Raw genomic sequence first — 56,951 nt, forward strand, 5'->3', positions numbered from 1 at the left:
AGACTGAATACACCCAAGCTAAAATGATAGGTGATTTTGTTGCTCACCCAAGAACAGGTTACTTCATTGATAAGCAAGCAGTTCTCAATGCCATAGACTATCCTAATATCTTATTGCTTGATGCGCGCAGCTATAAACGTTTTACAGGCGAGGAGCTTGAGCCTAGAGCCGGAATGATTTCGGGTCATATTCCAAACAGTAAGAGTATGCACTATGCGAGTGTGCTCGATGAAAGCAAATGCTTAAAACCAATTTCCGAATTACATGCAAGATTGAAAGCTTTGGGGGCTGAAGATAAGTCTCTGCAGTTTAGCTGCGGCTCGGGCATAACAGCCTGTATTTTGGCAATGATAGCTGATGAATGTGGTTATCAAGATTTAGCCGTGTACGATGGCTCATGGTCAGAATGGGGCAATGCTGAACATGACCTACCCATAGAAGTAGGCGAAGTATAAGTGACTGCTTAACCAGAGTTCCGGTTACTTATAAGGGCAATGGCGGCAGCCGTTGCCACAGCACTTACCCCGTTTTAAGTGCGCCCAACGACTCATCACTAGCAAGCCATTCTCCATTTCGTAATCAATGCCTTCAATAAAATTAGTATCGTTTTGATAAGGTCTTGCGAGCGCAAGCTGCTCCTTAATAGGTTTGCTTTTAATACCTTGTATGTAAGCCCTAATATTTTTTATTAAACAAGCTCGACATACGCAGCCAGATGACTCGGAAATAGGTAGAATATTTGGCAGTGTCATACACCAGCAATCAGTATCGGCACTACATTTTAAAGTTTGCTGGCATTGCGAGCAGTTCATGGATACATTCGAATAAGAGAAATTTGCATGAATAATAACATGACTCACCTAGAGGCGGTTAAAGCCATCTTACACTTTAGTGAAAATCGTTCAGAGGCCTTTTCAGTCTTACTTGCTGCCTCGCAGTCAGAGGTTGTCTACTTTGTTAGTAACCAAGATGTTTTAGCTGTATTAGATAAAGTGCTGAGTAAGCAGTTAGATATTGATGATTTAGAAATGTGGGCACAGTTACTCGATATGCGAGAAGACATCGATACACAAAAAGTCGAAGGCGTGTTGTATGCATTGAGTAACCCCGAACAGATGGGAGAGATTACTATGGAAAAGATTCAGCAATTAAGCAAATTATTGAAAGCTGGAAGCTAGTTAAAAAGCAGCCTAGGCTGCTTTTTAATACTTTAAACTTGAAGCTAGCTTATTTGTGATAAGCCAAACAGGCTTCAACTTCGTTCTTAGAACCAAGAATTACAGCAACGCGCTGGTGGATATCATTTGGTTGAATATCCATAATGCGCTCTTCACCTGTGTGTGCTAAACCGCCCGCTTGCTCTACTAGCATTGCCATTGGATTTGCTTCATACATCAAACGAAGTTTGTATGGTTTTTCTGGATTTTTGGTGTCTGCAGGGTAAGTGAATAAACCACCGCGGCATAATACACGGTGTACATCACCAACCATGGCTGCAATCCAGCGCATGTTAAAGTTTTTACCGCGAGGGCCAGTATCTCCAGCTAACAAATCTTGAATGTAGTTTTTCATTGCTGGTTGCCAGTGACGCTGGTTAGAGGCGTTAATTGCGAACTCTTTGGTATCTTCTGGAATTTTCGCAAAGTCTTCAGTTAATAAGAAGCTGCCATGCGTTTTATCAAGGGTGAAAATACGTGTGCCTTTACCAGTAGAAAGCGCAAGCGTTGTTGATGGGCCATATAGTACATAACCTGCTGCAACTTGCTTGTGACCTGGTTGCATGAAGATAGCAGGATCCGCAGGATCTGAATCTTTAGGCGCTTCCATGATTGAGAAAATCGTACCAACCAGTGAGTTGATGTCGGTGTTTGAAGAACCATCAAGTGGGTCAAATGCGACAATAAAATTAGCGTCTGAGTTACCCGCCACCGTGTAGTCTTCTTCTTCAGAGGCAATTGCTTTTACATAGCCAGACTCTAATAAGATGTCTTTTAATAGCTGGTTAGACAGTACATCAAGCTTCTTCTGCGTTTCACCTTGAATGTTTTCGTCTAATGTTGAACCTAATACACCAGAAAGTGCGCCTTGGCCAACACGGAATGAAATCTCTTTACAAGCCGCAAGGATAGTGCGGATCAATGAAACTAACTCTCTAGAACAACCGTCTTCAATTAACACTGGAGGAAGTCTACGCATAGTAAATAGTCCTGATAACGTTATGGTCGCAGCCAAGTATAGTGTGAGAGAGGGCTGCGTGCCGCGCTGAATTTTGTCTTAAATAGCTGTTAAACAGATTGGATAAATTATACTGTAACAATGACAACCACTTAAAACCTCTAATAACAAAGATAAGATTATGCGAAAAATTGGATTTTTACCTGTCATATTCTCAGCTTTGCTGGGCACTATGATAACCCAAGCGCACGCCGCAATTAAGTCTATTGATGAGTTTACTGAAAAGTTTAATCATTTTCCGGGTCATTACTCCTTTTATGCCGACACGCAAAGCGGCAAAATTTACCTTGATGTTGATAAGTTCAAGCAGCCATTTTTACTGCAATTTAGTTTGCCGTACGGGGTGGGTTCAAATGATATCGGCCTAGATAGAGGCCAACTAGGCGGTACGCATATCGCGCAATTTGAACGCTTTGGCGATAAAATCATGCTTCGCGCATTAAATACTTACTATCGTGCGAGCTCAAGTAACGCTGCTGAAAAGCAAAGTATCAACGAAGCCTTTGCTTCTAGTATTCTGCAAGGCTTTAAAGTTGTTGCTGAAGACAATGACAGCGTCTTGATTGATTACACGCCTTATTTGTTATCAGATGTGCATGGTGTGAGTCGTACACTGGCAAATCGTAAACAAGGTAGCTTTAGCCTAGATGGCTCGCGCAGTGCGGTATTTATGCCTCGCTCAAAAGCATTTGTAGATAATACAGAGCTTGAAGCCGTCTTAACGTTTAAGGGCAGCAAACCGGGTGAGTATGTTCGTCAAGTCAGTGCAGACCCATATGCAGTGACAGTTCACCAGCATCATTCTTTAATTAAATTACCTGATGATGAGTATCAACCTCGCCAATTCCATGCGCAATCTGGGTATTGGAGTATTGAGCATAAGGACTACTCTGCACCGCTGAGCGAGTCTATGCTGGTGCGTTATATTCCTCGTCACCGTTTAGCCAAAAAAGATCCAACGGCTGCACAAAGCGAAGCGGTTAAGCCGATTGTGTATTACCTTGACCCTGGTGTTCCTGAACCAGTTAGAACTGCATTATTAGATGGTGCACGTTGGTGGGAGCAAGCATTTGAAGCGGCGGGCTATAGCAATGGTTTCCAAGTGAAAATTTTACCAGAACATGCCGATCCTATGGATGTTCGCTACAACGTGATCCAATGGGTGCACAGAGCTACACGTGGTTGGTCATATGGCTCGTCAATTATTGATCCGCGTACGGGTGAGATCATCAAAGGTCACGTCACATTAGGCTCATTACGTGTGCGCCAAGATATTCTAATTGCAGAAGCACTGGCAGCGCCTTTTGTGAAAGGCGATGAAGTAAACACACATTTACAGAATATGGCCCTTGATCGTATTCGTCAGTTGAGTGCCCATGAAATTGGTCATACGCTGGGTATTGCACATAACTTCTCGGCGTCTATTAAAAACAGAGCGTCAGTAATGGATTATCCGCACCCGTTGGTTGGTTTTGATGCACAAGGTCAGCTAGATATTTCTAAAGGCTATGCCAAAGGTATGGGCGATTGGGATATTCAAGCGGTGAAATATGGTTATAGTGATTTCAGTGGAAAAGATGAAGCAGCTGAGCTTGCTAATATCATCACTGAAAATCACAACAAAGGTTTAGAGTTTATTTCTGACCCTGATGCGCGCCCGCAAGGTGGTGGTCACCCGACCGCACATTTATGGGATAACGGTGAAAACCCTGCAGCAGAATTACTGCGAGTACTCGATATTCGTCAGCAAGCGTTAAACACATTCGGTATTAATAACATTAAAACTGGTGTTGCACTGTCTCAATTAGAAGAGAAATTAGTACCCCTGTTTTTATTCCATCGCTACCAAGTTGAGTCGGCTGTGAAGCTTATCGCGGGTATTGATTACGATTATGAAGTACGTAGCGAGCGTGCTGTTAAAGGTGCACAAATTGTAGATAAAGCGACGCAGCAACAAGCTCTATCGGCGATGCTGAAAACCCTTGAAGCAGAGCAGTTGATGATACCAGAGAGTATCTTAGCGTTGATCCCGCCTAAAGCATATGGTGAGCGTAAAACCCGTGAAAGTATTTATGGCCGTACAGGCGTAGCCCTTGATGCCTTGGCGCTACCGGAAGTGGCAGCAAATCATAGCCTAAAACTGCTATTAAACGCTGAGCGCTTAAATCGTTTATCGCAGCATTATGCGCGAGACAGCAACAACTTTGGTTTGAGTGACTTGATGAATACACTATACAGCAAGATCTTTGAAGCAAATAGCGCAGCTGGTATGGCACAAAAATTAACCCAACGCGTGCAATTTTTAACAGCAGCACGACTAGCCCAGTTAGCTAGCTCAAATAAAGTTGAACCAGAAGTGCAAGCGCAGTTACGCTTTCAACTAATGCGAGTAGCGAAACAGTTTGATCAAAGATCACTGTTTAGTAGCGTCAGTGAAGACACTGCATTTAGACATGACCTTGCACGTCAAGTGAAAGCGTTTTTAGAATCAGGAAAGTGGCCTGAAAGCTTTGTATCATTAAAAATGCCGCCCGGCTCACCAATTTAATCTTCATTTAAAAGAGCGCAAATAAGCGCTCTTTTTTTTACATTTTTTTACAGTTAAATGGTCATTTTGTTTACTTGAGAAATATTCAATTAAAGTCTTGCTAGCTTGTCCCCTTTTTGATAGTTTCTTTTTTGACCTTAAGGTCACACTTAATAAGGAAAGTCACTATGAAATTGAAGTTAAACAAAAAGAAAGTAAAAAATTTAAGTTTAGATAACGCTCAAGTTGCTTTAGAAGCAACGCCACAAATTGCTGGTGGTGTACCTGTGTTTGCAAAAACTGAGGTTTGCCATACAAACCCTTGTATTACAATCACTACTTTGCCACCAAGCTACAGAAACGACTGTTTATCTTAATAAATCAAAGAACAATACTTGATTCATCCATTGGTTCTGATGGACTGAAAGTAACTCATCCACAGGTACCAAACTTATTCATTTAAGGAAAATATAATGAAACTTAAACTAAACAAAAAAAGCGTAAAAAACCTTTCAAAAGACAACAAAGCACTACCAGTAAATGCAACACCAGCGGTAGCAGGTGGTCTTAAGTCACTTCAGTGTGATACAACGTCAGATATTTGCCAGAGACCAACAACTTACACAATGAGTGTTGAGATTTGCAAATCAATTCCTTGTGACATTTAATTGAGCATCTGATGTTAAAAGCCACCTTTCGGTGGCTTTTTAGTTTTAAAAACATAATTTATGAATTAACTGTGTGATCTTCTCTTGCGATGGTTTGATTTTCTCCATTGCTAAAAACTCATCAGGCTGGTGGGCTTGTTCGATAGAGCCTGGACCCATAACAATCGTTTCGCAGCCGAGTTGTTGTAAGAATGGTGCTTCGGTGCAGTAGTTCACAGCAATGGCTTGTTCCCCAGAAACCGCTTCAGCGAGTTTTACCAAGGCGCTGTCGGTTGTGCCAGTAAAGGCCGGAATAGGATCGTGTAAGTCGATAACTGCAACACTATTTGGGTATTCATCATTAATGGGTTTAACCGCTTCTAGCAATAATAATTGCAGCTCTTGAATACTCAGCCCAGGTAATGGACGAATGTCTAAGTGCAACTCACAGCAGCCACAGATACGATTAGCATTATCTCCTCCATGAATATGCCCTAGATTTAGAGTGGGGTAGGGTATTGCAAAATGCTCAATTGAATATTTATTCCTTAAAATGTCTTTTAGTTGCAACAGCTTTGCAATAATCTTATGCATCACTTCAATGGCATTTAAACCGCGTGCAGGATCAGAGCTATGACCCGATTTACCGGTCACACGAATAGCGGTACTCATGTGTCCTTTATGGGTGAATACTGGCACCATGTCCGTCGGTTCACCAATAACACAGAACTCAGGTTTTAAGTTTTGATGTTTTGCTACTTCTTGTGCGCCTGCCATGGTGGTTTCTTCATCTGCGGTGGCGAGGATCATAATAGGTTTAGCTTGTTTCGCATCTTGTGCATCAAGTTGCTTAATGGCTTCAATCACAAATGCAAAAAATCCTTTCATATCAATCGAACCCAGACCAAATAGTTTATTGTCGACTTCACTAAGTTTAAACGGATCATAACTCCAGCGACTGTCATCAAAAGGTACAGTGTCTGTATGCCCAGCTAACATCAAACCGCCTTCACCTTCGCCACGTTTGGCCAGTAAGTTAAATTTACCCGGCGCGCTTTCAAGTTCTGTAATCTCAACCTGAAAGCCTAAATTTTCACACCAGGTTGCTAATAATTCTATGGTGGAGTAATTGCTCATATTGAGCTGTGGATCGAGTGCACTAATAGAAGGCTCGGCGATAAGCTGCTGGTACATATTAATAAAAGCGGGAGTGGTCATATCAGTCCAAAATATTTATTCAAAATGTTTGCATAATAATTTATATGTGTTTAGTATGAATATCAATTCACTTTTTGAGCATAAATATCGTTAGGGGCTAAGATGCGACGACATACATTCAACACTTTTTAAATAATGCCCAGAGGGCACGAAACGGAACCAAATTTTAGAGATTTTTTTACTATGTTGAATGTAACCATTATTGGCGCTAGCGGCTATAGCGGCGCTGAATTAGCCAGTTTAATTGCCAAACATCCCAACTTCTCCCTTGCTGGATGTTTTGTGTCTGAGCAAAGTTTAGACAAAGGAAAACTACTGAGTGACTTGTATCCAGAACATGCCTCTTTGCTCGACACGCTTCTTTTACCTCTTAATGAACAAGCCTTTATTGATATCGAAACCAATGCAGACTTTGTGTGCCTGTGTACAGATCACAAAGTGAGTGTAGAACTTGCCCCTAAGTTTTTAGCCATGGGCAAAAAGGTATTTGATTTATCAGGCGGTTTTAGACTTAAAAACCCTCAAGATTACGACAGTTTTTATGGTTTTACGCACCAATCACCAACCTGGCTTGCACAAGCTGAATATGGCTTGGCGGAGTGGAATGCAAAGGCCATTTCACAGGCGCAACTGGTTGCCGTCGCTGGTTGTTACCCGACTGCTGCGTTAAATGGTTTAAAACCACTTAAACAAGCAGATTTACTTGCCGACGATACCATCATTGTTAACGCGGTATCGGGCGTCACCGGCGCGGGTCGTAAAGCTAATATAGGTACCCAGTTTTGTGAAGTGTCTCTTGCACCTTATGGGTTATTCAATCACAGACATACGCCGGAAATCTCACAGTATCTTGGTCACTCAGTATTATTTACTCCGCATTTAGGTAATTTTGCTCGTGGTATTCTCGAAACCATTTATGTGAAGTTGAAGCCGGGCGTGAGTGAGTACCAAGTTAACGAAGCATTCCAAGTGCTCGCCGACGAACCGTTAATTCGTTTAAAAGGCAATAAGCAAATGCCGTCAATTAAAGGTGTAGCAAAACAGCCGTATGTTGATATTGGCTGGCAAGTACAAGGTGAGCAACTGATTGTGGTGGTTGCTATCGACAACCTATTAAAGGGGGCTGCTGGCCAAGCACTACAGTGTATGAATATCGCAGCATTATTACCTGCTGAACTTGGCTTAAAAGGAGTGTCATGAAGATGCAAACATGGGTCATTAAAGTCGGTGGTGCGGTGTTAAACACGGAAGATGCAGCGATGGGACTATTTTCTGCAATTGCTGAGTTAACAAAAGTACAAATCGACAAACAATTCGTTGTGGTACATGGCGGCGGTGCGCTCGTTGATAAATGGTTGTCGGAGGCGGGCTTTGCAACGGCTAAGCACCAAGGCCTTCGTATCAGTCCAAAAGAACAAATGCCTTATATAGTTGGCGCATTGGCTGGTACTGCAAATAAACAACTGTGTGGTCAAGCGATTAAAGCGGGTTTAAAGCCTGTGGGTACTTGTTTATATGAAGCGGGTTTAATTGCTTTGCAAAAACTCAAAGCATTGGGGCAAGTAGGCGAGTGCCAGCAAGGTGAAGCAAGTATTTTACCTACGCTCTTAGAGCTGGGTAGAACACCTATGGTGAGTTCAATTGGCATTGGCGTTGATGGTCAACTTTATAACGTTAATGCCGATGAAGCGGCGGCGGCGATTGCTGAGCAACTAGATGCTGAACTGATTTATATGACAGATGTAGAAGCGGTGCTTGATGCGAATAAGCAGCCTTTACATCAATTATCTGAACAACACATTGCTACTCTTATCGAAGAAGGAGTCATTGTTGGCGGCATGGAGGTCAAAGTGAAGACCAGCCTGCACGCTGCTCAACACTTACGACGCGGGGTGTACATATCGAGCTGGCAGAAGCCAGAAAATCTTATTGCCTTAGTTCAAGGCATCCATGTCGGTACCAAAATTACACCTTAGGAAATAGCAATGACATCTCATTTTTTAACTGGATTAGAACTAGATAAAGCACAAGCGCTAAAACTATTGTCGCTTGCGCAAACCATTAAGCAGCAGCCAAAAGAGTTTAACCAAGCGCTTGCTGGTCAATCTATCGTTACTTTGTTTGAAAAGCCGAGTTTACGTACTCGTGTGTCTTTCGATATTGGTATTAATCGTTTAGGCGGCCATGCGGTTTATCTTGATCAACAAAATGGTGCGATGGGCGGTCGTGAGTCGGTGAAAGATTTTGCCCTCAATATTGCCACTTGGGCTGATGGCATCGTGGCACGTGTTAATGCACATAGTTCATTGCAAACATTGGCTGAGTTTTCGAGTGTCCCTGTGGTGAACAGCTTATGTGATCTTTACCATCCATGTCAGGCATTAGCTGACTTTTTAACGTTGCAAGAAGTGTATGGCGATGTCAGCAAAATCAAACTGGCGTATTTAGGTGAAGGTAATAACGTCACTCATTCTCTTATGTTATTAGCTGCAACATTGGGTACTGACTTTGTGGCGATTAGTCCAAAAGGCGCGTCACCAGATGCACAGATTTTAAAGCAAGCAGAACAACTAGCATTAGAGTCGGGTGCGTCAATCACAGTCAGCGATGACATAGAAGCTGCAACGGGAGCTGATGCCTTATATGCAGATACTTGGGTATCAATGGGTGACACGACACCACTTGAGCAAGTCAAAGCTAAGTATATGCCGTATCAAATTAATCAGCAGTTGGTAGAACAATCTGGCGCAAGCACGATTCTACACTGCCAACCTGCTCACCGTGAATATGAGATCACCTCAGAGGTGATGGACGGTGCAAATTCAAAAATTATTCAACAAGCTGAAAACCGCATGCATGCCCAAAATGCACTGCTGGTGTCACTGTTAAATCCAAATTATGTGTAAGGGTAAAGTAATGAGCGAAATCAAAAAGGTTGTATTGGCATATTCTGGTGGTTTAGATACGTCAGCGATTGTGCCTTGGCTAAAAGAAAACTATGGCTGTGAAGTTGTCGCTTTTGTTGCCGATGTAGGTCAAGGTGAAGAAGAGCTAGTGGGTGTTGAAGAAAAAGCCTTGGCATCGGGCGCATCTGAGTGTTACATCGTCGATCTTAAAGAAGAAATGGTCAGTGACTACATTTACCCAACACTGAAAACCGGTGCTATTTACGAAGGCACTTACTTACTAGGCACGTCTATGGCACGTCCTATCATTGCTAAAGCACAGGTTGAAGTGGCTCGCAAAGTAGGTGCTGATGCGTTAGCTCACGGGTGTACGGGTAAAGGTAACGACCAAGTCCGTTTTGAATCTTGTTTCTCGGCATTGGCGCCAGATCTCAAAGTGATCGCGCCTTGGCGTGAGTGGGATCTATCAAGCCGTGAGTCATTACTTGATTACCTTGCAGAGCGTAATATCCCATGTGCTGCTTCTGCGACAAAGATTTACAGCCGCGATGCCAATGCTTGGCATATTTCGCACGAAGGTGGAGAACTGGAAGATCCATGGAACCAGCCAAGCGACCAAGTATGGACTTGGACAACTGCACCAGAGCAAGCACCAGATAAACCTGAGTTTGTCGCTGTGTCTGTTGAAAAAGGTGAAATTGTTGCAGTGAATGGTGAGCGTTATAGCCCTTATAAATGTTTAATGGAATTGAATAAACTAGCAGCGCCACATGGTGTAGGTCGTGTTGATATTCTCGAAAACCGTTTAGTGGGCATGAAGTCTCGTGGTTGTTATGAAACGCCTGGTGGAACAGTAATGATGGCTGCACTGCAAGCAATCGATGAGTTAGTGCTAGATAAAGCAAGTCGTAAATGGAAAGAGGCGCTTTCTTCTGAGTTTTCTCATTTAGTGTATGACGGTCGTTGGTTCACGCCGTTAAAAGATTCAGTGCTAGCTGGTGCTGAAGCGCTAAGTGAAGTTGCAACAGGTGAAGTGATCTTAAAAATGTATAAAGGCCAAGTTGCTGCGGTACAAAAGCAATCGGTTAATAGCTTATACAGTGAAGATTTTGCCACATTTGGTGAAGATGATGTGTACGACCAATCGCATGCTGAAGGGTTTATTCGCCTGTTCTCATTATCGAGCAGAATTGCCGCATTAAACGCAAAGGCTAAATAAGAGTTAAGTTCGGAGATTTCAGCATGGCATTATGGGGCGGCCGTTTTTCATCAGGACCTGATGAGGCCTTTAAACAGTTTAATGATTCTCTGCCGTTTGATTACCAAATGGCGGAGCAAGACATTATCGGCTCAATCGCTTGGGCCGGTGCACTTCAACAAGTAAAGGTGTTAAGTGCACAAGAGCATACTGAGTTGGTTGCAGCTTTGAATGAGCTATTAAGCGAAGCACAACAAGATCTATCAGCAGTGGCGAGCGCTGGGTATGAGGACATCCATTCGTATGTTGAAGCTAAGCTGATAGACAAAGTAGGCGACTTGGCGAAAAAACTACACACGGGCCGCAGTCGCAACGATCAGGTTGCGACTGACTTTCGTCTTTGGAGTCGAAGTACAGCCGAACAAATTGTTGAAGCCATTCAAGCTTTAAAAGCTGAATTCGTCGCCCTTGCCGAACGTGAACTTGGCACAATTCTACCTGGCTATACGCACTTACAACGTGCGCAGCCGGTACTATTTAGTCATTGGTGTATGGCCTATGTTGAAATGCTTGAACGAGATGAATCTCGTTTAAGCGATGCTATAACTCGATTAAATGTCAGCCCGCTGGGCAGTGGCGCGTTAGCAGGCACAGCTTATCCGATTGATAGAGAAGCTTTAGCGCACAATCTTGGCTTTAGACATGCCAGCCGCAACAGCTTAGATGCAGTGTCTGATCGCGATTTTGTTGTTGAGCTTTTAAGTTGTGCCAGTATTTCTATGATGCATTTATCTCGTTTCGCAGAAGACTTGATTTTCTACAACTCAGGTGAAGCTGGTTTTATTGAGTTGGCTGATAATGTGACTTCGGGTTCGTCGTTAATGCCGCAAAAGAAAAACCCAGATGCTTTAGAATTGATCCGTGGCAAAACCGGCCGTGTCTTTGGTGCATTCAGCGCCATGATGATGACACTAAAAGCATTACCGCTTGCATATAATAAAGATATGCAAGAAGATAAAGAGGGATTATTTGATGCTATGCCAACTTGGCTTGCTTGTATTCATATGGCACAAGCCTGCATTAAGGGCATTGAGGTTAATGGTGAAGCAACGTTAAAAGCAGCAAAAGGCGGACATGCTAATGCCACTGAGCTTGCCGATTATTTAGTTGCTAAAGGTATTCCATTTAGAGAAGGTCACCATATTGTTGGGCAACTTGTTCAGCATGCGATTAGTAAAAGTCAAAACCTAGAAGATTTATCACTTGATGAATTTCAAACTGTTTGCCCAGTAATTGCAGAAGATGTTTACCCTGTACTAGAGATAGATGCCTGTATTGCCGCACGGCAAGCCCTTGGTGGCACATCCTTGCCTCAGGTTGAGCACGCCATCAAATATGCTAAACAACAAGCACAATCTAAATAATGCTGAATATTCAATGGGTTTGTTAGAGCTCGTTTTTTGACGCTTTTAGCAATGCTTACTGAGTTCATCAATTGACAACCAGCTTGAACATAAAATTAAATGCTATTGAGCACTGATTTGGTTATTAAATTGGTGCTTTTTTGTTTCTTATGAGCATAAAACAAGCATTTAATCAAGGTTAGTGTAATGTAGTGTAATATTGGATCGATCATTGCTAAATAACTTTTAACAATAATTCAACGTCACTTTTGTGACTCTCTGTTTCACAGCGTAAATAAGGAAACATTATGTTAAAGGTAATTAAAACTTTAGTATCAAAGCAACGTTCAGCTCAAAGCACTAGCCAAATCAATTCTCTTTCTGGTAAGGTAATTAAATCTGAAAAGTTTTTAGAGCAAATTACTGGTGCTCGCGGTGGTGGTACACTTGAACCTAGAAAAGGTGAGAAGCAGGATTAGTAAGCTCTTTTGGTGGGGATATTTTTAGCTTAGACAATTTGGGTATACATTTTGATACCATTATTGTACTTGGTATGGTTTTGGCATTTTTATTGAATGCTTTTTTTTACATTTCGAGTATTAGTAAAAATCTATCCCTACTTATCACTTCCGCAGTGATGGCTATTTCTTACTTTACTAGTAATCACTTTATAGATTTGTCGGCCTCAAGAGAAAATATTTATATATCTTGGATCTTGTATGACATTTTAACAATCTTGCTCATTATATCTCTCAATAAACTCACTAAACAAAAGTATTGTTGTGCGGCAAAGTATACGATCATTGGTCTTACTTTGAATGCTCTCCTCTTCTTGTTGATTCATATAGATCTTAGGGTATTGGACAATAGAGAACCTTGGTGGTTTTGGTATTTTTATACGTTAGCGATTAACACAATTGATGTGATTATGGTTGCATCTTTAATACTAGACCGAGATTTCTTGTGCTTAAAGTTTTTCAAAAATAGAGTAAAGAAATACTTCACTAAACGGCAAAAAACGATTTCAGCTTAGCTTTATCGTGAAAATACAGTATGCAATTTACTTTTTGCCTTAAGCTCTTATGTCAATGTTGTCCACAATAAATACATTCATTGTGTTCTAAGACTTGTTTCTATGAGTAATACCGTTTAGTTTGTCACTCTATTTAGATGAACTAAATAGTTCTTTAAGACTTTTTATACCGCTTAATTACTTCAGGTTATGTATTACTGTGGGTCTCTTTTTTTCCTCAGCAGCTTTTACAAGTTTTGTATCACATTTTGTAATTTGGTGCTTTTTAATGGCTACCTTATTAAATTTTGTGAAGATGTCTGGTTGGCAATTTCAAAACGTCAATAAGGCAAAAATTAAAGAGCCAGTGCTGCTTTCTGCCATAATGTTTCTCTCTTATTTTGTTGGCAGTGTAATTGACTACTTTGTAAACTTGAAAGAATTTATTTCTTATTTTCATCCGAATAGTTATTACTTTCTACTCGATATTTTAACGGCACTGCTTATTTATAAAGTGGTTAATGTAAGCTCAAGACAAGGTCAATTATGTAAATTCTATTTATTATGTGGGCTTTTGTTTAACGCATTACTCTTCCTAATAATTCAAATAGAAATTTTTCTTATACACGAAGGCTTTAAACTTTATGAGCGTTGGTGGCTTTGGTACGTGTTTTCTATTGGTATTAATTCTTCCGATGCCATGATGGTTTTAGTGCTGATACTTCAAAAGGATTTCTTAAAAGTTTACTGTTTATTTAATAAAACCCGAGGTAGTTTGAGTAAGTAGATCACATGAAAAATTACGATATGGTTTATTTTGGTAACTACATTGACTGGGACTTGGTGACTGGTTTTCTTAGTATGCATTTGGTCACATGGTTACTATTTTTAGTTATGCTGACCAATTATGTGAAAACATCAAATGTGCATGCTTCTAATGCTGAAAGAGCTGAGAGAAAAGAGATTTTAAAAGTATCATTCTTGATGTTTTGTTCATACGCACTAATGATACCAATAGAGTATGTAGTGACCCTATTAGACTTTTCTTCACATTACTTTCCCTATACGGTGTATCTTTTATTAGACCTTTTCACAGTTCTACTTCTTTGCTTTGTGATGCATATACGTAGTGAAAAAGGCCAACTTTGTAAACGCTATGTTGTTTTTAGCTTACTGTGTAACTCAACCCTATTTATATTAATCCAAATCGATTTGTTGCTAATGTATAACCATTATAAAGCGATGGATCCATGGTGGTTCTGGAGTGTCTTCACGATAGGCATAAACTTTTTTGATGCAGTGATGATCTTAGCTCTACTAATCCCTAAAGATTTATTGATGTTGAATAGGCTTTTTTTGAATCGTAAAAGAGTTAAGGTTGTGTTATGAAGTTAGGTACATTACGTGACTGATATTCAATATATATTTGGTGAGCTTTTACACCTAAATCCTATCGCTCGATTCTTATTTGGGCATATAGCGACATTTCTTTTCTTTATGGTGCTCTTGATAAACTTTGGACGTACATCGGTTAACAACAGCAACCATCTAAACAAAGAGCAAACTTATGAGCCTCTAACACTCTCTCTCATTATGTTTATCTCCTACTCTATATTACTTCCTGTAGAGTACTCTTACTGGTTTTCTGAGCTTAGGTCAGTGTATTTACCTAATACGCTTTATTTAGTTTTAGATTTGCTGACGATTGTATTTATTCTTCGCTTTTTCAAACCAAAAAGTGAAACAGGCAAGCTTTGTTGTTTGTATTTGTTTGTAGCTTTAAGTGTAAACTCATCGCTTTTTTTTCTATTACAAATGGATTTTTTACTTACTTACCATAGATTAAAAGAAGAAGGGGATTGGTGGTTTTGGACTGTATTCAGTTACGGAATAAATGGCTCAGACCTTATCATGGTCCTAGTATTAGTGATACAAAAGGACTTTTTAGGTTGGTACAAATTGAGCGAAAAAATTAAGAGCGCTTATTTACGCCCTTAATTAAAATCGAATTTCCCAGCTTGCTGAGACTGCTGTGTGAGTCTCAGAGTCTTTGGGGAGTGTATCTTTCCAAACACGCCTTGTTGATAGCCTTCTGCTATAGCTGACACTCTCAGTTTTATCCGTGTAATTTTTCCAATAAGGCCTTGGCAACAATAGGATCGACAAACTCGGTCACATCCCCATGATGTAAAGCAACTTCTTTAACGAGTGTTGAGGAGATGAATGAGTTTCTTTCTGAAGGCGTTAAAAATACGCTTTCAAGATCAGGATTGAGTCGGCGGTTCATATTCGCTAACTGGAACTCATAGTCAAAATCTGAGACAGCACGTATGCCGCGAATTAATACTTGGGCATTTTGTTGCTTAGCTAAATCGACTAATAGTCCAGAAAAGCCGATGACTTTAACGTTTTTGTATTCACTTAACACCTGTTCAGCGAGGTCAACGCGCTCATCTAAGTTAAAGCAAGGCTTTTTACTTGGATTGTTGGCAATGGCAAGTAATACGACATCAAACATTTTAGCTGCACGTTTAATTAAATCTGCATGACCATTTGTAAGCGGGTCAAAAGTGCCTGGATATAGTGCGGTAACTTTCATAACAATTTAGTCAGAATAAAATTTCCATGATGTTATCAAGCTTTGTAGTAAATATCACTGGTCTGCTTAGCAACTTGTTGCTTATAACTAAGCCGTTTTAGTGGTATTTTCAGTATGGATATGATTTTTATGAATCTGTTTTCTTTTTGGGAAACGTCACATAATTTATGTCTTATGACAGAATCAAATAAGTAATTAAAGCAGAATTTAGTTATTATATTCATCATTATTAGCGTGTCTGAGAGCAGGATATGAATACCAAGGAAAAAATTATTCGTACCAGTATTGCCTTATTTAACCTTCATGGAGAGCGAGCGATCACTACCAATCATATCGCTTCAAACTTAGGTATAAGTCCCGGCAATTTGTATTACCACTTTAAAAATAAAGAAGACATTATCCGTAATATCTTCACTCTGTATCGAGAGCATTTAAGTACGCACTTTAAACCACTCGACACATCTCACGAGCCACTAGAACAATTAACACAATATTTAGATTCATTGTTTGAGCTTATGTGGCGTTATCATTTCTTCTATGACAACTTAACTGACATTCTTGCAAAAGACAGTGAGTTAAAAAGACAATACATAGAGTTTCAAGCCGATTTGTTTAATCAAGTGCGCTCTGTTGTGATCGGATTACGCAGTGCTGGCGTAATAGAAATTACAGATGAAGATGCATCTGAGTTCGCGCACATGTTAAAGATGACGGTGAGCTTCTGGACACCATATGTTAAAGCGCGTCGTATGACAGGGGTATTAGAGCAGCAAGATATCTATAATGGTATTGTTAAAGTGTTGGTTTTAGTCAAACCATACTGCACAGATTTGAGTTTTAAGAAAATTAGTGACCTGCAAAAGCAATATCAGCAATTGGCTGACGAGGCTTTACCTAGCATTGCCTAATCACACTATATTGTTTATTTCCTCATCGCATAGAAATTTGTTATAATCGCGCGCCCGACTGACGCGGCGCGCATTCGCCCACCTTAAGAGTGTTTCTATGCTTAAATTTATCGTAAAATTGCACCCTGAAATCGCGATCAAGAGTAAATCTGTTCGTAAACGCTTTACCAAGTTACTTGAGAAAAACATCAAGATGATTTTAATTCGTCGAGATGAAAAAGTTCGCGTAAAAAATAACTGGGATAACATTGCAGTTGAAACGGATATCAGCGATGCACCAACCCGTGAATGGTTTATAGATAACCTAAAACGCGTACCTGGTATTGTGCAATTTATCGAAGTACAAGAAACACCTTTTGAAACCATTGACGATATTTACCAGCGTACGCTAGAGCTTGCGAGCCACACCATCGAAGGTAAAACTTTCTGTGTTCGCGTAAAGCGTAATGGTAACCATGACTTTACTTCAAGTGATGTAGAACGCTATGTAGGTGGCGGTCTAAACCAAAATGTTGAAGGCGCAAAAGTTAAGCTGAGCAAGCCAGATGTAACAGTTAAAATCGAGATCAAAAAAGACTTAGCTTATATTATTACTCATACACATTATGGCATTGGCGGTTTTCCTCTGCCGACACAAGAAGATGTGTTATCTCTTATTTCAGGTGGTTTTGACTCGGGTGTTGCTACCTATCAAATGATGCGTAAAGGTGCACGTACTCACTTCTTATTCTTTAACCTTGGTGGTGCTGCCCACGAAATCGGTGTGAAACAAGTGAGTCACTATTTGTGGAAACAATTTAGCTCGACTCACAAAGTTAAGTTCATCACAGTAGACTTTGAACCAGTAGTTGCTGAGATTTTAGAAAATGTAGACAATGGCCAAATGGGTGTGATCCTTAAGCGTATGATGATGCGTGCAGGCGCAGCCGTAGCTGAAAAAGTGAATGCTCACGCGTTAATCACAGGTGAAAGTGTTGGTCAGGTTTCAAGTCAAACATTGGCAAATTTAAGTGTGATCGACCGTGTTACAGAAACATTGATCTTACGCCCGCTTATTCAACATGACAAAGCAGATATCATTAAGATTGCCCGTGAGATTGGTACAGTAGAAATGGCTGAATCTATGCCTGAATACTGTGGTGTTATCTCTCAGAAACCAACTGTAAAAGCGAAAATGTCTAAGATCTTGGAAGAAGAAGCTAAATTCGACTTTGATGTTTTAGATACGGTAATCAAAAATGCGACAGTAAAAGACATTCGCGAAATTGAAGAAGAAGCGAAAGAAGAAGTTAAAGAAGCCGAAACTGTTAGTGAGCTTCCTGAAAATGCTGTGGTACTTGATATTCGTTCGCCAGAAGAAGAGGATGCAAACCCACTTGAGCTTGAAGGGATAGAAGTGGATCATATTCCATTCTTTAGATTAGCGACTAAGTTTGGTGATTTGCCTCAAGATAAAGAATATTACTTATATTGTGCCCGTGGCGTAATGAGCCAGCTGCAAGCACTTATTTTGCACGAAAACGGCTACATGAATGTAAAAGTGTACCGTCCTTAGCAAGTATTTTTAGTTGTCAGAAAAGCCGAGTATAACTCGGCTTTTTGCTATCAACTTGTTTGTTCTAAACGATTGATTTGTTCAAGCATGGTTCGGTTATAAGGCGCATCCAGCCCGAGTTTTTTCGCCTCACCAACGATATAGCCACAGATTGCCTCAATTTCAGTTTTACGCCCTAATTTTAAATCTTGTGCCATTGATGAGTTATTACTGCGTGTTTGTCGCATAACGGTATACGCACTGTTGAGCGCTCGAGCTAATGCGATATCAACTCCTAATTTATCGGCAATAAAACAGGCTTCATTTAATAAGTTCATCACTTGTGTGGCGTAACTTGGTTTTAGTAATTGCCCATTTTGAACTTGATGCAAAGCGGTGAGCGGATTAATGGCAATATTAACCATCAGCTTTTGCCAGCGCAGCAATGTAATGTCTTGATGGATAGCACTGTGAGAGATACTTTCAGCAAATACCGCTCTATAAAAAGTATTAATATTATTTTCAGCTTCAGTATTACAAGCACCTAAATAGGTAGCACCAATGCCCGTTTGAACTACGGTGCTGCTCGAAGCTTTAAGCGCACCGCGTGATGTACTCATAAAGTATAGGCTCTGAGTCGTACTGAGTTGCGACGTGATCTCTGACAAATCGGTAATACCATTGTGACTGATAATTATCTTGGCTTCTGGTGTTAAATAGGGCTGAATGACATTGAACGCATCTATGAGCTGGTAAGCTTTGACACAGATAAAGCAAATTGAGATGGGGTCTTGTGAGGTTAAACTTGTGATATCAGCTATGTTGGCAGTAATTGGAGTGACGGTTTCGTCTTCTTGATAATAAAAAGTGTCGTTTTTTTTGTTTCGAGTCACTAGCGTGATTCGATTGTGTTGGCTTAAATGAAATGCAAAGCTTAAACCAACAGCACCAGCACCTAAAACATGAATATTAGCCATGCTTACGAACTCGCCATTCTCGCCATGCGAAATAACTTAAATAGTAGCTGGCAGCACCTGCTACATCAGCAACAAAATCACCAACAGAAGCTTGCCTATGAGGTAGGGTATCTTGCATGTATTCAATGCCAATTCCGTAAGCGGTTAATAAACAAAGCTGAAGCCAGATTGGAATACGAATGGCGTGATGCATAATAAAGGCAAGCACGAAGAAAATACCAAAATGTGCGATTTTATCAGCGTGCTCAAATCGAATGCCTGAATGCTGGATCTCTTTAGCAAATAAAACAGTGCAAATACTTAAAGTGAGTAGTAATAAAATTTGGTAAATACGCCGAGTCACAAAACTTCCTATATCTCTATGCAGGCAAAGTGGAACCAGTATATCACCGAAAAATGGATGGTGGGTGAATATACGAAAGAGCTCTGTAAATAGATGTCATCAGGCGAGATAAATTTATTCACCGAGTCGGTTTTTGCTTGTTATAATCAGGCCATAATATGATTAGGAGATAGATAATGCCATCATTTGACATTGTGTCTGAAATTGAAATGACAGAAGCGAAGAACGCGGTAGATAATGCGAACCGTGAACTTGAAACCCGTTATGACTTCCGTGGTGTTGATGCATCAATTGAGTTAGTAAACGAAACGATCAACCTGAAAGCTGAAGCTGAGCAGCAAGTGATGCAGTTGTTCGATATCATTGCAGCAAAAGCTTCAAAGCGTGGCTTAGATGTTTCAAGCCTTGAGCTTAAAGATATTGAGCGCTCTGGTAAGTATGTGTCACGTAAAGTTGCCCTGAAGCAGGGTATTGATAAAGACATGGCGAAGAAAATCGTTAAACTTATCAAAGACTCAAAAATCAAAGTACAAGCGTCTATTCAAGGTGAAGAAGTGCGCGTAACAGGTAAAAAACGCGACGATTTACAAGAAGTGATGCAGTTAATTCGTACTGGTGAACTTGGTCAGCCTTTCCAGTTTAAAAACTTCCGCGATTAAACCTTAATATGGATAGCTAGTACAAGTATAGCTATCCATATTGAAAATCTCGTATTGAATGTTTTATCGTTTTTTAGGTGCATTAGCTTGCTGAGTTAATCTTCTAGCTCTTTCTCTTTCGGCATGCTCAGCTCGTTTTAGTTTTTCATTTCTAGCAACTTTTGCTGTTTGGTAACCTTTTTCAAATTCTTGTCTTATCTCAAAAGGGCAAACTTTAGGGTTTTCTAAGCCGTTCATTGCTAAATCAAAACCACTCTTATAAGTACAGTAATTAGCAATGCCTTTAGTGTATCCATCTAAGTAGTTATTTTTGGCTGTACTAGGTAAAGTGTCTCCACATTGATTTTTGAACTTTTCGAAAGTTCTGACATGTTTTCCATTCAAGGCTGTTTTTTCCCCCACTTCAAACCAATTAGTAGAGGTGTCACATGCCACTGATTCTGCTGTCGTGTTGCATCCTAATAATATGAAAATGTTAAGAAAAGCAAAAATATATAATTTTTTATTCATACCCTTAAATATCCCTTTGTTGTTCTTGAGTTAATAAAATATTTTCTAAAAGACTAATTTGTTTGTCGATGCCTGAGGTGTCAGGGAAACGATCTGCTACTCTTTTCATTATTTTTAGGGCTGCTTGATAGTTTTGTAAATCAACATAAAGTTGAGCACGCCCTAGCAAAGCAGGCTTAGTTGACAGAGGTATTGCTTCAGCTCTTAGGAATAAGGTTTCTGCATGTGTAAAGTTCTTTCGTGCAATTAGGAAATCAGCGTATTCAAGGAGCGCTTTTGCATGATTGGGATTTACTTTTAGTGAAAGTGTAAAGTCTTGTTCGGCTTGTTCTGGTCGAGATAGCTCTCTATTTAATATCGCCTTATGTAAATAAATGATACTTTGCTTTTCATCGCTAAAAGTAGATATTTTATTATCCAGGGAAGCAATGATTTTTTTGCTCTGATGCCATAGCCCTCTTTGTCCAAGCCAGGCTAAATACTCATTCAAACTATCTAATTCTAGTTCATAGTTATTGATGTGAGTTGATATCAGTTCAACTGCGCGGTCAAAGCTGTCTAATTGCATATGTAATTGCGCTGCGATCTTAAGATTATTTTCGCTGGTATCTCCTAATAATATTGCCATTTCTAGAGAAGACAGGGCAGCTCTATTGTTGTCTAACTCTAAATTAAGAATAGCCTGATTTAGCCATAGCTTATTGTTGTTGGGGGATTTGGATATTAGGTCAGTTAGCAAAGACTGAGCAGCTTGAAACATACCTCCTTTAGTAAGGGCAATAAAAAGCCCTTGTTGCCACTGCTCTTGTGAAGGTTCGATAGTAAGTGCTTTTTGATAGGCGCTGATTGCTGAGTATGGACCATGAAGCGTGAGATTTAAATATCCGAGCTGGCCATATATAACCGCATCTTGCGCGCCCAAAGAAACAGCTTTTGCAAAGTGTTCTCGTGCTTTTATTGGCTCGTCTTTGATGAGATAAAGCTGTCCTAAATCACTGTAAGCGCGCACTAACTGTGGGCTTCTTTGTAGAGATGATTTATAGGCTTGCTCAGCTTTTTCATATTCTTCTAAAGCAAAATATAACTGTGCTTTCAGCATTATCATGGCAACGCTCAGCTCAATTTCATAAAACTCTTCTAACTCCTTCAGCACTTGTTGTTTTTTTCCTTGTTCTAACAGTGCCTTCAAGCGCTCGGCTGTCTCTAACTCTTCAGGTGCTATGTTTGCCTCTTTTTCAGTGTAAGGTCCCGTAAATTGAGGCAGTACAAATGTTGGAGGTGCAACTTCTATCTTAAATTGATCATATGATGAGCTCGCAAATGCGACAGTGCTACACAAGCTTTGAGACAGTAGCGCAGCAATAATTATTTGTTTTAGTTTCTTCATTGATTATCTGCCGTAATTGAAGTTAATAGAGTAAAAGTAAATTGCTTGTACAGCTCTGCCATCTTTCTTTGGCTTGCTGAAGATTGCATGGCTAACCCAAGCGCGGATCACTTCTTCCATTTCGGGGTAAACTGGATCAACAATACGTTTGATATAGGGCTTGCCTGATTGATCAATGATCAATTCGACCTGTGTCTTGATTCGTTTTACCCCCTTTTGTCTAACAGACTTGGGGGGCGGAAAGTATTTTTGCCGGACGACTTGTGGCACGCGGTCGAGTTTTTCTACAGCCAATAAAGGCATATCAAGGGCTAATCGTTCTTGAATCATCTTTGCATCAATCGTGAAGTTGGGTAACTCAAGTGACTCGACTTTTGGGAGTGTCATTGTCGGTTTATCAGCATAATTTATACTAGGTCCGTCACCTAAGCTGGCTAGGTTAAGCGCGGTTTTAGATGGCTCACTACTGCTCGAAGTAGTTTTTATTGGCGGCGGGGGCGGGGGCGGTGGTGGAGGAGTTGGTAAAGCCACGTCGATTTTTCTGGTAATGAGGTCCGCTTTCGGTGCCTTAGGTTGCTGTTTTAGTAAATGTAAGCTGAAAACTAAACCTGCAACAATCATTGCACTTAGCAGCCAGGGAATGAGAGCGAGCGTTCCATACTTTAATGAATTATGAGTCAGAGTGGCCATATTATTGCGCCTGTGTTGCTAGGCTAATATTGCTCAAACCTGCGAGCTTAGCTTGATCAATGACTTTTACCAATAACTCTGTAGGAACGCTTTTGTCTGCTTGAATGATCAGTGGACGAGTTTGCGTACGGCTTGCTTGCATCAATGTCGCTCTTACACCGGCAACGCCAATATTAGTTCCTGCATACATGACTTGACCGGTGTCCGTTATCGCAATTAAAAATACTGACTTTTGAAGTTGCTGACTCGATACGGCATTGGGCTTATCAACTTCTACCCCTGTTTCTTTTACAAATACAGTGGTCACAATAAAGAAGATAAGTAGTATAAAGACCACATCAAGTAGCGGTGCTAAGTCGATCTCTTGGCTTTTAGATTCGGAGATTTTTTGTTTTATTAGTGAGCGCATGGCGTATTTACCTGCCAGTTAGAAACTTTGCTTCTTAAAGCGGTATGTAGCAAAAGGCCAGGTACAACAAACACTAAGCCTAGCTGTGTTGTGAACATCGCAGTGGCAATCCCGCCACTGATCATCTCTTGCATATCTAGTCCGTTGTTGACAGACATGAAATTAAAGGTGCTTAGCAATCCACTGATTGTGCCCAATAGTCCCAATAAAGGTAAGGCCGCAAGCAGTGTCTTTAGAGCGCTTAACCAGTAATTACAACGTGTAGCCCATTGTGCATTACAGGCTGTGAAAGCCAGTAAGGATAAAAGCTTACCGTAACTAAAAAAAGCAACGCCAATCAATGTCCATACTATGGTGTTGTTGAGTAGTTTTAGGAATATGCTGATATCTGTCATGTTAGTGTATCGCAAATTTACTAAGCTGAATTGCATTGGCTTCAAGCTTGGCGTTATAGCTTTTAGCCTTACGATTTAACAGCGCACTTATAATGAGTGATGGAATAGCAACAATCAGTCCCAGCTCTGTTGTAACTAAAGCTTCCGATATTCCTCCCGAGACGGTTGCCGCATCTCCAGTTCCAAAGGTATTCATCATCATAAAGGTATTTATCATGCCAGATACGGTACCAAGTAAACCTAAAAGCGGAGCAATAGCTGCTGTTGTAGTAACAACGCCTAAATAGTTTTCAACCTTATGTTGATGCTGCATTAAGTAAGACACGATTTGATCGTCTCTTTGCTCTGAGACTGGTGTATCGAGCGCGATTTGAACTAGCTTTTTCTCTGCGCCATCAAATGGGATTTGCACTTCTAATAACGTTTTTTTGGCGTTGAGTTGCTCAATAAAATCTTTGCTAATACGAGGTAAGCGCATGAGTTGAATGCTTTTAAGTAGCGCTGCGATCAGTGCTAATAAGCCAAAGAATAAAATAGGTAATGCCCATACACCGCCTTTTTTAATGTGAGAAACTATTCCTTGCTGGTTATTTTGTAATTTTGTGGCATTACCGAGTGTTGGGTCAAAAGTCACACTACCTATGCCCGTTTGATTGAGTTGCTGCAATTGCGCTGCTTGAGCATTTTGGCTAATCCCTTTAACAAGGTTGGGGAGAGTTTGATTCACCGGGTTTTCAAGCAACCCACCAGACTGCAATTGGGAATTATATGCCAGCTGTATAGGGCCAACATTGAGGACATTAAAGGATTTGACCTCACCGTTTGTGCTGATCACATCGGTTTGTTGCCAGCTTGGTGCAAGATCGTCAATTAATTCATTTCTTAGTTGCTGAAATATCTCAGGTTTGATTGCGATATCACCCGTTCCAGTATGCTCAAAAGTAATGTTTTCTTGTTCCAAATAAGTTTGTAATAACAGTTTTTGGTAATTATCTTGTTCTCGCCACTTATTGATCCGGTCTGAGAGCTGCTCAATGCTCATCAACTGCTCATCGGCAGTTCGTTGAATAGTTGTAGCTTGTTCTCGTAATGCTTTGACCGCAGCAAGTTCTTTATCTAGCTGGACCTGATACTTTAAGGTTTCTTCGTTAATCTTAGACTCAAGTGCTTGCAGTGACTTTTTAGATTCAGTGATCCTGTTAATGAGCTCTTTACTGATAGGATTAGGGGCGGCTTTAGAAGAAAAGCCAGTGATCAACAAGAGAAGTAATATTGTGAGCCGAGTGATCATAATAAGTCCTTTTCAATGGGGGCTATTGCAAGAGGGGCATTCACAAAGGCTGCAGTTGTGGGTTTGTTGAGCATAGATTTGATTTGTATAAGAGATTGCAAAAGGTCTTCTTGCGAAGAGAGGCCTAATAATTGCTGAGCTTGCTCCGTGTGGTGCCACTGCCAGCCATGTTGCTCTACCCGACCTATACCAAAGTGTTTCCCATCTTGGCTAACGTACCAAGCCTGTGATAAACCCAAATAGATCTGACTTACGAGCATTTGTGTTTCACCGCCAGCTGTAGGAATAGTCATATTGGTATTATTCAGCGCAACTCTTTGATTAAATTCATTCGCTGATTTAAACATACTTAACAGTTTTTCTAGTTGCTCGCTGTTCGAGTAAGGTGTGCTATTAATGGTCGTTAAAGCATCTTCCCATTGAGCTTGAATAGGAGGGGGTAATAGAGGGGAGACTCTATTAATAAATTGCATTAGGTTTTTTAGCTCGGCTTTAACCAATCGCTGATTTTCTTCAAGCTGTTGCTGTTGCTGAGTGAGCTCAAATCGCTTTTCGTCCACTTCGCTTCGCGCGTCTTTGGCTTTATTGATTAATGCACGCAACGCTGCTTTTTCTTCTTTTAGCAACTTTATTTGATTTTGTAATGATTGCTGATTTGTTTGCCAGCTCAATTCTAGTTTGCCTTTTTGGCTTTCTAAGTCTAGCCATTGTTGCATTAACTCATAATCGGTTTGGTTGGCAAATGCACTGCTAGACAGCGCTGTCATTAAGAGGACTGTTTTTTTCAATTATTGTTTTCCCTGTACTCTTCTTAGATACAAACTACAATTACAGAAATAGTTTACATAATCAACAGTTAGCGTCATTAGTTTTTTGCATGTTGTAATAATAAGGGTATGAAAGTAAAAATTTTTACTGTTCTAAATAGGAGGTTTTATATAAGGAGATGTGTTTTTTAAAGTGAATTAAGGGGACTTAGGCCCCCTCAAAAAATAAGTTGACTATTGCTCTGCCAGAAACGCAATAGAGCTAGGGTTTAATTCAGTTGTTAGTCTATCTTTATACTTTTCATTTGTGTTGGTATTTAGAATATCAACACCAGGCGCTGTCGGGTCGCCAATGCTCATCCATAAGAAGTTAGCTGAATCTAGCTTGATGTTACTGATGGCGGTTTCACCCGTATTAGCAATACCTGAAGCGACGATTTCACCTGAAGTTGGGTTAAACTCATGCAGGGTAGATTTCACATGGTAAGACGGCGTGAAGAAGGCTTCTGAGCTATAGAAGTACCCCTTTTCTGCAGACACAATGGCTGTGCCACTGATGTAACCGCTAGTATTATTTTCAATATCTTTCGCTGTTAATACTGATTTCACTGAATAATCAGCAGGAGAGATTTCTTCAATACGGCTAAGCTCTAAGCTTGGTGCTGAGTAGCCGCTGCGTGTTGTTACATAAATCTTGTCATTTGCTGCAATAATACTGTTTTCTAGCGGGTTTACACCAGCAAGAGGAATACCTTTAAAGCTGTCTTCGCTGTTTGCATTTGTTTCAATTTCTTCATCTGTTGCAGTATCAAATACGGCTACATATGCAGTACCTGCAGAGAAGTTATCGTTTTGCCTTTGCATAGCGATATAAAGCTTATCGTCTAAGATAACCGCAGCTGATGGAGATGGCGTGCCATTTTTATTGTCATTGCTGTAAGCCGAAATATCTAACTCACCAATTTTAAAGTCTTTTTGCTGAGTTGCTTGCGGGTTAACGATCCATACTTTGCCTGAGCCATAGCGGAGTAAATAGGCTTTAGTGTCACTTAATGAAACTAGAGTGTAAGGGTTGCGGCTGGTTGAGTCTTGATCATCTTGCGTCGAGTAAGACCATACCGCAGCGTCTTTTTCAGCTACATTGTATTTATCAATGGTATCGATAAAGAAGCGGCCGATGTGGAAAAGATCTGAATTATAGCTGGCAACCGTGTAATCTGACTTGGCTTTGACATAATAACCAGTTTCTACTTGTTGATTGAGAGCATCAACAAATACGACTTCAGAACTGGTGTAATCAGGTGCAATTGTTTGTACTGCGGCAAAATCCGGGGTGTCTTTAACATCGCCCAGTGAAACTGTGATGTTTAAAGAGGTACTTAGTTTGTCAGCTTCATTTTCTGTCGCTGTCAGAGTAACTGAAAACGTGGTTTTTCCAGCTGTTTCGAAGTCTTGTGCAGTTTTGAAGCTTAGTTCGCCCTGTTGCGTGATAGTAAATAAGTCACTGTCGCCACCGCTAATTGTTAAGGTAATAGCGTCGCCGTCAGGGTCATTCGCAGTATAATTTGCAACCAGTGTGGTGTTTTCAAGTACAGATGGGTTCAATTCACCGCTCAGTGTTGGAGCACTATTTTTGTCTGAACTGCCACAGGCTGACAGCAGCAGCGCCGAACAAATAAGGCTTAGTGAGAAAGGAGCTCTTGAGCTATTAAATTGCATAGTTATAGACCTTTAATTGAGTATTTGACTTGAAAGCTGCGTCCTTGAGCGGGGCGGTTTGCTAAGTCTTGATAGTCGTTATTGAAAATATTATTCACTTGAAGTGACAACGTATGTTGGCTGTTTTGCCAAGTAACACTGAAATCGCTGATTTCTCTATCACTTGGTGTGCCATTGCCTTTGGCTTGCGTATTATTGAAGCGATTCGTTCTGTTGAAATACAACTCTTTATCGATATGGGTATCGAGTGATAGTCGCCAAGCTTCGTTCAGTTGATAATCCAAACTGACGCTATATTGCTGATGATATATACCTGGTAGTTTTTTATCGTCAAATGCAACAAACTCGGAGTGGGTTTGGCTATCGATTACGTTGGCTTGTAGCTGCGTGCTCCATACTGAACTAAATCGGTAATCTATTTGTAGTTCAAAACCATTTAAAGTGGCATCACTGACATTGGTATAACTGCCAGTGCCGGTTGAGTTAAATATCGCAACAATGGCATTTTCTTGCTTTGTTCTGTACAAACTGCTGGTGATATTGAGTGCACTTTTATTGTAGCTAGAGGCCAACATAAAGGTGTTGGAGTGCTCAGGTGCTAGATTTGCATTGCCTTTAAACGCGCCTCTATCACCATATAACTCGAACAACGTGGGAGTGCGAATGCCCTTAGAAAAGGCTAACTCAATTTTAATGGCATTAAAATACGTGGTTGCGCCAAGTTCATAGCTGGAATAACTGTCATCTTGCTTGAGTTGATCGATTTGCTCAGCACTCACATTTCGTTTTTGATTGCTCGAGCGAGACGTTTGTTTGTTAGCGAGTAAGTAGCTTTGCAAAGGTAAACCTTCACTTTGCCATTCAACTCTTGTTCCGAAGTGTATGTCTGTTTGTTGTGCTTTTACATCACAGCCACTGAAACCATTGCATATATTGATTTGATCATTTAAAAGTTGCTCTGAAATGAATTGCTGTTTTGCAAGGTTGCTATATGGTAAAAGCGTAATATTGTCGAACACAAAAGTTGGTTTTAAGCTGACAAAATATTTATCAGTATCGTAAAAATAATCTCGCTGTATTACGCTACTTTGTGCGTCAATATAATGCTCCTTTTTACTATCTATGTAGCTTTCAAATTCGACTTCAGATAAACGCTTTGAGCCACTTTTCCACACATGAATGTACCCAGCCCGCCAGTTTTTAGTTTCGAGATTTGAAAGGTTTTCTGGTGAATTATTTTGATAATTAGCGATGGCTTTATTTTGCTTTGTATACTGTGCATTGAGGCGAATGTTATGCGCATCTAATGAGATTTGATCATTTATGTACAAAGCCGTTTTATCATAATCGTTATTACGTAAAGGTTGCTTAGCACTGATGGCAGAGTTATCGAATGTTTGCGGTACTATGTAGTCATAGTCATTTTTGACTTTTAAAAACTGACCGCCGAGTGAAAGAGCGTGAGTGTCTAGCTTGATGTTGTGACTCAAATTAGCTTCTTTAAAACCAAAAGATCCCACAGCCAAGCTCAAACGAGTTTGTGAAGCGGATGGATTGTACGTGTTTACTCGGATCACACCGCCAATTGGCGTCTTACCCGTGCCAATCGCCTGACTTTTACTGACTTCAATGCTTTGAATTTGCTCTACTGGGATCTGATTTAAATCGAAGCCGCCAAATTGATTGTCGTTTATTAATTGACCATCGATATACAGCTGTACTTGTTTACTGCTTGAGCCTCGAATAGAGATATTGACTGGATTGCCAACGCCACTAATTTGCGTAATTTGCACCCCATTGATAGTGCTTAAAACGTCAGATAGGCTTTGTGCGCTGGCAAGAAATTCGCTGCGTTGGATCAATTGATAGTTTGCTGTAGTGGTGCGTTGTTGCTCTATTTCGATGACTTCCATCTCATTTTGCGTATTTTGTGCATAGGTAAACTGAGCGCTAGGCAAAAAGCAACAAACAATAATAAAACGAGAAATTAGCAACTGCATACGCACCTCAAAATGAGGACGATAAGATACGTCACCAAAGCGAAATTACGATGGCTAATACCTTATATCGCCCACCGCAATATAATCTATGGTTGATAGTTAGGCCGGTCTCCGGGCTTATGCAGTGATTGCAATTACCGTTGCGGGGGCAGCGTTAGATTACTTAACCTAATAACAACGCTCAAAATAGAAGACTCAATTATGAAGGTTGTTTTAAGTTTTAGGGTACGTCACTAACTTCCCGATTATCTCAAATCGATACTATGATTTAAGCACCTAGCTATTTAGACGGCTAGTCTGATGGCTTTATACCGAAAAGTCAAAGAAAGAAGTGCTGAGCAGAGCAGTTGAGTAGTGTGAAAAATGTGCTTCGCAAGTATTACGAAGCACAAAAAAGAAATGCTTAATGTGAGATTAGTTAGTTGAAGGCAATTCCATGATGCCGTCAATCTCGATTTGCACACCTTTAGGTAATTCTCTTACACCGATAGCTGCACGTGCAGGGTATGGCGTTGAGAAGTGTTGGCTCATGATCTCATTTACTGTTGCGAAGTTGCTTAGATCAGTCAGGAAGATATTTACCTTAACCATATCTTGTAAGCGACCGCCTGCTGCTTCACACACTGCAGTTAGGTTTTTAAACACCTGTTGAGTTTGTTCTGCAAAGTCTTCAGAGATAACTTCCATAGTGTCTGGCACTAATGGGATCTGGCCAGACAGGTATACAGCAGTACCTACTTTAACCGCTTGGCTATATGTGCCGATCGCTGCAGGTGCATTGTCTGTTGAAATAATTGCTTTGTTCATAATAATCCTACTTTTTACGGTATACACGTTGAACGTCAGGCATCACCCTGATCTTACGCATCACATCCGCGACGTGAACACGGTCTTTAACCGTGATACCTAAATCAATAATATATAAGTTACTTTCTTTTTCGTCAGTGGCAATTTCGACGATATTTGCGTTGGTACTTGCCACTACGCTGGTTAATTTTGCAAGCGTACCTTGGTGGTTGATGATTTCAACTCTTAGACCTGCAATATATTCTTTTTCTGGGTTGTCGTCCCATTTTACGACGAAATATTTTGAACGTTCGCTTTCCCAGCCTTTAATGTTTTTACACTCTTGGCGGTGAACGTTTAAGCCCTTACCTTGGCTCACATAAGCAGTGATGGCATCACCTGGTACTGGACGACAGCATTTCATGTAGTTAACGAGCATGCCTTCAGTACCAATGATCGCAGCTTTTGCTTTTTTAGCTAAATGTTCAATACTGCCATCATCTTCGTCAAGGTCATCATTTTGCAATAAGCGCTTAGCAATCAGTACACTCATGATATTGCCACAACCAATCTCAACCAGAAGTTCAAGCATGGTCGAAAGCTTGTGCTCTGCTAATACACGGTCAATTTGCTCTTGTGAAACATCACTTAATTGATATTCGCCAAGGGCAGAATCGAGTAAACGGCGGCCTAGTTCGAGCGCTTCTTCTTCGCGTTGGCTCTTCAGATAGTTGCGAACACCTAAGCGCGCTTTACCTGTCACAATGAAGTTTAACCAAGTGGCGTTAGGGTGAGCACCAGAGCTTGTAATCACTTCTACGGTTTGACCGGTATCGAGTGCTTTACTGAGCGGATAAGGTTTACGGTTTACTCGCGCACCTACACAAGTGTTACCGACATCAGTGTGTACCGCATAAGCGAAGTCGACGGCAGTGGCACCCATAGGGAGCTCCACAATACGGCCATCTGGTGTAAAGACATAGATTTCTTCTGGGAATAGCTCAGTCTTAACGTTTTCAACGAACTCAAACGATGAGCCAGCACTTTGTTGTAATTCAAGTAAGCTCTGCATCCACTGACGAGCACGCTGCTGTGCAGTGTGACCCGCACTATCGCCAGCTTTCTTATACATCCAATGTGCGGCAACCCCTTTGTCAGCCATTTGATCCATATCGTGGGTACGAATTTGGATCTCGACTGGAATACCATGTGGGCCAACAAGTGAAGTATGTAGTGACTGATAACCGTTGGTTTTTGGTACGGCAATATAATCTTTGAAACGTGTTTCGATTGGCTTATATAAGTTATGAGCCACACCGAGTACACGATAACAAGTATCTAGGTTGTCAACAGCAATACGGAAAGCATAAATGTCCATGACTTCGTTGAACATCAATTCTTTGTTGAGCATTTTTTTGTAAATGCTGTATAGGTGCTTTTCACGGCCGCTGACATTCGCTTCAATACCAGCTTCTTCAAGACGAGACTTGATTTCGTTTTGAATATTGCTGATCACTTCTTTACGGTTACCGCGAGCTTTTGCGACTTCTGATTTTAGAGCGCGATGACGCATTGGGTAAAGCGCTTGAAAACCTAGGTCTTCTAATTCATTTTTAATGTCATGAATACCAAGACGATTTGCAATAGGCGCAAAGATTTCTAGCGTTTCACGGGCAATACGACGACGCTTATCAGGGCGAAGTGCGCCAAGTGTACGCATGTTGTGGGTTCTGTCGGCAAGCTTAATCAAAATAACGCGGATATCTTGCGTCATCGCCATGATCATTTTGCGATAGTTTTCAGCTTGGAATTCTTTTTTATCTTTAAAGCTGAGTTTATCTAACTTACTTACACCCTCAACAAGCTCCGCGACTGTATTACCAAAAATCTCAGCAAGATCTTGCTTGCTGAAGTCGGTATCTTCAATCACATCATGCATGAGTGCCGCCATGAGGGTTTCATGGTCTAAACGCATGCTGGCGAGAATTTGAGTCACTTCAACTGGGTGAGTGATATACGGCTCGCCACTAGAGCGAGTTTGCCCCTCATGGGCTTCACGCGCCACCACGTAGGCTTTTTGAACCAGTTCTACGTCAGCGGGGGAAAGGTATTCTGAGATCTTTTGCTTCAGGCCTTCAAAAAGATACATTCACACTCCAATGTTCCAGTGAAGTAATATGATGCTATGAATATACGATGAATTATCAGAGAAACCAATGGCTAGCTGTGACTTTTATGTCTACGGAGAGTAATTAACCTGAACTCTGGGTAATAAATCTATCTCCAGAGGCTACTTTCAACGCTAACAGCGTTGAATTCACTTGCAATAGGCCTGCTATTGACGCGCTAATTTGCCTTGCCTACATGGATGTAGGTACCTTGGCGATAGCAGGACGCGTGAGCGGTGTTATCCTTAAAAGTCTCCGTCTACAGATTAAATGATATTTATTTATGTAAGACCAATATGCTAGTAAATCTCTTAACCAAAGCTCAGGCTAAAATTTTGTTGTAGAGCCCTAGAAACAACAAAGCCAGCATTAAAGCTGGCTTTGAGTATGAAGTGCAGGGGGTTTTAGCTGTTACCGCCAACAATTGCAGCAACCGCAGCAAGCTCTGCAGCTTCTTGGTTTTGTTGCTCTTCACGATCGATCATATCAAGAGACGAGTTGTTCACAAGTCCTTGTTCGATCTCACGTAGAGCGATTACAGTTGGCTTATCGTTTTCAGCATCGACCATAGGGTCTTTACCACCTACAGAGATCTGACGAGCGCGACGCGCCGCTACTAGGATTAAGTCAAAACGGTTACCAATTTTATCTACTGCATCTTCTACAGTTACGCGAGCCATCGAAGCACTCCAAAGTTATTCATGTCGAATTAGTAAGTTTACTTGATGCAAACCAATTCTCCAATAGGTGGTTAAAAATTTATCTTGTTTAAATGAGAGAGATTAAGCCAATAACTCAGCAATTAAACTTTGATGACGGTGTTTTTGTGCATCCAGTTCAAGGCGAGCAGCCATGACAATATGCTCAAGTTGCATTAGAGCTGTTTCAAAATCATCATTTACCAATACATAATCGAACTCATCATAGTGCGAGCTTTCTGATTTTGCTTCCGCCATGCGGCCAGCAATTACTTCTTGAGAATCTTGTCCGCGGTTATTTAAGCGATTTTCAAGCTCGGCTTGCGACGGTGGTAAAATAAAGACCGTTTTTACTGTTGGCATTAATTCACGAACTTGACGTGCACCTTGCCAATCAATATCTAAAAACACATCAATGCCTTGCTCAAGTTGTGACTCTATCGCTGCTTTTGAAGTGCCATAGTAGTTTTCGAAAACTTGCGCCCATTCAAAAAAGTCGCCCTGATCGATCAAGGCTTTGAATTCATCTACACTAATAAAGTGGTAGTGCTCACCATTGTTTTCACCTGGGCGAGGGCCGCGAGTAGTGTGAGAAACTGACACTTTAATATCAGCATGTTTTTCTAACAGTGCTTTTATCAGGCTTGATTTGCCAGCACCAGAAGGCGCTGAAAGAATAAATAAATTACCGCGAGTTTGTGATGTCATAATTAAATCTGTGGCTTGAAACGTGATTTGGTTTCTAAAAGCATATTTTAAACCCTGTAAGTTTAATTGGCTAGAACAGATTTCGAGCGCAATAAAATTGTCATACAGCGGTTGTAAACTAGTCAGATACTGTTTCTGTTTTGGTGATCTGCAGTGGAGAATGGTCGCATAGAGGCGTCTAAAATTGACGCGCAGAGTTTACAAACAATTTTAGACGAACGCTTGGTTGAGCCCTTATTTCAGCCAATTTGTGATGTTGCGCGACAAACTATTTTAGGCTTTGAGGCACTTAGCCGAGGTCCTAAAGGATCTGAGCTAGAATCACCAAACACCTTGTTCGCTGCAGCACAGCGTTTTAATAAACTCTCTGAATTAGAGCTATTATGCCGTGAAAAAGCGATAGAGCGCTTTGCCGAATTAAACTTGTCGGGCAAATTATTTCTAAATGTCAGCCCGAATACATTGTTAGACCCTAATCACCCAAGAGGTGAAACCCTGCAGCTTATCCAGCAATATGGTTTACAAGCCAACCAAGTTGTCATTGAAGTGACTGAGCAAGATAAAGTCGATGACGGCTTTTTGTTGTTAAAAACCATCGGCCATTACCGTAAATTAGGTTTTAACATTGCTATTGATGATTTAGGTGCCGGTTACTCAGGGTTAAAACAGTGGTCAGAGTTACAGCCTGATTTTGTAAAGATAGATCGCTACTTTATTGATCATTGCGATCAAAGCTTGGTTAAGCGAGAGTTTTTAAAGTCTATTATCGAGCTTGCCAAAGCAACGCGTACAGCTGTTATTGCAGAGGGAATTGAACGCGCTGAAGAATTGGCATTGATCACACAACTAGGGATTAGTAATGCGCAAGGTTTTTTAATTGCACGACCCGCAAATGCTCCATTGAATGCCTATCCAAATACTCTAAAAGAGTCGAGCCAAGCACAAGGAAATGTGATGCATCGAGGTTTAGTTAAAACAATTGGGGAGTTAACGCATGTTACCCCAGCGGTACTAAATGGTGTATTGTGCCAAGATGTACATCGTGTTTTTGAAAAAGATAAGCAGTTGATGAGTCTTGCTGTCGTTGATGAGCAGCAAATGCCTATGGGCTTGCTTCACCGTGATCAATTAACAGAAGTCTTTGCAGCGCCTTATGGTCATGCTTTATATGCTAAAAAGCCTTTGGCTTCTCTCATGCACAAACAGCCCTTAATTGTAGATGAGCAAACTCAGCTAGATGAAGTAAGTCAGTTAATTACTGAGCAAGACTTTGATATTCGTCGCCACATTGTAGTGACGCAATACGGAAAGTATTTAGGTTTGGTACCTCTTAGAGCGATTTTAAAACACATTACCGAAGAAAAAATTCGCAATGCACAGCATGCAAACCCACTCACTATGTTGCCTGGTAATGTCGCAATTAACGAAGCTATAGAACAGCGACTGTTAAATAAACAAGACTTTACGTTGGCGTATATCGACTTAAATCATTTTAAGCAGTTTAATGACTTGTATGGTTATGCCAGTGGTGATGGGGTGATAAAGCTCCTAGCTGATGTGATAAGTCAGTGTTGCGCAGGCTTTTCTGGATTTGTTGGACACATTGGTGGTGATGATTTCATGGTGGTGTTTGATGGTGATGATGCCGAACCACTTTGCCGAGACATTATTAATGAGTTTGAGTTGAAATCTAAAAGCTATTTTACCGCTGAGCATGTCAAAGCTGGGGGTTATTGGGCTACAAACCGAGAAGGGCAGCAGCAATTTGTGCCTTTGCTCACATTATCAATTGGCCTAGTGTCACCGCATGTTGATAGCTGTCATAACAGTCATCAGGTCGCGGCGCTAGCAACGGATGCCAAGAAGGAAGCCAAACGTTATCGCAACAGCTATTTATTTGTGGCAAATAAGCGTCGACCAACAGTGGCGATTGTTTCTTAATCAGAAATACTTGAGTCATGGCTCTATTTTGGGTAGCTTAGAATAAAATGAGTGGGAGCCCACTATATGCAGAGACTCATCAATTTTTTCATTATTATAAGTGTTTGTGCTGCTTTTCAGCTTCAGGCAAAAGAAACTGAAACCATAAAAGTCGCAAAAGAACCAAGAAAGCTTTATGAGCGAGATCATTACCTTTATGAGTTGCTCGATAAAGCGTTAAAAGCTGCAGACGCCACTTATGACTACGAGCATGTCACTGTTCATCCTCATCAACAGCGTACTCTGATGGCGCTGTCGTCAGGTAAAGTTGACCTACATTGGAGTATGACCAGCCCAGACCGTGAGCAAATCGCAATAGCCATTCCTGTGCCTTTATTTAAAGGTTACATAGGCAAGCGGGCGATTATGGTTAAGAAAGAGCGCCTTACGCAGTTCTCAGAACTTAACAGTATTGAGCAATTAAAAGCATTTACTGCAGTACAAGGGCATGATTGGCCAGATACTAAAATATTGGCGTATAACAACTTGCCGATAAAGCCACTCTCTAATTATCAAGCTATGTTTAAATTATTAGCTGCAGGTAGAGTCGACTACTTCCCTCGCTCTTTCATTGAAGTGAATTCTGAACTTGAAGAAAACCCGGATAAATTTGTGTTATTGCCGAATGTATATTTGGAATATCTAACAGCATTTTATTTCTTCGTAAATAAAGCAAAGCCACAATTAGCAGATGACCTAAAGCGTGGATTGAATAAATTAAAAAATAGCGGTGAATTTGATGCGTTATTTTCGCGTTATTTTGAAAAAGATTTAGCGCGGTTATCTATGTATCAGCCTGATAAGGCCATCAGGTTGAAGAACCCGTATTTTAATGCTGAATAAGTAACATTCGGTAAAACAAAAAAGGAGCCGAAGGCTCCTTTTTTAAACCCAATACAGTCGTAATTACTTAAGTAATGACTCGGTTAATGTCGGGCGAATTTCTTTTACGATCTGTTGGCAAAGCTTAGGTGAACCACACACGATGTTACCGCTCTTCGTGTAGTTAGTACCGCCAGCAAAATCTGTGATCATACCGCCAGCTTCTTTAACTAATAACTCACCAGCTGCAGTATCCCAAGGCTTAAGACCGATTTCGAAGAAACCATCAATACGACCAGCTGCAACATAAGCCATATCTAGTGCTGCAGAGCCTGCACGACGAATATCAGCAGTGTGAACAAATAACGCTTTGAATGCGTCAGTATATGCATCAATGTGGTGCTTTTGCTTAAATGGGAAACCAGTCGCTAGCACAGTACCTGCGATTTCGTTGTTTTTAGCAACACGAAGACGCGTGCTGTTTAGCTGTGCGCCTTGACCACGAGAAGCTGTGAATAGCTCACTACGTACAGGGTCGTAAATAACTGCTTGGTCTAAACGACCTTTTACTTTAAGTGCGATTGAGATGGCATAATGAGGAATGCCTTTGATGAAGTTTGTTGTGCCATCTAATGGATCGATGATCCACTGGTAGTCAGCATCTTTACCCTCGGTAACACCTAGTTCTTCACCCACGATTGAGTGCTCAGGATACGCTTTTAAAATCGTTTCACGGATGATAGCTTCCGCTTCTTTATCTACGTTAGTAACAATATCGTTGCTGCCTTTTTGTTGGGCTTCAACACGTGATAAATCTTCACTTGCACGTAAGATCACTTTAGCTGCATTACGCGCAGCGCGTACCGCAATGTTTAACATTGGATGCATAGCATTACCTTTGGGTTGTAAAAGAACAGTATAAATTCGTTGCCCACTGACAATGCAGTAAGCACAGGACGGCGTATTCTAGCGATTTTTGCCTTAAAGTAAACCCAAAAAACAAAATAAAATTGTTGTTTTTTTGACCGCATTGAAATTGCTATTAAAAAATATAAACGAAGATTTTTGAGTGGCAGAAAAAGGCTGTGGTAAACTTAGCCAATTATCAATTTTCGTCGTAAAGGCTTAGTGAAATGGCATTAGAAGATATTCGTATTGTGTTAGTTAACACCTCTCATTCTGGCAATATTGGTTCAGTTGCACGTGCAATGAAAACCATGGGGTTATCAAAACTATATTTAGTTGACCCGGCATGTGAGGTGGATAGCCATGCCAGTGCCCTTGCAGCTGGCGCAACTGACGTACTAGGTAATAGCGTGACGGTGAGCAAGTTAGAAGAAGCCATTGCTGACTGTTCACTAACCATTGGTACAAGTGCCCGTTCACGTACCTTGTCTTGGCCGATGGTAGAGCCTAGAGAGTGTGCTCAAAAATTGGTTGATGGATCTGAAAGCGGTCCTGTAGCTTTAGTTTTCGGTCGTGAAAACAGTGGCTTGACTAATGAAGAGCTACAGCTTTGTAACTACCACGTATGTATTCCTGCAAATCCTGAATATAGTTCATTAAATCTTGCGATGGCTGTCCAAACCCTTACCTACGAAACGCGTATGGCGTTTTTAGATAAGCAAGACAAGCCAGTAGAAGAAGACGACACTGTTTTCCCAAGCTCTCAGCAAATGGAGCTTTTCTACGAGCACTTAGAAAGCACATTGAAAGAAACCGGTTTCATCATCAAGCAGCATCCAGGCATGGTAATGACCAAGCTAAAGCGTTTATTCAATCGCGCCCGCCCTGAAGATCAAGAACTGAATATTTTACGTGGTATTTTGACTTCAATTAACAAGTCTACAGGCAATAAATAACCCCTGATTATTTTTTGTTTAATACTTGACTAAGTTAGTCGGGTAATTACAATGAGCAGTACTTGAGTAAATTACTCAGGTATTGCACTTGTTACTTTAGTGGTAAGTGTAGTGAGTAATACTTGACTATCCTAGTCAGGTAATTAAAATTCACCACCTGATAAAACGCTGAGGGGGCAATAATGAAACTAACATCTAAAGGCAGATACGCAGTCACAGCGATGCTCGATGTTGCTTTGCACGCCGATGTTGGCCCAGTCCCTTTAGCTGATATTTCTGAAAGACAAGAAATATCATTATCTTACCTAGAACAATTATTTGCTCGTTTACGTAAACATGGCTTAGTGAGCTCTGTGCGTGGACCGGGCGGCGGCTATTTACTTGGCCGAGATTCGCAAACTATCTCTGTAGGTGATGTGATTAATGCAGTCGACGAGTCAGTTGATGCAACCCGTTGTCACGGTGAAGGCGGCGGTTGTCAGAACGGCATGCGTTGTTTAACTCACACACTATGGTCTGATCTAAGTGAGCGTATTGCTGAGTTTTTAAATAATATTTCCCTAGCTGAGTTAGTCGCCAAATCTGATGTGCAGTCAGTTGCTTCTCGTCAAGATAGCGCTGTTAAAACTGCCATAAAGCAACTAGATAACATTCAAGTGAGCTGTCAACTTTAAGTTGGCGTCAAGCGGAGAAACCAATGAAATTACCGATATACCTAGATTATGCAGCAACCACTCCGGTTGATCAGCGCGTTGCAGATGAAATGATGCAATGTCTGACTATGGATGGCAATTTTGGTAACCCAGCATCACGTTCACACCGTTTTGGTTGGCAGGCCGAAGAGCTAGTGGACCAAGCGCGTAACGATATCGCTGATTTAATTAATGCAGATCCGCGTGAAATTGTTTTCACTTCAGGCGCGACAGAATCAAATAACCTAGCAATCAAAGGCGCAGCTAACTTCAACAAGAAGAAAGGCAAGCACATCATCACGGTTAAAACTGAACACAAAGCCGTTTTAGATACATTCCGTGAGCTAGAGCGTCAAGGTTTTGAAGCAACTTACTTAGAAGTTGAAGAAAACGGTTTACTTGACCTTAAAAAGTTAGAAACAGCAATGCGTGATGACACAGTACTTGTGAGCGTGATGCACGTGAACAATGAGCTAGGTGTTATTCAAGATATTACGACCATCGGCGAGATGTGTCGTGAGCGCAAGATCATGTTCCACGTAGACGCAGCACAAAGTGCAGGTAAAGTAAAAATCGACTTACAAGAATTAAAAGTTGATTTCATGTCTTTCTCTGCGCACAAAATCTACGGTCCGAAAGGCATTGGTGCGCTTTATGTTCGTCGTAAGCCACGCGCTCGTCTAGAAGCACAAATGCACGGTGGTGGCCATGAACGTGGTATGCGCTCTGGTACGTTAGCGACTCACCAAATCGTTGGTATGGGTACAGCTTTTCGTGTTGCTAAGCAAGATTTCGAAAAAGACCATGCGCACATCAGCACGCTTCGCAAGCGTTTAATTGATGGCTTGATGAGCATGGATGAAGTGTATTTCAATGGTGCGATTGAGCAATCAGTACCAGGCATTTCAAATATCAGCTTCAACTTTGTTGAAGGTGAGTCATTACTAATGGCTGTAAAAGACATCGCGGTATCTTCTGGTTCTGCATGTACTTCAGCAAGTCTTGAGCCATCGTATGTATTACGTGCGCTAGGTCGTAATGACGAGCTAGCACATAGCTCAATTCGTTTCAGCATCGGTCGATTCACGACTGAAGAGGAGATTGATTACACGGTTGAGTTACTTAAAAACTCAATTGGCCGTCTTCGTGAAATGTCTCCTCTTTGGGAGATGCACCAAGAAGGTATTGATTTAGATAGCGTTGAGTGGACTCACCACTAATTTAACGTGTAGCAAGTTTACAGCGGGTAGCGAGGAAAGAATTATGGCGTACAGTGATAAAGTAATTGATCACGTAGAGAACCCAAGAAACGTAGGTGCTCTAGATAAAAACGATCCAAGCGTTGCAACTGGCATGGTGGGTGCACCTGCATGTGGTGACGTGATGAAGCTTCAGATCAAAGTGTCTGAAGAAGGCGTTATTGAAGATGCTAAGTTCAAAACTTATGGTTGTGGTAGTGCGATTGCATCATCTTCACTGGTTACAGAGTGGGTGAAAGGCAAAACACTAGACGAAGCTTCTGAAATTAAAAACACAGACATTTCTGCTGAGCTAGAATTACCACCGGTAAAAATTCACTGCTCAATTCTAGCTGAAGATGCGATTCAAGCTGCAATTGCAGATTACAAAAGCAAACAAGCTAAATAAGAGAGAGCGGCATGGCAGTAACATTAACTGACGCGGCAGCTAATCGCGTTCAGACATTCTTAGCTAATCGTGGCAAAGGCATCGGTCTTCGTTTAGGTATTAAAACGACTGGCTGTTCAGGCTTAGCTTACGTATTAGAATTCGTAGACGAGTTAGACGAAGGTGATGAAGTGTATGAGCATAATGGTGTTAAAGTCATCATTGATGCGAAAAGCATGGTTTACCTTGACGGTACAGAGCTTGATTACACGAAAGAAGGTCTAAACGAAGGGTTTAAATTTACTAACCCGAATCAAAAAGACGAATGTGGTTGCGGCGAAAGTTTTACAGTGTAACTGACCTTGCTGTTGTTAACAAAGCCCTGCCTTGGTAGGGCTTTGTTGTATAATATCATTTAGCATAATAATTTTAGCGCTTTTGAATGAGTTAACCTAATGCATTACTTTGAATTGTTTGATATTCCCGTTTCATATGATGTTGATCTAAATGCCATTAATACCCGCTATTTAGAATTACAACGCATTGTTCATCCAGACCGATATGCTGGAAAAAGTGAACGCGAAAAACTGCTGGCTGTACAAAAAGCAGCAGAGATCAACGATGCATTAGCGGTGTTAAAACACCCAGTGAAACGTGCTGAGTATATGTTGAGCGAAAAAGGCAAAGACATTCGCGCTGAGCAACAGACTTTACAAGATCCGATGTTTTTAATGCAGCAAATGGAACTGCGAGAAGCGCTAGAAGATCTTCCGCAGAGTAACGATCCTGAAGCGGCTATCGAAGATTTTGAACAAGAAATTAAGCTACTTGATAAACAATATTCAGCACAACTCGCATCACAATTAAGCAGTGATGACGATGCACTGTTAGACGCTGCTGCTGATAATATTCGAAAGCTAAAATTTGTATACAAATTGCGTGATGAATTAGCGCGCATAGAAGACAGTTTATTCGACTAAACCAAATTGGTTTAATATTCAAACTACTTGTCGTTGCTGGTAGGCGCAATCGAGTGAAATCCCATGAGCATAGATTGTCAATGCGATTTGGGGGGGGAACGGGTGCCGTCAACACCGCTGCAGCTTTAAGTAGGAAGAATATAGACACGAACCTAAAAACGTAGAGCATTATGGCACTATTGCAAATTGCTGAGCCGGGGCAGAGCGCGGCACCTCATGAACATAAGCTAGCTATTGGCATTGACCTTGGTACCACAAACTCTTTGGTTGCCACGGTACAAAGTGGTGAAGCCAAAACCCTAACAGATTTTGATGGCTCAGCGATGTTGCCATCTGTGGTTCGCTATGAAGCTGATAAGATCACGGTGGGTCAAGTTGCCGCTGCGGCATCAGCAGAAGACCCGACTAACACGTTAATTTCAGTAAAGCGCTTCTTAGGTAAGTCTCAAGCTGAGATTGAACAAAGTTATGGGCAACTGCCTTATGAGTTCGTTGAAAATAATGGCAGCTTAGCCATTAATACTGTAGTGGGTGCAATCAACCCAGTACAAGCATCTGCCGAAATTTTAAAGTCACTTAAAGAGCGTGCAACAGCAAGCTTTGCTGGTGAAGAGATTAAAGGGGCAGTGATCACAGTACCAGCATACTTTGATGATGCACAGCGTCAAAGCACCAAAGATGCTGCAGAACTTGCCGGTCTAAATGTTCTGCGTTTATTGAATGAGCCAACAGCTGCTGCCGTTGCTTATGGCCTAGATTCAGGTCAAGAAGGCGTGATCGCCGTTTACGATTTAGGTGGCGGTACATTTGATATCTCTATCTTACGTTTAAATCAAGGTGTATTCGAAGTATTAGCAACGGGCGGTGACTCAAGCCTTGGCGGTGACGATTTTGACTCTGCACTTGTCGCACATTTTAAAGAACAAACGCAAATTAATGACTTAAATAATTCAGAGCTGCGTTTATTCATCAATAAAGCTAAAGCCTGTAAAGAAGCGCTATCAAGCTACGAAACCGTTAATGTTGGTTTAGAGCTACGTGGTACAGCTCACACTGTGACAGTAACACGCACTCAGTTTGCCGAAATGGTGATGCCGTTAGTGAAAAAGACATTACGTGCTTGTCGCCGTGCGGTAAAAGATGCTGATGTATCGCATGAAGAAATCTTGCAAGTTGTTATGGTCGGTGGTTCAACCCGTATGCCAGTTATCCGCGAGCAAGTAGAAGTGTTCTTTGATAAAAAGCCTCTGACTTCTATCGACCCAGATCGCGTGGTCGCAATCGGTGCTGCGATCCAGGCAGATATTCTAGTCGGTAACAAGCCTGATTCAGATATGTTACTGCTTGATGTATTACCACTGTCTCTAGGGCTAGAAACCATGGGCGGACTGGTTGAGAAAATCATCCCGCGTAATACCACAATCCCAGTAGCACGTGCACAAGAGTTTACCACGTTCAAAGATGGTCAAACGGCCATGTCATTACATGTATTGCAAGGCGAACGTGAACTAGTAGATGATTGTCGTTCACTGGCTAAATTTAGCTTAAAAGGTATTCCTGCAATGGCGGCTGGTGCAGCACATATTCGCGTCACCTTTAAAGTGGATGCAGATGGCCTGTTAAGTGTTTCAGCGATGGAGAAATCAACGGGCGTGCAAGCAGAGATCCAAGTTAAGCCGTCATTTGGTTTGTCTGACGACCAAGTTGCACAAATGCTTAAAGATTCAATGAGCAATGCCAAAGAAGATATGCAAGCGCGTATGTTGAAAGAGCAACAAGTTGAAGCGCTTCGCGTATTAGAAGCATTAGAGGCTTCTCTATCAACAGACAGTCAATTATTAAATAATGACGAATTAGCTGCACTTCGTAATGAAATGCAAAAGCTGGCTGATTTACGTGAAACTGCGACATCACCAGATGAAATTAAAACAGCTATTGAAGCTGTAGATGCGGCAAGTAGTGAATTTGCTTCGCGCCGTATGGATATGTCAATTAAACAAGCCCTTACTGGGCAGTCTGTAGACGAGGTATAAGTAATGCCACAGATTATTTTCTTACCCCATGAAGAGCTTTGCCCTGAAGGCGCGGCAATTGAAGCAAAAACAGGTCAAACTGTACTGGATGTCGCTTTAAAAAATGGTATTTCAATTCCTCATGCCTGTGAGAAGTCATGCGCGTGTACAACCTGTCACGTGGTGATCCGTGAAGGTTTTGACTCGTTAGAAGAAAGTGACGAGTTAGAAGATGATATGCTAGATAAAGCATGGGGTTTAGAGCCAGAATCTCGTCTAGGTTGTCAGGCAATTATTAACGATGAAGATTTGGTTGTAGAAATTCCAAAATACAACCTGAACATTGTGAATGAAGACCACTAATCGATTTTGATTATGAAAAACCCGTAGTCTTTACTACGGGTTTTTTGTTTAAGGAGATAAAACATGTATTGGCATAAGGCGTTAAATAGCTCACTTATTAATGGCAAGTTGTATCAAGGTAGCGATACTTTCACCGTAAATAACCCAGCTAACGAGCAGTTAATTGAAACACTTTCATCGGTTGATATGGCAGGCTGTAAGCAGGCATTAGAAGCTGCCATTACATGTTTTGAAGCGCTAAAAACAACAACTGCTAAACAGCGTAGCGATGTGTTATTAAAATGGCATAGTTTGATCTTAGAGCATAAGCAGGCATTGGCTGAAATTGTCACCCTTGAACAAGGCAAGGTTTTAAAAGAATCTTTGGCAGAAGTTGATTACGCAGCGGGTTTTGTTAAATGGTTTGCTGATGAAGCACTACGAAGTTATGGCGAAGTTATTCCGGCTAATAGTCCAACTCAACAGCTGACTGTCATTAAGCAGGGGGTAGGCGTGGTATTTGGCATTACACCGTGGAATTTCCCTCTTGCCATGATCACCCGAAAAGTCGCGCCGGCTTATGCTGCGGGTTGCAGTTTTATCCTCAAGCCATCTGAATATACACCATTAAGTGCATTGGCGCTGTGCCAGCTTGGATTGCAAGCGGGTATGGAAGTGGGTGCTTTTCAAACCTTAGTCACAGAAGATGCTGCACAGGTTGGTGCGTTTTTCTGCGAACACAAGCAAGTTAGAAAAATTACGTTTACCGGTTCAACACGAGTCGGGCAAATTTTGTTATCACAAAGCGCCCAGTCTATTAAGCGAGCTTCTCTTGAGCTCGGTGGTAATGCCCCATTTATGGTATTTGAAAGTGCAGACATTAAAAAAGCAGTGCAAGGGTTGATAGTGGCGAAATTTAGAAATGCTGGTCAAACCTGCGTGGCAGCCAATCGAGTCTTAGTACAAAACACGTGTTTAGATGAGTTCTTAGCAGAATTAAAGTTGCAAACAGCTCGGTTAAAAGTGGCTGATGGCTTTACTGGAGATGCCGATTTAGGCCCATTGATTAACACCCAAGCGAAACTTAAAGCACAAAACCTAGTTGAAGACGCCACCTTGAAAGGTGCCAAGATTGCTTACCAAGGTGAAGAAAAAGCGGGGCAGTTTATGGCGCCTATTATTCTGACTGAGGTTAACCAAAGTATGGAGATAAGTCGAAGTGAAATATTCGCGCCTGTGGTCGCTATTCAAACTTTTGAAGATGAAGATCAGGCACTCACTATGGCTAATTCGGTTGATGAAGGCTTAGCTGCGTATTTTTACTCGCAAGACATGGCACAAGTTCAGCGTGTAGCGAGCGGTCTAGAGTATGGCATGGTGGGGATTAATGAAGCACTTATCTCAAACCCAGTCGCACCATTTGGTGGGATGAAAGCATCGGGTCTTGGTCGAGAAGGGGCTAAACAAGGTTTAGAGGAATATCAAGAAGTAAAATATCTCTGCCAAAGTTTTTAATTAAACACGCCCAAGTGAGAATGCATTGGTATTCCCACTTGTACCACTAATGTGTATACAATTTTTCGCTGATTATCTAACCTAAAGCTGGTACACTCTTGCGCCTGTTAATTTTTGGTCAACAATTTTAAATGGCAACAGAGCAAAATAATTTAACGCTTGTGGTGCTAGCCGGTGGGCTTGGTAGTCGATTTGGTGGTAACAAACAAATTACACCTCTGCCCAAACTTGAGCGCACCATCATGGAACTGAGCATTGAAGATGCATTCAATGCTGGTATTAAGCAAGTGGTGTTAATCATTAATAAATCCGTTCGTGCAGAATTAGAGCAAGTAATCCTACCGCGACTACCGAATGCGATGAAAGTTACTTTGGTTGAGCAAAGTACCGATATGTTGCCCACTGAGTTTAAGCATTTAGCAGAACATCGAACTAAGCCTTGGGGAACAGGGCATGCATTATTATGTGCAAAGCCCCATGTGAAAGGCCCCGCAGTGGTTATAACCGCTGATGATTATTATGGGCCGAATGCCTATAAACAAATGGTAGAACATTTTAACCAATTTCAAGATGCTAGCTGTATGGCTATGGTTGCCTTCCCGATTGAAAAAACGCTCTCAGAGCAAGGTGGAGTGAACCGCGGTATTTGTGAGGTTGAACAATGCTCACTTAAGCGTGTCACTGAGAGCTTAAATATTCATCAAACTGAGCATGGTCTGGTGGGGGAAATTGAAGGGAAACTTCATCAATTAGAGAGTCAGAGCTTAGCTTCAATGACTTTTTGGGGTGTTACACCCATCTTGATGGCTAAACTAGAAAATGGTTTTGAAAAATTTCTAGAAGATTATGACAGCGATGTCAAAAAAGAGTACTATTTACCTAATTGCATCCAAGCCTGTATAGAGAGCAAGCATGTTTCAGTACGCGTTTATTCTGCTATTGATTTTTGGTTTGGTGTCACATTTAAAGAAGAGTTAACAAGCGTAGCAGGAAAGATTTATGAACATCGTCAAGGATGAGCAAACTATCATGCCCATTACACCAGTATCTGAGGTGACTATGACTAACACTGCGATAGCTGAGCATTTGTCGCAAGAATTTGGTTTAGACCATGAAAATGCCACAATTAAACCAATAGGTAGTGGTCATATTAATACCACAATGTTGTTAAAAGATGCACAACAAGCTGTGGTTGTGCAAAAACTAAATACTGAAGTATTTCCTACCCCCGAACATTTGGTTGAAAATGCTCGAGCCATTGAACAGCATCTTACAGAAAAAGCTGATAAGAATGACTATGAATTAGAGATTATCAAGCATTTGCCGACCACTTCAGAAGAATACTTAGTGAAGGTCGATGGTGAAGTGTGGCGTGCTCTAGAGTTTATTGGTAAGAGTTACAGCGAAGATGTGGTGAGTTGTCCAGAGAAGGCACAAACTGCAGCTAATGCATTTGGCCAATTTGCTTTGGCATTGTCAGACTTTGATGCACAAGTACTACATCATGTTATTCCTGACTTTCATAACCTTGCTATGCGAATTGCTGCGTTTAACGATAAACTTGAGGCGGATAGTGAAAATAGAGCTGAAAAATGCCAAGAGGAAATTGCGTTTTGCCAAGCGCAATTTGGTCTTGCAGATGAGCTAGAATCTATCTACGGCAGCATTCCACTTAGACCGTGTCACAATGACACTAAAATCAATAACATGCTGTTCTGTAAAGAAACCGATGGTGCACGTTCAGTGATTGATCTTGATACATGTATGCCTGGTTATTGGTTGTTTGATTTTGGTGATATGGTGCGTACCTTCTGCTCACCTGAAGAAGAAGATTCAACAAACCTTGATAATGTGCGAGTACGAGAAGAGATTTTTGCCGCTTTAGTTAAAGGTTATGTTGCGCCATTAGAAAATGAGCTTACACCAGAAGAAAAGCAAAGCTTTTTATTGGGAGCAAAAGTAATGCCATTTATGATTGGTCTTCGTTTCTTAACCGATTACTTGGATGGCGATAATTACTTTGCGATTAAGCACAGTGAGCACAATCTGCATCGAGCGAGAAATCAGTTTAAGTTATATCAAGATGTGGTCGCAAAAGAAGCGTTACTTGAAAAGTTAATACACAGCTAAATTGATTCGTTAAGACTTATAAAAAGCGCCATAGGCGCTTTTTTTGTGCCAAAACAAAATAGGAACATATATTGGTCGCAACTGAATGACAGCGCTCTACTTATTGGTTAGGGTGAGAATGTTACAAAGAGGAAAAATAATAATGAAACAATTAAATAGACGTGACTTTCTCAAAGCCGCAGGTGTTGCAGCTGCGGCCAGTGTCGCTGCGGGGTGTGCGCAAACATCAAACTCAAACACAGCATTTGTACCGACTCAGAAAGGTAAATCTGTTATTGGTCTTATCGCACCAAAAATGGACGTGGTCAGAGTTGGGTTTATTGGTGTTGGTCAACGAGGTTATGGTCATGTTCGTCGCATGAGCCATATTGAAGGCGCCGAAATTGTCGCAATTTGCGATACTCACGATGAAGTTTTGGAACGTTCTGCCAATTATCTAGCCGAGCGAGGCTTAAAAAAGCCAGCACTGTACCGAGGTGCTGATTTAGCGTATCAAGATATGTTAGCCCGTGATGATATTGATATTGTGATCATCTCAACGCCTTGGAAGTGGCATGCGCCAATGGCCATTGATACTATGAACAGTGGTAAACATGCATTTGTAGAAGTGCCTTTGGCGCTGACTGTTGAAGAAATGTGGGACATTGTTGATACCGCAGAGCGCACTCAGAAAAACTGTATGATGATGGAAAACGTCAACTATGGTCGTGATGAGTTGATGGTACTAAACATGGTTCGTCAAGGGTTATTCGGTGAATTACTGCACGGTGAAGCTGCTTATATTCATGAACTACGTTGGCAAATGAAAGAAATCGAGCATAAAACGGGTTCTTGGCGAACAGGTTGGCATGCAAAGCGTGATGGTAACTTGTACCCAACACATGGCTTAGGCCCTGTTTCTCAATATATGAACATTAACCGTGGCGACCGCTTTGATTACTTAACCTCAATGAGCTCTCCAGCGTTGGGTAGAGCGGCTTATGCACAACGAGAATTCCCAGCGGATCATCAGCGTAATCAATTGAACTATATTGCCGGTGATATGAATACCACCATGATCAAAACGGTAAAAGGTCGTTCCATCATGGTACAACATGATACCACCACGCCAAGACCTTATTCTCGTCATAACCTGATCCAAGGTACTAATGGGGTATTTGCTGGCTTTCCAAATCGTATCGCACTCGAAAATGGTGGCAATTTAGGTAACTTCCATGAGTGGGAGCACGACATGACGCCTTGGTATGATAAATACGACCACCCGCTGTGGAAGAAAATGGGCGCAGAAGCAGAACGCAACGGCGGCCATGGTGGTATGGACTTCTTAATGTTCTGGCGCATGATTTATTGTTTACGCAACGGTGAAGCGCTAGATCAAGATGTTTATGACGGTGCAGCTTGGTCGGTGATCTCGCCTCTTTCAGCTCAGTCGGTGGCGAATCGCAGTGAATCTATTAGTATTCCTGACTTTACCCGAGGTGCATGGAAAAATGCCACGCCATTAGGTATTGTGGGTAGTTAATAACTTTAAGCGCGCGATGAGCGCGCTTTTTTGATTGTTGAGGTGAAAATATATGACAAGGTGCTTTGCGATTTTCATTGGTTTGCTTTTAGTTGGCTGTAAAAGCCCGTTTGAGCAAAATAATGTGCCCACTATAAAGCCTCAAGTTGAGCAATTTATATCAATCTATCAGGCCTGAGTCGATTTTGATGCATTTTTAGAGCTATATGCTGATTCTGCACAGTTAGAAGATTTAGTATATGGTCATCATGCTGTTGGAAAATCAGGTATTGCTGCTTTTTATAATTGGCACGGTGATAATTTTAAAGTAATAGATGATTTAAAGACCCTTAAAGTTGAACACTTGATTATTGATGAACAACAGCGGCAAGCCGTTATAACAGGGCACTTCAATGAATTTATTTACCATGAACAACAAATGGGACCTTGGCGGTTTGTTATGACGCTTCAATTTAATGAGAAAGGGCTAATTACGCACCAGCAAGACTGGATCAATTAAACGCCAAAAGCGGATTTTATGACGGGTAAAAACCTCAATAAAACTATTCCTTAAAAAATCTCAGAGGCTAAAATAGGTAAAACACTTCTATTATGGATTTCAAAATGCAGCTATCTGTAGAAATTAGCAAATATCCACTTCACTCAGACTATATCCCTTTTATCAAAGCCTTTATTGAGCGCTTAAATTCACATCCAGAGCTTAAAGTGTTAACCAATACAATGTCGACACAGGTGTTTGGTGAATATGACCTCGTTATGTCGGTACTTCAAGAAGAAATGAAACGCTCTTTTGCAGAGTTTGGGAAGATTGTCTTTGTATGTAAGTTCATTTCTGGAGATTTATCGCCGCAATGATTGAATTTTTAAGCGCCACATTTTCCGGTTTTACCGCTATGTCTGGCTGGGAGTACATCGCGGTCATACTTTCTCTGGCTTATGTCTTTTTAGCTGTGAAAGAAAATCAATGGTGTTGGCCTGCAGCTTTCCTTAGTACTTTTATTTATACCATTATGTATTGGAATGGTGCGTTGTTGATGGAATCCGCATTAAATGTGTATTACATGGTGATGGCGGTAGTGGGTTGGTATATGTGGCAACAAGGCGAGCAGCCTGATTCAGTAGCCCCAATTATTTCTTGGTCATTGTTAAGACATATTTACATCATCATTGTCACCGCTTTTACGGCAACAGGTGTCGGCTTTGTGATGGACAATTACACCCATGCTGATTTTGCGTATCTAGACAGTTTTACAACCTGTTTTGCTGTGATGACAACGTATTTAGTGGCTAAAAAGGTATTAGAGAACTGGCTTTATTGGATCATCATTAATGCCGCATCTATGTACCTGTTCTTTGTGAAAGGATATTACCCGACATTTGTACTTTTTGTGTTTTATACGGTTATAGCCTGTTGGGGCTACAAGCGTTGGTACGAAGAGCACGAGCAAAGAAATGGTTTACCACTTGCGAGCCTATAGCTTCAAAAGCTTGCCTGTTGAAGTAAGAGAATTCGTTGCCGAATCTTTAGCTTTCAGGCAAGTTAAAGCATGTTACCAAATCACCTCAGGGCTTAGTAATCATAATTATTTAATTGTTGTCGAACAGAATAAATATTTGCTAAAGCTTTATCGAAATGACATGCCTTCGCCAAGCCTTGCTTTTCAAGGCCTAATGGCAAAGTCAGCTACCAGTATTCAAGACGTTATTCGATGGGATGCAGCCCTTAAAGTCGCGTTATTTACTTATGTTGATGAAGCGGTTGAGGACATAGATAAAAAACGCTTATGTAATTTGGTGGAGACAATCTCTGCAGTACATCAACAACCATTGGTCAATTTGCCTGTCTCTTTAGATATAAAACACGCATTGTCAGATTTAAGCACCTCTTTCAAAAATTTTTTTAATTCAGAGTTAGAGTGCTGCTTGCGCTTACTTGATAGTTATCCAAAAGAGTTAGGGTGTTGTCATAACGACTTAGTTAGAGAAAATATAATAGCGACAAAAGCTGGAGTGGTGGTGATTGATTTCGAATATGCAGCTGTTGGCGATGTTTATTTCGACTTAGCCGGGCTTGTAACAAGTTTTAAGCTCACGAATGTCGAGATAGTATGGATGCTGAATATCTATTATGGCACTAAGGCTATTGCAGTACCCGATTATGCAATAGAGAAATTGATGGGTTATAGGATTGCTTATCTATTGTTATGTATCTCTTGGTATGATTTGCGAGGTGAAGTAGAAAAAGCCACTTCACACACATTACAATTAAAGCGTTTAAATACCACCTAAGCGTTTTGCAAGTTCTTTGTATTTTTCTACATCAATTTGATCAAATACAGGATCACCTTGTGCGTCTTCACCTTTTGCGATTAATAGGTTTTCACGAGCAAGTCTTTTCACTCTTTCCACTTTTACTTCTAAAAACTCAGCAACTTGCTGCGTGGTCATTTGGCTCATAATAGCTTCCTCTTGATGTGTTAAGCTTTTATTGTTGTTGTTACCGCATTACACGGCGCTTAATGTTAATAAAACGTAGTAACTTGCTGTCTATAATACTGGTAAATCAAAATCTAAGCATAGTCAAAAATACAAAAAATCGCTAAAAAGCATTAATATTTTTGTTTTTAGTTTGTTATTTAATCAGCTGAAAGTGAAATGCTAGTATTTGTAAAGGAATGACATTACTATATGCATCGTTCGTGTGCTCTCGTGGTGAAATGGATATCACGTAGCTCTCCGGAAGCTGAGTTGCAGGTTCGATCCCTGCCGAGAGCGCCATGAGCGTTTTTTAAAAGCGGTTTTTAACCGTAAATAACCACTGCACACTGTCAATGTTATCTTCTTTATTTATTGGTGCAGCAATATCCAAATGCAATACAATGCCAGCATTGGCTCGACTCGGTGCAAGTCTTAATCCCATGCCTATATTCTTTAGTAGTGAGTTATCGGCATTGACTTGGGCTTTGCCTGAGACTTTACCAGCATCGAAGAAAAGCGCTCCTCCAACTTTGAAAAGTTGCAGTAGGTCATATTCCCAGTAGTAACGTTTTTCTAAATTAACTAAAGCACTGCGACTACCTTGTTGATAATTTAACGGGTAACCTCTCAGTCCAGTCTCTCCACCCAAAACCAATTGTTTATCTGCCGTTAAGTTTTTTGCATACTTCAAAGATAAGTTTGCAAACAATGATTGCTGGATGCTGGTATTTAGATAATATTGAAAGTTGACGGCACTTATGAAGTTTCGGGCTTCGTTTTGGTCAGTATTCCATTCTCCTTGAATACTTGTATTGAATCGCCATAAACTGCGTTCGGTTGTGTAATGCGCTTTGCTTGCGGAAAATTGATAAATGACGTGACTGTCGTCATCTACCCAGTTATTCGATGAATAACCGAGTTTGGCTTTTACATTCCAGCCTAAATTTAAATCTTCTGTGCGGTAAATAGAATCAAAATTACGCACCTTAATATAATCGTCTTGAAGCCATTGCCCCTGAAAATATGGGTAGGTGAGTGCTCGGTTGTCTGCTACAGCAAGAAAAGAGTAAGGGGTGGCTTTAAAGTTGTGTTGTTCATTATGAAGACCCACAGTATATCTATGTGTCCACTGTTTGGGTGCCTGAACAGCGAAACCATAATACGCGTCGTTAATTTCAGTGTCATGTAAAAACTCAGAAACGACTTCGTTTCTAGAATAAATCGATTCTACCCGTTTGTTCGCAAAAGTATAAAACCCATAACTATGCGTCGACTTAATAGAATAAAATGGTAGGTAAGCACCCAAATAATGTCGCTCTCCATCTGAATTATCAGCATACTCTATGCGACCTCTGTAGCGACTCGAGAAGATAGCTGGGTCGTCATAAACAAATAAATAACCGTTACGATCTTTATCTTCAGTTGCGGTGAAAGATAATCTTTTGCCATATCCTAGTAAGTTTGTTTCTCGAAAGCCAAGACGTGAGGAGTTTTCCCCCCCACTGCGACTAAAGCTAATATCGGGCAGTAAAGTCCATAAGTCTCTTGTTACAACCGTAACATGTATTTCGTCTTCACATGTCTCTTCTGCATATATGCGGGCATCATAAAGATAATTTTGTTGGCGTAATAAACGCTCGGATTCTGCTAATTCTTTGATGTCATATTTTGAGCCTTGGTTAAATAATAAAGTACTTAGGATAACTTCAGGCTCTGTTGTGATATGCGCGTGGTTTGCAAAGCGGAATAAAAAGTTATTTTCTTCCGGTAAACTAGTGTCGAAAACGTTTAACTGTTTTAAGGTGATTTTTGTTATACGCTTGTTTTCACCTTCTTTTGGGAAAACTTGCTGAGTGTCGAGTTGACGCTTTAGGTTGATGTCTTCATTGCTTTCTTGGCGTTGATTGCGGCAGCTGTTTTCTTGAGAGTCGAATATACTTGGTTCTGCAAATGCAGCACCACTGATAAAAAATGTAGAGTATAAAAGCAATACGGGCTGACAATACTTTGTGACCATTACCTTCCTCCTGCTATTTATCCTCTTTTATATCATTATATTAAGCAGAAAAGTAAAGGTCTGTCTAATTATTCTGAGAGGGTAGAGAGCAAAAGTAGCTGCAGTTGTTCAAGTAAAAGTTCGGCTTCAACCCCTTCAGGGCTTACCCATAAACTCTCACTGTAGTGTTCAAAGTTAAGATTAAAATTTTGTCCATGCCAACAAAAGCGTATTTGATGGCGATCTGCGCCTTCTGAGGTTTCAAGAGTAGAAATAGCTTCATGGTTTAAGAATATTTGCCCCCAGAGGGCAAATTCATCGGCATCAGGGAAAAAATCAGGTGTGATCTGCAAAAAGTTAAAATCTGTGTTCAAGGTAATTTGCGTCATCATTAACTCGCGGCTAAATAATTTCGGATAAGTTGCATAAACGGTGCGCCATACTTGCTGAGTTTACTAAAACCAACGCCTGACACATTTAAGAATTCAGCATCATCAGTCGGCATTTTCTGCGCCATTTCTGCTAGTGTCTTATCGTTAAAGACCACATATGGAGGTACATCATCGGCATCGGCGAGTTCTTTACGTAAACTTCGTAGCTTAGCAAACAGCTTTTTGTCGTAATTAAATTGCGCCAATTTATCTTGATATATATGTTTAGCTTGTAAGCGCGGTTCGGCTAATTGCAAAACATATTCACCGCGTAATACTGCTCTTGCTGCTTCTGTCAGTTTTAGGCTTGCACCTTGTGTTATGTCTTGAGCAAGTAAGCCATGATGAACGAGTTGACGCAATATGCTTAGCCAATACTCGACGCTATGACTTTTGCCAATACCATAGGTACTTAATTCGTGGTGTCCGTTATCGCGAATTCGACTGGTGTTTGCCCCTCGCAATAAGTCGACGATATACCCTAAACCAAAGCGTTGTTGCGCGCGATACACACAAGATAGCGCTTGCTGTGCCACTAAAGTGCCATCAAAGCGTTTTGGCGGATTAAGACAAATATCGCAGTTGCCACAAGGCTCTCTCTGATATTCGCTAAAGTAATTAAGCAATATTTGTCGGCGGCAGGTTTGCGCCTCAGCAAAGTTTGCCATTGCCTGAAAGCGTTGTTCTTCTACTTTACGTCTAGCCTCGTCGGGAATATCTTCAAAAAAGCGTTTTACTCGCCCTATGTCAGCAGGATCAAAGTACATGATGGCTTCAGCGGCAAGTCCATCACGACCCGCACGGCCTGTCTCTTGATAATAGGCTTCGATACTTTTAGGTATATCGTAGTGAAGCACAAAGCGTACGTTTGATTTATTAATTCCCATACCAAATGCGACGGTTGCAACAACAATATTGATATCGTCTCTGGCAAAGGCTTTTTGTACAAATTGACGCTGATCATTACTCATTCCGGCATGATATGCGGCGACATTAAAGCCTGCCTCAGCAAGTTTTTCTGAAATATCGTCTACACGCTTACGACTAGTGCAATAAATAATGCCGCTTTGGCCTTTCTGATCGCGTAAATAGCGCATGAGCTGAGAAAGAGGTTTGAACTTTTCTTCAATGGTGTAGCGAATATTTGGTCTGTCAAAACTGCCTGTGTGAATATAAGGTACATTTAATTCAAGTTGGTGTGCAATATCATGGCGTGTCGCAATATCTGCCGTCGCTGTTAAGGCCATCATAGGGCAGTGAGGAAAGTGTTGTTTGAGTTCACTTAAGCGACGGTAATGCGGCCTGAAATCATGCCCCCAGTGAGATACACAGTGGGCTTCATCAATCGCGAAGAAGCGAATGTTTAAGTTTTTTAACCTTTGAATAAAATCAAACTGCAGTGCTTTCTCCGGTGCTACGTAGAGTAACTTTAACGCCCCTTCAGCTAATTGATTAAAAATCGCATTTTGCTGGGTAAAGTCTACGGTGTTATTGATGTATGCAGCACTAACGCCAATAGCTTGAAGCTGAGAGACTTGATCTTCCATTAACGAGATCAAAGGCGAAATGACTACCGTTGCGCCATCAAATAATAGCGCAGGGATCTGATAACATAATGATTTACCGCCACCGGTAGGCAGCAAGACGAGCGTATCTTGTCCATTTAATGCCGCATTAATTACAGCCTCTTGGCCAGCTCTAAATTCACTGTAGCCAAAAGTGTCTTCTAATGCTTGCTTAGCAAGGGTTGAATGTTCGCAGATAGGGTCTGATTTCATGGCGGGCATTTTAGTGGGTTTTGCATTACTTGTCTGTAAATTTATTTGCGCTGTTGTGTTTGATGGTTTACACGCAGCTATCATGTTATGTCTGTCAGTTCCTATTTTCTGTCTATTTGCAACCAGCTTAGCAAGGTATAATGGTTTTTTACTTTTTGAGTCGTGTTGATGCTAAATAATCAGACCCAACAGGGTTACCTTTATGCTGTCTTAGCATTTTTAATGTGGGGCATGGCGCCCATCTATTTTAAACAGATTGAATCTATAGCGGCACTAGAGATCTTGACTCATCGAGTGATTTGGTCGGTGCTGTTTTTAATTCTTATTGTCTTTGCTGCAAAGCAATGGCATCAGATCCAGCATGTTATTAAGAAACCTAAAGTATTGGGGATGCTCTGTATTAGCTCTACTTTACTCGGGTTCAATTGGGGGCTGTTTATTTGGGCCGTCAACAACGATCACATGCTTGATGCAAGTCTAGGCTATTATATAAACCCACTGTTAAATGTATTGCTTGGTGTCATCTTTCTCTCTGAGCGTTTGAGAAAATGGCAAATCATCGCCGTCGCGATTGCTTCACTTGGGGTGTTATTACAAGTAATTGCGTACGGTTCTTTTCCTGTTGTGGCATTTGCGTTGGCAAGCTCGTTTGCAATTTACGGGCTTTTGAGAAAGAAAATGCCGGTAGAATCACTACCTGGCTTGCTAATCGAGGCACTTATCTTAATGCCGTTTGCAATTATCTATTGGTACGTGACCCCTGCGACGGTGAGCTCAGATATGTTTAATAATGAAGTGCTCCTAAATATATTGTTAGTAAGTGCTGGTGTGGTGACAACCTTACCTCTGTTGTGTTTTATTGGCGCAGCGAAACGTCTTCCTTATTCCACACTTGGTCTATTTCAATATCTTGGTCCGAGTATTATGTTTACTTTGGCGGTGACCTTGTATGGTGAAGAGTTCTCAGTTGAACGAGCGGTGACATTTGCTTGTATTTGGGGGGCACTGGCTTTGTATAGTTGGGACAGCTTAAGGGCAAGCAAAAAGAAATAATAAGATGCGCTAAGTGGCTGCATTGTAATGCCAGCCAC

General features: G+C 41.1%; 59 protein-coding genes, 1 tRNA gene, 1 pseudogene and 1 riboswitch (1 of these 62 cut by a window edge). Of the genes and pseudogenes, 37 read left to right on the forward strand and 24 right to left on the reverse strand.

Features of this window, described 5'->3' with window-relative positions; all coding sequences use genetic code 11:
* On the forward strand, nt 1–455 hold the 3' portion of the coding sequence (locus tag ACGHEH_RS18705) for a sulfurtransferase (RefSeq protein ID WP_390448450.1). The gene continues 379 nt to the left of window position 1, outside the view; 455 of the gene's 834 nt are visible here — the last part of the coding sequence; the start codon falls outside the window, past its left edge; it ends in the stop codon at nt 453–455.
* A 24-nt stretch (nt 456–479) separates the two neighbouring features.
* On the opposite strand, the gene ACGHEH_RS18710 is transcribed toward ACGHEH_RS18705, so the two are convergent.
* Nucleotides 480–812, reverse strand: coding sequence for a DUF5522 domain-containing protein (locus ACGHEH_RS18710; protein WP_390448452.1), 333 nt, complete (start codon nt 810–812; stop codon nt 480–482).
* Nucleotides 813–839: 27 nt separating this feature from the next.
* On the opposite strand from ACGHEH_RS18710, the gene ACGHEH_RS18715 reads away from it, so the two are divergent.
* Nucleotides 840–1,178: a hypothetical protein gene (locus ACGHEH_RS18715; RefSeq protein WP_390448454.1), complete on the forward strand. Its 339-nt coding sequence runs from the start codon at nt 840–842 to the stop codon at nt 1,176–1,178.
* A gap of 49 nt (nt 1,179–1,227) precedes the next feature.
* Here ACGHEH_RS18715 and ACGHEH_RS18720 read toward each other — a convergent pair whose 3' ends face one another.
* Nucleotides 1,228–2,196, reverse strand: coding sequence for a class 1 fructose-bisphosphatase (locus ACGHEH_RS18720; RefSeq protein ID WP_138628387.1), 969 nt, complete (start codon nt 2,194–2,196; stop codon nt 1,228–1,230).
* A gap of 160 nt (nt 2,197–2,356) precedes the next feature.
* On the opposite strand from ACGHEH_RS18720, the gene ACGHEH_RS18725 reads away from it, so the two are divergent.
* From ACGHEH_RS18725 to ACGHEH_RS18735, 3 genes are all read left to right on the forward strand, one after another.
* On the forward strand, nt 2,357–4,783 hold the full coding sequence (locus ACGHEH_RS18725) for a zinc-dependent metalloprotease (RefSeq protein ID WP_390448457.1): 2,427 nt from the start codon (nt 2,357–2,359) through the stop codon (nt 4,781–4,783).
* 167 nt (nt 4,784–4,950) lie between these two features.
* Nucleotides 4,951–5,139, forward strand: coding sequence for a hypothetical protein (locus ACGHEH_RS18730; RefSeq protein WP_138478381.1), 189 nt, complete (start codon nt 4,951–4,953; stop codon nt 5,137–5,139).
* 96 nt (nt 5,140–5,235) lie between these two features.
* Nucleotides 5,236–5,430, forward strand: a complete 195-nt coding sequence (locus tag ACGHEH_RS18735) for a hypothetical protein (RefSeq protein WP_390448460.1) — start codon at nt 5,236–5,238, stop codon at nt 5,428–5,430.
* A gap of 45 nt (nt 5,431–5,475) precedes the next feature.
* Here ACGHEH_RS18735 and argE read toward each other — a convergent pair whose 3' ends face one another.
* Nucleotides 5,476–6,627: an acetylornithine deacetylase gene (argE, locus tag ACGHEH_RS18740; RefSeq protein ID WP_390448462.1), complete on the reverse strand. Its 1,152-nt coding sequence runs from the start codon at nt 6,625–6,627 to the stop codon at nt 5,476–5,478.
* A 186-nt stretch (nt 6,628–6,813) separates the two neighbouring features.
* Between argE and argC the strand changes: the two genes are divergently transcribed.
* From argC to ACGHEH_RS18785, 9 genes and pseudogenes are all read left to right on the forward strand, one after another.
* A complete protein-coding gene (gene argC, locus ACGHEH_RS18745) occupies nt 6,814–7,827 on the forward strand; it encodes an N-acetyl-gamma-glutamyl-phosphate reductase (RefSeq protein ID WP_390448582.1) in 1,014 nt (337 codons plus the stop codon).
* A complete protein-coding gene (argB, locus tag ACGHEH_RS18750) occupies nt 7,824–8,603 on the forward strand; it encodes an acetylglutamate kinase (RefSeq protein WP_390448464.1) in 780 nt (259 codons plus the stop codon). Before argC ends, argB begins: the two co-directional genes overlap by 4 nt.
* Nucleotides 8,604–8,612: 9 nt before the next feature.
* Nucleotides 8,613–9,533: an ornithine carbamoyltransferase gene (locus tag ACGHEH_RS18755; protein ID WP_390448466.1), complete on the forward strand. Its 921-nt coding sequence runs from the start codon at nt 8,613–8,615 to the stop codon at nt 9,531–9,533.
* A gap of 10 nt (nt 9,534–9,543) precedes the next feature.
* Nucleotides 9,544–10,752, forward strand: coding sequence for an argininosuccinate synthase (locus ACGHEH_RS18760; protein ID WP_390448469.1), 1,209 nt, complete (start codon nt 9,544–9,546; stop codon nt 10,750–10,752).
* 23 nt (nt 10,753–10,775) lie between these two features.
* Nucleotides 10,776–12,146, forward strand: a pseudogene (gene argH / locus ACGHEH_RS18765) (argininosuccinate lyase); the annotation flags it as partial.
* A 296-nt stretch (nt 12,147–12,442) separates the two neighbouring features.
* Nucleotides 12,443–12,613, forward strand: a complete 171-nt coding sequence (locus tag ACGHEH_RS18770; RefSeq protein WP_157599092.1) for a hypothetical protein — start codon at nt 12,443–12,445, stop codon at nt 12,611–12,613.
* A gap of 822 nt (nt 12,614–13,435) precedes the next feature.
* A complete protein-coding gene (locus ACGHEH_RS18775; protein ID WP_390448472.1) occupies nt 13,436–13,933 on the forward strand; it encodes a hypothetical protein in 498 nt (165 codons plus the stop codon).
* Between the two features lie 5 nt (nt 13,934–13,938).
* A complete protein-coding gene (locus ACGHEH_RS18780; RefSeq protein ID WP_390448475.1) occupies nt 13,939–14,535 on the forward strand; it encodes a hypothetical protein in 597 nt (198 codons plus the stop codon).
* 15 nt (nt 14,536–14,550) lie between these two features.
* Entirely contained in the window at nt 14,551–15,144 is a 594-nt protein-coding gene (locus ACGHEH_RS18785) for a hypothetical protein (RefSeq protein ID WP_390448478.1), read from the forward strand.
* Between the two features lie 118 nt (nt 15,145–15,262).
* Here ACGHEH_RS18785 and coaD read toward each other — a convergent pair whose 3' ends face one another.
* On the reverse strand, nt 15,263–15,745 hold the full coding sequence (gene coaD / locus ACGHEH_RS18790; protein WP_390448481.1) for a pantetheine-phosphate adenylyltransferase: 483 nt from the start codon (nt 15,743–15,745) through the stop codon (nt 15,263–15,265).
* A 251-nt stretch (nt 15,746–15,996) separates the two neighbouring features.
* Here coaD and ACGHEH_RS18795 point away from each other — a divergent pair, with 251 nt between their 5' ends.
* Complete coding sequence (locus tag ACGHEH_RS18795) at nt 15,997–16,653, forward strand: TetR/AcrR family transcriptional regulator (protein ID WP_390448484.1); 657 nt, start codon at nt 15,997–15,999, stop codon at nt 16,651–16,653.
* Between the two features lie 97 nt (nt 16,654–16,750).
* Nucleotides 16,751–18,208: a tRNA uracil 4-sulfurtransferase ThiI gene (gene thiI, locus ACGHEH_RS18800; protein ID WP_390448487.1), complete on the forward strand. Its 1,458-nt coding sequence runs from the start codon at nt 16,751–16,753 to the stop codon at nt 18,206–18,208.
* 50 nt (nt 18,209–18,258) lie between these two features.
* On the opposite strand, the gene ACGHEH_RS18805 is transcribed toward thiI, so the two are convergent.
* Both ACGHEH_RS18805 and ACGHEH_RS18810 read right to left on the reverse strand, forming a co-directional pair.
* Complete coding sequence (locus tag ACGHEH_RS18805; RefSeq protein WP_390448490.1) at nt 18,259–19,164, reverse strand: ketopantoate reductase family protein; 906 nt, start codon at nt 19,162–19,164, stop codon at nt 18,259–18,261.
* The gene (locus ACGHEH_RS18810; protein ID WP_349285043.1) at nt 19,157–19,507 is read right to left on the reverse strand and encodes a VanZ family protein; all 351 of its coding nucleotides are present in this window, start codon (nt 19,505–19,507) and stop codon (nt 19,157–19,159) included. The genes ACGHEH_RS18805 and ACGHEH_RS18810 overlap by 8 nt, the downstream gene beginning before the upstream one ends.
* Nucleotides 19,508–19,683: 176 nt before the next feature.
* Here ACGHEH_RS18810 and ACGHEH_RS18815 point away from each other — a divergent pair, with 176 nt between their 5' ends.
* The gene (locus ACGHEH_RS18815; RefSeq protein WP_058031068.1) at nt 19,684–20,166 is read left to right on the forward strand and encodes a YajQ family cyclic di-GMP-binding protein; all 483 of its coding nucleotides are present in this window, start codon (nt 19,684–19,686) and stop codon (nt 20,164–20,166) included.
* Nucleotides 20,167–20,229: 63 nt separating this feature from the next.
* On the opposite strand, the gene ACGHEH_RS18820 is transcribed toward ACGHEH_RS18815, so the two are convergent.
* The 13 genes from ACGHEH_RS18820 to gmk form a co-directional block, all read right to left on the reverse strand.
* The gene (locus ACGHEH_RS18820) at nt 20,230–20,676 is read right to left on the reverse strand and encodes a DUF2799 domain-containing protein (protein ID WP_390448494.1); all 447 of its coding nucleotides are present in this window, start codon (nt 20,674–20,676) and stop codon (nt 20,230–20,232) included.
* 4 nt (nt 20,677–20,680) lie between these two features.
* Nucleotides 20,681–22,063 (reverse strand): tetratricopeptide repeat protein, encoded by a 1,383-nt coding sequence (locus ACGHEH_RS18825; RefSeq protein ID WP_390448497.1) that lies wholly within the window; start codon nt 22,061–22,063, stop codon nt 20,681–20,683.
* A gap of 3 nt (nt 22,064–22,066) precedes the next feature.
* The gene (locus ACGHEH_RS18830; protein WP_390448500.1) at nt 22,067–22,753 is read right to left on the reverse strand and encodes a hypothetical protein; all 687 of its coding nucleotides are present in this window, start codon (nt 22,751–22,753) and stop codon (nt 22,067–22,069) included.
* A 1-nt stretch (nt 22,754) separates the two neighbouring features.
* On the reverse strand, nt 22,755–23,162 hold the full coding sequence (locus ACGHEH_RS18835) for a biopolymer transporter ExbD (protein ID WP_138478422.1): 408 nt from the start codon (nt 23,160–23,162) through the stop codon (nt 22,755–22,757).
* On the reverse strand, nt 23,150–23,557 hold the full coding sequence (locus ACGHEH_RS18840; RefSeq protein WP_349285037.1) for a MotA/TolQ/ExbB proton channel family protein: 408 nt from the start codon (nt 23,555–23,557) through the stop codon (nt 23,150–23,152). The genes ACGHEH_RS18835 and ACGHEH_RS18840 overlap by 13 nt, the downstream gene beginning before the upstream one ends.
* Before the next feature lies 1 nt (nt 23,558).
* Nucleotides 23,559–24,848, reverse strand: coding sequence for a MotA/TolQ/ExbB proton channel family protein (locus ACGHEH_RS18845; protein ID WP_390448505.1), 1,290 nt, complete (start codon nt 24,846–24,848; stop codon nt 23,559–23,561).
* A complete protein-coding gene (locus tag ACGHEH_RS18850) occupies nt 24,845–25,636 on the reverse strand; it encodes a DUF3450 family protein (RefSeq protein ID WP_390448508.1) in 792 nt (263 codons plus the stop codon). Before ACGHEH_RS18850 ends, ACGHEH_RS18845 begins: the two co-directional genes overlap by 4 nt.
* Nucleotides 25,637–25,849: 213 nt before the next feature.
* Nucleotides 25,850–27,334, reverse strand: a complete 1,485-nt coding sequence (locus ACGHEH_RS18855; RefSeq protein WP_390448511.1) for an Ig-like domain-containing protein — start codon at nt 27,332–27,334, stop codon at nt 25,850–25,852.
* A gap of 2 nt (nt 27,335–27,336) precedes the next feature.
* Complete coding sequence (locus ACGHEH_RS18860; protein WP_390448514.1) at nt 27,337–29,334, reverse strand: TonB-dependent receptor; 1,998 nt, start codon at nt 29,332–29,334, stop codon at nt 27,337–27,339.
* An 84-nt stretch (nt 29,335–29,418) separates the two neighbouring features.
* Nucleotides 29,419–29,629, reverse strand: a riboswitch (cobalamin riboswitch).
* Nucleotides 29,630–29,748: 119 nt separating this feature from the next.
* Nucleotides 29,749–30,141, reverse strand: a complete 393-nt coding sequence (locus ACGHEH_RS18865) for a RidA family protein (protein WP_058031058.1) — start codon at nt 30,139–30,141, stop codon at nt 29,749–29,751.
* Nucleotides 30,142–30,148: 7 nt separating this feature from the next.
* Nucleotides 30,149–32,269, reverse strand: coding sequence for a bifunctional GTP diphosphokinase/guanosine-3',5'-bis pyrophosphate 3'-pyrophosphohydrolase (gene spoT, locus ACGHEH_RS18870; protein ID WP_390448518.1), 2,121 nt, complete (start codon nt 32,267–32,269; stop codon nt 30,149–30,151).
* Between the two features lie 423 nt (nt 32,270–32,692).
* Nucleotides 32,693–32,968, reverse strand: coding sequence for a DNA-directed RNA polymerase subunit omega (rpoZ, locus tag ACGHEH_RS18875; protein WP_058031056.1), 276 nt, complete (start codon nt 32,966–32,968; stop codon nt 32,693–32,695).
* A 102-nt stretch (nt 32,969–33,070) separates the two neighbouring features.
* Entirely contained in the window at nt 33,071–33,694 is a 624-nt protein-coding gene (gene gmk / locus ACGHEH_RS18880) for a guanylate kinase (protein WP_390448521.1), read from the reverse strand.
* A gap of 183 nt (nt 33,695–33,877) precedes the next feature.
* On the opposite strand from gmk, the gene ACGHEH_RS18885 reads away from it, so the two are divergent.
* Together ACGHEH_RS18885 and ACGHEH_RS18890 are read left to right on the forward strand one after the other, a co-directional pair.
* Nucleotides 33,878–35,635: a GGDEF domain-containing protein gene (locus ACGHEH_RS18885; RefSeq protein ID WP_390448585.1), complete on the forward strand. Its 1,758-nt coding sequence runs from the start codon at nt 33,878–33,880 to the stop codon at nt 35,633–35,635.
* Between the two features lie 66 nt (nt 35,636–35,701).
* Entirely contained in the window at nt 35,702–36,517 is an 816-nt protein-coding gene (locus ACGHEH_RS18890; protein WP_390448523.1) for a substrate-binding periplasmic protein, read from the forward strand.
* A gap of 63 nt (nt 36,518–36,580) precedes the next feature.
* Here the strand turns inward: ACGHEH_RS18890 and suhB are convergent, their stop codons facing one another.
* The gene (suhB, locus tag ACGHEH_RS18895) at nt 36,581–37,384 is read right to left on the reverse strand and encodes an inositol-1-monophosphatase (protein WP_138628350.1); all 804 of its coding nucleotides are present in this window, start codon (nt 37,382–37,384) and stop codon (nt 36,581–36,583) included.
* 245 nt (nt 37,385–37,629) lie between these two features.
* On the opposite strand from suhB, the gene trmJ reads away from it, so the two are divergent.
* The 16 genes from trmJ to ACGHEH_RS18975 all read left to right on the forward strand — a co-directional run bounded on the left by trmJ (nt 37,630) and on the right by ACGHEH_RS18975 (nt 51,466).
* Nucleotides 37,630–38,358, forward strand: coding sequence for a tRNA (cytosine(32)/uridine(32)-2'-O)-methyltransferase TrmJ (gene trmJ, locus ACGHEH_RS18900; protein ID WP_390448526.1), 729 nt, complete (start codon nt 37,630–37,632; stop codon nt 38,356–38,358).
* A gap of 182 nt (nt 38,359–38,540) precedes the next feature.
* Entirely contained in the window at nt 38,541–39,032 is a 492-nt protein-coding gene (gene iscR, locus ACGHEH_RS18905) for a Fe-S cluster assembly transcriptional regulator IscR (RefSeq protein ID WP_058031051.1), read from the forward strand.
* A gap of 23 nt (nt 39,033–39,055) precedes the next feature.
* Nucleotides 39,056–40,270: an IscS subfamily cysteine desulfurase gene (locus tag ACGHEH_RS18910; RefSeq protein ID WP_390448529.1), complete on the forward strand. Its 1,215-nt coding sequence runs from the start codon at nt 39,056–39,058 to the stop codon at nt 40,268–40,270.
* Between the two features lie 43 nt (nt 40,271–40,313).
* The gene (gene iscU, locus ACGHEH_RS18915; RefSeq protein WP_058031049.1) at nt 40,314–40,697 is read left to right on the forward strand and encodes a Fe-S cluster assembly scaffold IscU; all 384 of its coding nucleotides are present in this window, start codon (nt 40,314–40,316) and stop codon (nt 40,695–40,697) included.
* A gap of 11 nt (nt 40,698–40,708) precedes the next feature.
* Nucleotides 40,709–41,032 carry an iron-sulfur cluster assembly protein IscA gene (iscA, locus tag ACGHEH_RS18920; RefSeq protein ID WP_058031048.1) on the forward strand — a complete coding sequence of 108 codons (324 nt, stop codon included), beginning with the start codon at nt 40,709–40,711 and terminating at the stop codon, nt 41,030–41,032.
* 99 nt (nt 41,033–41,131) lie between these two features.
* Nucleotides 41,132–41,656 (forward strand): co-chaperone HscB, encoded by a 525-nt coding sequence (gene hscB / locus ACGHEH_RS18925; RefSeq protein WP_390448533.1) that lies wholly within the window; start codon nt 41,132–41,134, stop codon nt 41,654–41,656.
* A gap of 170 nt (nt 41,657–41,826) precedes the next feature.
* Nucleotides 41,827–43,689, forward strand: a complete 1,863-nt coding sequence (gene hscA / locus ACGHEH_RS18930; RefSeq protein ID WP_390448535.1) for a Fe-S protein assembly chaperone HscA — start codon at nt 41,827–41,829, stop codon at nt 43,687–43,689.
* A gap of 3 nt (nt 43,690–43,692) precedes the next feature.
* Nucleotides 43,693–44,031: an ISC system 2Fe-2S type ferredoxin gene (gene fdx, locus ACGHEH_RS18935; RefSeq protein WP_058031045.1), complete on the forward strand. Its 339-nt coding sequence runs from the start codon at nt 43,693–43,695 to the stop codon at nt 44,029–44,031.
* Between the two features lie 63 nt (nt 44,032–44,094).
* The gene (locus tag ACGHEH_RS18940; RefSeq protein WP_390448538.1) at nt 44,095–45,525 is read left to right on the forward strand and encodes an NAD-dependent succinate-semialdehyde dehydrogenase; all 1,431 of its coding nucleotides are present in this window, start codon (nt 44,095–44,097) and stop codon (nt 45,523–45,525) included.
* A 131-nt stretch (nt 45,526–45,656) separates the two neighbouring features.
* Nucleotides 45,657–46,544 (forward strand): NTP transferase domain-containing protein, encoded by an 888-nt coding sequence (locus ACGHEH_RS18945; protein WP_390448540.1) that lies wholly within the window; start codon nt 45,657–45,659, stop codon nt 46,542–46,544.
* Nucleotides 46,545–46,584: 40 nt separating this feature from the next.
* Nucleotides 46,585–47,655, forward strand: a complete 1,071-nt coding sequence (locus ACGHEH_RS18950) for a phosphotransferase enzyme family protein (RefSeq protein WP_390448589.1) — start codon at nt 46,585–46,587, stop codon at nt 47,653–47,655.
* A 142-nt stretch (nt 47,656–47,797) separates the two neighbouring features.
* Nucleotides 47,798–49,177, forward strand: coding sequence for a Gfo/Idh/MocA family protein (locus tag ACGHEH_RS18955; RefSeq protein WP_390448543.1), 1,380 nt, complete (start codon nt 47,798–47,800; stop codon nt 49,175–49,177).
* Between the two features lie 343 nt (nt 49,178–49,520).
* Nucleotides 49,521–49,676: a hypothetical protein gene (locus tag ACGHEH_RS18960; protein WP_390448545.1), complete on the forward strand. Its 156-nt coding sequence runs from the start codon at nt 49,521–49,523 to the stop codon at nt 49,674–49,676.
* 104 nt (nt 49,677–49,780) lie between these two features.
* Complete coding sequence (locus tag ACGHEH_RS18965) at nt 49,781–50,032, forward strand: hypothetical protein (protein WP_390448548.1); 252 nt, start codon at nt 49,781–49,783, stop codon at nt 50,030–50,032.
* Nucleotides 50,032–50,655: a nicotinamide riboside transporter PnuC gene (gene pnuC / locus ACGHEH_RS18970; protein ID WP_390448592.1), complete on the forward strand. Its 624-nt coding sequence runs from the start codon at nt 50,032–50,034 to the stop codon at nt 50,653–50,655. The genes ACGHEH_RS18965 and pnuC overlap by 1 nt, the downstream gene beginning before the upstream one ends.
* Complete coding sequence (locus tag ACGHEH_RS18975; RefSeq protein WP_390448551.1) at nt 50,630–51,466, forward strand: phosphotransferase; 837 nt, start codon at nt 50,630–50,632, stop codon at nt 51,464–51,466. The genes pnuC and ACGHEH_RS18975 overlap by 26 nt, the downstream gene beginning before the upstream one ends.
* Here ACGHEH_RS18975 and ACGHEH_RS18980 read toward each other — a convergent pair.
* Nucleotides 51,452–51,634, reverse strand: a complete 183-nt coding sequence (locus ACGHEH_RS18980) for a helix-turn-helix domain-containing protein (protein ID WP_390448554.1) — start codon at nt 51,632–51,634, stop codon at nt 51,452–51,454. The two genes, ACGHEH_RS18975 and ACGHEH_RS18980, sit on opposite strands and share 15 nt — an antisense overlap.
* Nucleotides 51,635–51,880: 246 nt before the next feature.
* Here ACGHEH_RS18980 and ACGHEH_RS18985 point away from each other — a divergent pair.
* A tRNA-Arg gene (locus ACGHEH_RS18985) sits at nt 51,881–51,955 on the forward strand.
* A 10-nt stretch (nt 51,956–51,965) separates the two neighbouring features.
* On the opposite strand, the gene ACGHEH_RS18990 is transcribed toward ACGHEH_RS18985, so the two are convergent.
* From ACGHEH_RS18990 to recQ, 3 genes are all read right to left on the reverse strand, one after another.
* The gene (locus ACGHEH_RS18990) at nt 51,966–53,672 is read right to left on the reverse strand and encodes a hypothetical protein (protein WP_390448557.1); all 1,707 of its coding nucleotides are present in this window, start codon (nt 53,670–53,672) and stop codon (nt 51,966–51,968) included.
* Between the two features lie 68 nt (nt 53,673–53,740).
* The gene (locus ACGHEH_RS18995) at nt 53,741–54,043 is read right to left on the reverse strand and encodes a DUF3630 family protein (protein ID WP_390448560.1); all 303 of its coding nucleotides are present in this window, start codon (nt 54,041–54,043) and stop codon (nt 53,741–53,743) included.
* Entirely contained in the window at nt 54,043–55,860 is a 1,818-nt protein-coding gene (gene recQ, locus ACGHEH_RS19000; protein WP_349285018.1) for a DNA helicase RecQ, read from the reverse strand. The genes ACGHEH_RS18995 and recQ overlap by 1 nt, the downstream gene beginning before the upstream one ends.
* A gap of 165 nt (nt 55,861–56,025) precedes the next feature.
* Here recQ and rarD point away from each other — a divergent pair, with 165 nt between their 5' ends.
* Entirely contained in the window at nt 56,026–56,913 is an 888-nt protein-coding gene (gene rarD, locus ACGHEH_RS19005; protein ID WP_349285017.1) for an EamA family transporter RarD, read from the forward strand.
* The last annotated feature ends 38 nt before the right edge of the window (nt 56,914–56,951 follow it).

The organism is Pseudoalteromonas sp. MTN2-4 (genome assembly GCF_042848605.1).
In the GTDB taxonomy this organism is placed as follows: domain Bacteria; phylum Pseudomonadota; class Gammaproteobacteria; order Enterobacterales; family Alteromonadaceae; genus Pseudoalteromonas.

What these genes read in the sequence shown, in the direction of transcription:
- ACGHEH_RS18910 (WP_390448529.1), top strand. Translation starts at nt 39,056, where the DNA reads ATGAAATTACCGATATACCTAGATTATGCAGCAACCACTCCGGTTGAT.
- ACGHEH_RS18755 (WP_390448466.1), top strand. Translation starts at nt 8,613, where the DNA reads ATGACATCTCATTTTTTAACTGGATTAGAACTAGATAAAGCACAAGCG.
- ACGHEH_RS18965 (WP_390448548.1), top strand. Translation starts at nt 49,781, where the DNA reads ATGCAGCTATCTGTAGAAATTAGCAAATATCCACTTCACTCAGACTAT.
- ACGHEH_RS18795 (WP_390448484.1), top strand. Translation starts at nt 15,997, where the DNA reads ATGAATACCAAGGAAAAAATTATTCGTACCAGTATTGCCTTATTTAAC.
- ACGHEH_RS18940 (WP_390448538.1), top strand. Translation starts at nt 44,095, where the DNA reads ATGTATTGGCATAAGGCGTTAAATAGCTCACTTATTAATGGCAAGTTG.
- ACGHEH_RS18820 (WP_390448494.1), bottom strand. Translation starts at nt 20,676, where the DNA reads ATGAATAAAAAATTATATATTTTTGCTTTTCTTAACATTTTCATATTA.
- ACGHEH_RS18815 (WP_058031068.1), top strand. Translation starts at nt 19,684, where the DNA reads ATGCCATCATTTGACATTGTGTCTGAAATTGAAATGACAGAAGCGAAG.
- ACGHEH_RS18980 (WP_390448554.1), bottom strand. Translation starts at nt 51,634, where the DNA reads ATGAGCCAAATGACCACGCAGCAAGTTGCTGAGTTTTTAGAAGTAAAA.
- argE (WP_390448462.1), bottom strand. Translation starts at nt 6,627, where the DNA reads ATGACCACTCCCGCTTTTATTAATATGTACCAGCAGCTTATCGCCGAG.
- ACGHEH_RS18845 (WP_390448505.1), bottom strand. Translation starts at nt 24,848, where the DNA reads ATGATCACTCGGCTCACAATATTACTTCTCTTGTTGATCACTGGCTTT.
- ACGHEH_RS18950 (WP_390448589.1), top strand. Translation starts at nt 46,585, where the DNA reads ATGACTAACACTGCGATAGCTGAGCATTTGTCGCAAGAATTTGGTTTA.
- ACGHEH_RS18770 (WP_157599092.1), top strand. Translation starts at nt 12,443, where the DNA reads ATGTTAAAGGTAATTAAAACTTTAGTATCAAAGCAACGTTCAGCTCAA.
- ACGHEH_RS18955 (WP_390448543.1), top strand. Translation starts at nt 47,798, where the DNA reads ATGAAACAATTAAATAGACGTGACTTTCTCAAAGCCGCAGGTGTTGCA.
- ACGHEH_RS18710 (WP_390448452.1), bottom strand. Translation starts at nt 812, where the DNA reads ATGAACTGCTCGCAATGCCAGCAAACTTTAAAATGTAGTGCCGATACT.
- ACGHEH_RS18730 (WP_138478381.1), top strand. Translation starts at nt 4,951, where the DNA reads ATGAAATTGAAGTTAAACAAAAAGAAAGTAAAAAATTTAAGTTTAGAT.
- ACGHEH_RS18975 (WP_390448551.1), top strand. Translation starts at nt 50,630, where the DNA reads ATGGTTTACCACTTGCGAGCCTATAGCTTCAAAAGCTTGCCTGTTGAA.
- iscA (WP_058031048.1), top strand. Translation starts at nt 40,709, where the DNA reads ATGGCAGTAACATTAACTGACGCGGCAGCTAATCGCGTTCAGACATTC.
- ACGHEH_RS18720 (WP_138628387.1), bottom strand. Translation starts at nt 2,196, where the DNA reads ATGCGTAGACTTCCTCCAGTGTTAATTGAAGACGGTTGTTCTAGAGAG.
- ACGHEH_RS18840 (WP_349285037.1), bottom strand. Translation starts at nt 23,557, where the DNA reads ATGACAGATATCAGCATATTCCTAAAACTACTCAACAACACCATAGTA.
- coaD (WP_390448481.1), bottom strand. Translation starts at nt 15,745, where the DNA reads ATGAAAGTTACCGCACTATATCCAGGCACTTTTGACCCGCTTACAAAT.
- iscR (WP_058031051.1), top strand. Translation starts at nt 38,541, where the DNA reads ATGAAACTAACATCTAAAGGCAGATACGCAGTCACAGCGATGCTCGAT.
- ACGHEH_RS18775 (WP_390448472.1), top strand. Translation starts at nt 13,436, where the DNA reads ATGGCTACCTTATTAAATTTTGTGAAGATGTCTGGTTGGCAATTTCAA.
- ACGHEH_RS18995 (WP_390448560.1), bottom strand. Translation starts at nt 54,043, where the DNA reads ATGATGACGCAAATTACCTTGAACACAGATTTTAACTTTTTGCAGATC.
- ACGHEH_RS18805 (WP_390448490.1), bottom strand. Translation starts at nt 19,164, where the DNA reads ATGGCTAATATTCATGTTTTAGGTGCTGGTGCTGTTGGTTTAAGCTTT.
- ACGHEH_RS18830 (WP_390448500.1), bottom strand. Translation starts at nt 22,753, where the DNA reads ATGGCCACTCTGACTCATAATTCATTAAAGTATGGAACGCTCGCTCTC.
- ACGHEH_RS18860 (WP_390448514.1), bottom strand. Translation starts at nt 29,334, where the DNA reads ATGCAGTTGCTAATTTCTCGTTTTATTATTGTTTGTTGCTTTTTGCCT.
- ACGHEH_RS18865 (WP_058031058.1), bottom strand. Translation starts at nt 30,141, where the DNA reads ATGAACAAAGCAATTATTTCAACAGACAATGCACCTGCAGCGATCGGC.
- ACGHEH_RS18835 (WP_138478422.1), bottom strand. Translation starts at nt 23,162, where the DNA reads ATGCGCTCACTAATAAAACAAAAAATCTCCGAATCTAAAAGCCAAGAG.
- iscU (WP_058031049.1), top strand. Translation starts at nt 40,314, where the DNA reads ATGGCGTACAGTGATAAAGTAATTGATCACGTAGAGAACCCAAGAAAC.
- ACGHEH_RS18735 (WP_390448460.1), top strand. Translation starts at nt 5,236, where the DNA reads ATGAAACTTAAACTAAACAAAAAAAGCGTAAAAAACCTTTCAAAAGAC.
- spoT (WP_390448518.1), bottom strand. Translation starts at nt 32,269, where the DNA reads ATGTATCTTTTTGAAGGCCTGAAGCAAAAGATCTCAGAATACCTTTCC.
- hscB (WP_390448533.1), top strand. Translation starts at nt 41,132, where the DNA reads ATGCATTACTTTGAATTGTTTGATATTCCCGTTTCATATGATGTTGAT.
- ACGHEH_RS18890 (WP_390448523.1), top strand. Translation starts at nt 35,702, where the DNA reads ATGCAGAGACTCATCAATTTTTTCATTATTATAAGTGTTTGTGCTGCT.
- thiI (WP_390448487.1), top strand. Translation starts at nt 16,751, where the DNA reads ATGCTTAAATTTATCGTAAAATTGCACCCTGAAATCGCGATCAAGAGT.
- hscA (WP_390448535.1), top strand. Translation starts at nt 41,827, where the DNA reads ATGGCACTATTGCAAATTGCTGAGCCGGGGCAGAGCGCGGCACCTCAT.
- ACGHEH_RS18855 (WP_390448511.1), bottom strand. Translation starts at nt 27,334, where the DNA reads ATGCAATTTAATAGCTCAAGAGCTCCTTTCTCACTAAGCCTTATTTGT.
- argB (WP_390448464.1), top strand. Translation starts at nt 7,824, where the DNA reads ATGAAGATGCAAACATGGGTCATTAAAGTCGGTGGTGCGGTGTTAAAC.
- ACGHEH_RS18945 (WP_390448540.1), top strand. Translation starts at nt 45,657, where the DNA reads ATGGCAACAGAGCAAAATAATTTAACGCTTGTGGTGCTAGCCGGTGGG.
- recQ (WP_349285018.1), bottom strand. Translation starts at nt 55,860, where the DNA reads ATGAAATCAGACCCTATCTGCGAACATTCAACCCTTGCTAAGCAAGCA.
- suhB (WP_138628350.1), bottom strand. Translation starts at nt 37,384, where the DNA reads ATGCATCCAATGTTAAACATTGCGGTACGCGCTGCGCGTAATGCAGCT.
- trmJ (WP_390448526.1), top strand. Translation starts at nt 37,630, where the DNA reads ATGGCATTAGAAGATATTCGTATTGTGTTAGTTAACACCTCTCATTCT.
- ACGHEH_RS18990 (WP_390448557.1), bottom strand. Translation starts at nt 53,672, where the DNA reads ATGGTCACAAAGTATTGTCAGCCCGTATTGCTTTTATACTCTACATTT.
- ACGHEH_RS18825 (WP_390448497.1), bottom strand. Translation starts at nt 22,063, where the DNA reads ATGAAGAAACTAAAACAAATAATTATTGCTGCGCTACTGTCTCAAAGC.
- gmk (WP_390448521.1), bottom strand. Translation starts at nt 33,694, where the DNA reads ATGACATCACAAACTCGCGGTAATTTATTTATTCTTTCAGCGCCTTCT.
- fdx (WP_058031045.1), top strand. Translation starts at nt 43,693, where the DNA reads ATGCCACAGATTATTTTCTTACCCCATGAAGAGCTTTGCCCTGAAGGC.
- ACGHEH_RS18715 (WP_390448454.1), top strand. Translation starts at nt 840, where the DNA reads ATGAATAATAACATGACTCACCTAGAGGCGGTTAAAGCCATCTTACAC.
- ACGHEH_RS18780 (WP_390448475.1), top strand. Translation starts at nt 13,939, where the DNA reads ATGAAAAATTACGATATGGTTTATTTTGGTAACTACATTGACTGGGAC.
- rpoZ (WP_058031056.1), bottom strand. Translation starts at nt 32,968, where the DNA reads ATGGCTCGCGTAACTGTAGAAGATGCAGTAGATAAAATTGGTAACCGT.
- ACGHEH_RS18725 (WP_390448457.1), top strand. Translation starts at nt 2,357, where the DNA reads ATGCGAAAAATTGGATTTTTACCTGTCATATTCTCAGCTTTGCTGGGC.
- ACGHEH_RS18760 (WP_390448469.1), top strand. Translation starts at nt 9,544, where the DNA reads ATGAGCGAAATCAAAAAGGTTGTATTGGCATATTCTGGTGGTTTAGAT.